The sequence below is a fragment of the Streptomyces sp. NPDC097619 genome (assembly GCF_040302735.1).
Lineage (GTDB): Bacteria > Actinomycetota > Actinomycetes > Streptomycetales > Streptomycetaceae > Streptomyces.
Genome location: NZ_JBEOSD010000035.1, coordinates 1 through 57,671, shown reverse-complemented (window position 1 = coordinate 57,671; position 57,671 = coordinate 1). Strand labels below are relative to the sequence as shown.

At 72.6% G+C, this 57,671-nt stretch carries 42 protein-coding genes (1 of these 42 running past the window's edge); 31 read left to right on the top strand and 11 right to left on the bottom strand.

Features of this window, described 5'->3' with window-relative positions:
* Together ABTZ17_RS12890 and argF are read left to right on the top strand one after the other, a co-directional pair.
* A protein-coding gene (locus ABTZ17_RS12890) for an arginine deiminase (RefSeq protein ID WP_352195609.1) crosses the window boundary here: on the top strand, positions 1–798 show its 3' portion. 432 nt of this gene lie to the left of the window's left edge; the window shows 798 of its 1,230 coding nt (coding positions 433–1,230); its start codon lies beyond the left edge, outside the window; its stop codon occupies positions 796–798.
* A gap of 157 nt (positions 799–955) precedes the next feature.
* Positions 956–1,987, top strand: a complete 1,032-nt coding sequence (gene argF, locus ABTZ17_RS12885) for an ornithine carbamoyltransferase (RefSeq protein WP_352195608.1) — start codon at positions 956–958, stop codon at positions 1,985–1,987.
* Positions 1,988–2,070: 83 nt separating this feature from the next.
* Here the strand turns inward: argF and ABTZ17_RS12880 are convergent, their stop codons facing one another.
* Entirely contained in the window at positions 2,071–2,514 is a 444-nt protein-coding gene (locus ABTZ17_RS12880; RefSeq protein ID WP_352195607.1) for an ATP-binding protein, read from the bottom strand.
* 553 nt (positions 2,515–3,067) lie between these two features.
* Between ABTZ17_RS12880 and ABTZ17_RS12875 the strand changes: the two genes are divergently transcribed.
* Positions 3,068–3,895, top strand: coding sequence for an enoyl-CoA hydratase family protein (locus ABTZ17_RS12875; protein ID WP_352195606.1), 828 nt, complete (start codon positions 3,068–3,070; stop codon positions 3,893–3,895).
* Positions 3,880–6,282 (top strand): oxidoreductase, encoded by a 2,403-nt coding sequence (locus ABTZ17_RS12870; RefSeq protein ID WP_502994656.1) that lies wholly within the window; start codon positions 3,880–3,882, stop codon positions 6,280–6,282. The genes ABTZ17_RS12875 and ABTZ17_RS12870 overlap by 16 nt, the downstream gene beginning before the upstream one ends.
* A gap of 84 nt (positions 6,283–6,366) precedes the next feature.
* Here the strand turns inward: ABTZ17_RS12870 and ABTZ17_RS12865 are convergent, their stop codons facing one another.
* The 3 genes from ABTZ17_RS12865 to ABTZ17_RS12855 form a co-directional block, all read right to left on the bottom strand.
* Positions 6,367–7,206: a GNAT family N-acetyltransferase gene (locus tag ABTZ17_RS12865; RefSeq protein ID WP_352195605.1), complete on the bottom strand. Its 840-nt coding sequence runs from the start codon at positions 7,204–7,206 to the stop codon at positions 6,367–6,369.
* Positions 7,207–7,424: 218 nt separating this feature from the next.
* On the bottom strand, positions 7,425–8,234 hold the full coding sequence (locus tag ABTZ17_RS12860) for a PaaX family transcriptional regulator (protein ID WP_352195604.1): 810 nt from the start codon (positions 8,232–8,234) through the stop codon (positions 7,425–7,427).
* A 4-nt stretch (positions 8,235–8,238) separates the two neighbouring features.
* Positions 8,239–9,843: an AMP-binding protein gene (locus tag ABTZ17_RS12855; RefSeq protein WP_352195603.1), complete on the bottom strand. Its 1,605-nt coding sequence runs from the start codon at positions 9,841–9,843 to the stop codon at positions 8,239–8,241.
* Positions 9,844–10,054: 211 nt separating this feature from the next.
* On the opposite strand from ABTZ17_RS12855, the gene ABTZ17_RS12850 reads away from it, so the two are divergent.
* Positions 10,055–11,164 (top strand): acyl-CoA dehydrogenase family protein, encoded by a 1,110-nt coding sequence (locus tag ABTZ17_RS12850; protein ID WP_352195602.1) that lies wholly within the window; start codon positions 10,055–10,057, stop codon positions 11,162–11,164.
* A gap of 142 nt (positions 11,165–11,306) precedes the next feature.
* Positions 11,307–11,705: a RidA family protein gene (locus tag ABTZ17_RS12845; protein WP_352195601.1), complete on the top strand. Its 399-nt coding sequence runs from the start codon at positions 11,307–11,309 to the stop codon at positions 11,703–11,705.
* A gap of 93 nt (positions 11,706–11,798) precedes the next feature.
* On the opposite strand, the gene ABTZ17_RS12840 is transcribed toward ABTZ17_RS12845, so the two are convergent.
* Positions 11,799–13,193 carry an aminopeptidase P family protein gene (locus ABTZ17_RS12840; protein ID WP_352195600.1) on the bottom strand — a complete coding sequence of 465 codons (1,395 nt, stop codon included), beginning with the start codon at positions 13,191–13,193 and terminating at the stop codon, positions 11,799–11,801.
* Between the two features lie 290 nt (positions 13,194–13,483).
* Here ABTZ17_RS12840 and ABTZ17_RS12835 point away from each other — a divergent pair, with 290 nt between their 5' ends.
* From ABTZ17_RS12835 to ABTZ17_RS12775, 13 genes are all read left to right on the top strand, one after another.
* Complete coding sequence (locus ABTZ17_RS12835; protein WP_352195599.1) at positions 13,484–14,686, top strand: NAD(P)/FAD-dependent oxidoreductase; 1,203 nt, start codon at positions 13,484–13,486, stop codon at positions 14,684–14,686.
* Complete coding sequence (locus ABTZ17_RS12830; RefSeq protein ID WP_352195598.1) at positions 14,683–15,006, top strand: (2Fe-2S)-binding protein; 324 nt, start codon at positions 14,683–14,685, stop codon at positions 15,004–15,006. Before ABTZ17_RS12835 ends, ABTZ17_RS12830 begins: the two co-directional genes overlap by 4 nt.
* Before the next feature lie 259 nt (positions 15,007–15,265).
* On the top strand, positions 15,266–16,678 hold the full coding sequence (locus ABTZ17_RS12825) for an FAD/NAD(P)-dependent oxidoreductase (RefSeq protein WP_502994657.1): 1,413 nt from the start codon (positions 15,266–15,268) through the stop codon (positions 16,676–16,678).
* Positions 16,679–16,781: 103 nt separating this feature from the next.
* Complete coding sequence (locus tag ABTZ17_RS12820; RefSeq protein ID WP_352195597.1) at positions 16,782–17,693, top strand: dihydrodipicolinate synthase family protein; 912 nt, start codon at positions 16,782–16,784, stop codon at positions 17,691–17,693.
* Positions 17,694–17,872: 179 nt separating this feature from the next.
* Positions 17,873–18,877 (top strand): proline racemase family protein, encoded by a 1,005-nt coding sequence (locus ABTZ17_RS12815; RefSeq protein ID WP_352195596.1) that lies wholly within the window; start codon positions 17,873–17,875, stop codon positions 18,875–18,877.
* Positions 18,874–19,893, top strand: coding sequence for a proline racemase family protein (locus ABTZ17_RS12810; protein WP_352195595.1), 1,020 nt, complete (start codon positions 18,874–18,876; stop codon positions 19,891–19,893). Before ABTZ17_RS12815 ends, ABTZ17_RS12810 begins: the two co-directional genes overlap by 4 nt.
* Positions 19,894–19,903: 10 nt before the next feature.
* Complete coding sequence (locus ABTZ17_RS12805; protein ID WP_352195594.1) at positions 19,904–20,935, top strand: ornithine cyclodeaminase family protein; 1,032 nt, start codon at positions 19,904–19,906, stop codon at positions 20,933–20,935.
* Positions 20,936–20,976: 41 nt separating this feature from the next.
* Positions 20,977–21,705 (top strand): GntR family transcriptional regulator, encoded by a 729-nt coding sequence (locus ABTZ17_RS12800; protein WP_352195593.1) that lies wholly within the window; start codon positions 20,977–20,979, stop codon positions 21,703–21,705.
* A 224-nt stretch (positions 21,706–21,929) separates the two neighbouring features.
* Positions 21,930–23,681: an ABC transporter substrate-binding protein gene (locus ABTZ17_RS12795; RefSeq protein ID WP_352195592.1), complete on the top strand. Its 1,752-nt coding sequence runs from the start codon at positions 21,930–21,932 to the stop codon at positions 23,679–23,681.
* A gap of 29 nt (positions 23,682–23,710) precedes the next feature.
* Positions 23,711–24,658, top strand: coding sequence for an ABC transporter permease (locus ABTZ17_RS12790; RefSeq protein ID WP_352195591.1), 948 nt, complete (start codon positions 23,711–23,713; stop codon positions 24,656–24,658).
* Positions 24,655–25,641, top strand: a complete 987-nt coding sequence (locus ABTZ17_RS12785) for an ABC transporter permease (RefSeq protein ID WP_352195590.1) — start codon at positions 24,655–24,657, stop codon at positions 25,639–25,641. The genes ABTZ17_RS12790 and ABTZ17_RS12785 overlap by 4 nt, the downstream gene beginning before the upstream one ends.
* Positions 25,641–26,657, top strand: a complete 1,017-nt coding sequence (locus tag ABTZ17_RS12780) for an ABC transporter ATP-binding protein (RefSeq protein WP_352195589.1) — start codon at positions 25,641–25,643, stop codon at positions 26,655–26,657. Before ABTZ17_RS12785 ends, ABTZ17_RS12780 begins: the two co-directional genes overlap by 1 nt.
* Before the next feature lie 119 nt (positions 26,658–26,776).
* Entirely contained in the window at positions 26,777–27,721 is a 945-nt protein-coding gene (locus ABTZ17_RS12775; protein ID WP_352195613.1) for an ABC transporter ATP-binding protein, read from the top strand.
* Positions 27,722–27,828: 107 nt separating this feature from the next.
* On the opposite strand, the gene ABTZ17_RS12770 is transcribed toward ABTZ17_RS12775, so the two are convergent.
* Entirely contained in the window at positions 27,829–29,901 is a 2,073-nt protein-coding gene (locus ABTZ17_RS12770) for a S9 family peptidase (protein ID WP_352195588.1), read from the bottom strand.
* Between the two features lie 95 nt (positions 29,902–29,996).
* Between ABTZ17_RS12770 and ABTZ17_RS12765 the strand changes: the two genes are divergently transcribed.
* A complete protein-coding gene (locus tag ABTZ17_RS12765; protein ID WP_502994655.1) occupies positions 29,997–31,547 on the top strand; it encodes an MFS transporter in 1,551 nt (516 codons plus the stop codon).
* A 70-nt stretch (positions 31,548–31,617) separates the two neighbouring features.
* On the opposite strand, the gene ABTZ17_RS12760 is transcribed toward ABTZ17_RS12765, so the two are convergent.
* From ABTZ17_RS12760 to ABTZ17_RS12745, 4 genes are all read right to left on the bottom strand, one after another.
* Positions 31,618–33,060 (bottom strand): cytochrome P450, encoded by a 1,443-nt coding sequence (locus ABTZ17_RS12760; RefSeq protein ID WP_352195587.1) that lies wholly within the window; start codon positions 33,058–33,060, stop codon positions 31,618–31,620.
* A gap of 269 nt (positions 33,061–33,329) precedes the next feature.
* Complete coding sequence (locus ABTZ17_RS12755; RefSeq protein ID WP_352195586.1) at positions 33,330–33,788, bottom strand: lamin tail domain-containing protein; 459 nt, start codon at positions 33,786–33,788, stop codon at positions 33,330–33,332.
* 155 nt (positions 33,789–33,943) lie between these two features.
* Positions 33,944–35,473, bottom strand: a complete 1,530-nt coding sequence (locus ABTZ17_RS12750; RefSeq protein ID WP_352195585.1) for a helix-turn-helix domain-containing protein — start codon at positions 35,471–35,473, stop codon at positions 33,944–33,946.
* A 263-nt stretch (positions 35,474–35,736) separates the two neighbouring features.
* Positions 35,737–37,638, bottom strand: a complete 1,902-nt coding sequence (locus ABTZ17_RS12745; protein WP_352195584.1) for an amidohydrolase — start codon at positions 37,636–37,638, stop codon at positions 35,737–35,739.
* Between the two features lie 96 nt (positions 37,639–37,734).
* On the opposite strand from ABTZ17_RS12745, the gene ABTZ17_RS12740 reads away from it, so the two are divergent.
* The 5 genes from ABTZ17_RS12740 to ABTZ17_RS12720 all read left to right on the top strand — a co-directional run bounded on the left by ABTZ17_RS12740 (position 37,735) and on the right by ABTZ17_RS12720 (position 45,334).
* Entirely contained in the window at positions 37,735–38,745 is a 1,011-nt protein-coding gene (locus tag ABTZ17_RS12740) for a LacI family DNA-binding transcriptional regulator (RefSeq protein ID WP_352195583.1), read from the top strand.
* Positions 38,746–38,897: 152 nt separating this feature from the next.
* Positions 38,898–41,612 (top strand): aconitate hydratase AcnA, encoded by a 2,715-nt coding sequence (gene acnA / locus ABTZ17_RS12735; protein ID WP_352195582.1) that lies wholly within the window; start codon positions 38,898–38,900, stop codon positions 41,610–41,612.
* Between the two features lie 343 nt (positions 41,613–41,955).
* Positions 41,956–43,425, top strand: coding sequence for an N-acetylglucosamine/diacetylchitobiose ABC transporter substrate-binding protein (gene ngcE, locus ABTZ17_RS12730; protein ID WP_352195581.1), 1,470 nt, complete (start codon positions 41,956–41,958; stop codon positions 43,423–43,425).
* A gap of 24 nt (positions 43,426–43,449) precedes the next feature.
* Positions 43,450–44,394, top strand: a complete 945-nt coding sequence (locus ABTZ17_RS12725) for a carbohydrate ABC transporter permease (protein ID WP_352195580.1) — start codon at positions 43,450–43,452, stop codon at positions 44,392–44,394.
* 13 nt (positions 44,395–44,407) lie between these two features.
* Complete coding sequence (locus ABTZ17_RS12720) at positions 44,408–45,334, top strand: carbohydrate ABC transporter permease (protein WP_352195579.1); 927 nt, start codon at positions 44,408–44,410, stop codon at positions 45,332–45,334.
* A gap of 129 nt (positions 45,335–45,463) precedes the next feature.
* On the opposite strand, the gene mgtA is transcribed toward ABTZ17_RS12720, so the two are convergent.
* Entirely contained in the window at positions 45,464–48,190 is a 2,727-nt protein-coding gene (mgtA, locus tag ABTZ17_RS12715; RefSeq protein ID WP_352195578.1) for a magnesium-translocating P-type ATPase, read from the bottom strand.
* A 692-nt stretch (positions 48,191–48,882) separates the two neighbouring features.
* Between mgtA and ABTZ17_RS12710 the strand changes: the two genes are divergently transcribed.
* The 6 genes from ABTZ17_RS12710 to ABTZ17_RS12685 all read left to right on the top strand — a co-directional run bounded on the left by ABTZ17_RS12710 (position 48,883) and on the right by ABTZ17_RS12685 (position 57,503).
* Complete coding sequence (locus ABTZ17_RS12710; RefSeq protein WP_352195577.1) at positions 48,883–50,085, top strand: ROK family transcriptional regulator; 1,203 nt, start codon at positions 48,883–48,885, stop codon at positions 50,083–50,085.
* Positions 50,086–50,201: 116 nt separating this feature from the next.
* The gene (locus ABTZ17_RS12705; protein ID WP_352195576.1) at positions 50,202–51,323 is read left to right on the top strand and encodes a substrate-binding domain-containing protein; all 1,122 of its coding nucleotides are present in this window, start codon (positions 50,202–50,204) and stop codon (positions 51,321–51,323) included.
* A gap of 220 nt (positions 51,324–51,543) precedes the next feature.
* Positions 51,544–52,332, top strand: coding sequence for an ATP-binding cassette domain-containing protein (locus ABTZ17_RS12700; RefSeq protein WP_352195575.1), 789 nt, complete (start codon positions 51,544–51,546; stop codon positions 52,330–52,332).
* Positions 52,329–53,597 (top strand): sugar ABC transporter permease, encoded by a 1,269-nt coding sequence (locus ABTZ17_RS12695; protein ID WP_352195574.1) that lies wholly within the window; start codon positions 52,329–52,331, stop codon positions 53,595–53,597. The genes ABTZ17_RS12700 and ABTZ17_RS12695 overlap by 4 nt, the downstream gene beginning before the upstream one ends.
* Before the next feature lie 271 nt (positions 53,598–53,868).
* Positions 53,869–55,788, top strand: coding sequence for a 1-deoxy-D-xylulose-5-phosphate synthase (dxs, locus tag ABTZ17_RS12690; protein WP_352195573.1), 1,920 nt, complete (start codon positions 53,869–53,871; stop codon positions 55,786–55,788).
* Between the two features lie 164 nt (positions 55,789–55,952).
* Positions 55,953–57,503 carry an amino acid permease gene (locus tag ABTZ17_RS12685; protein WP_352195572.1) on the top strand — a complete coding sequence of 517 codons (1,551 nt, stop codon included), beginning with the start codon at positions 55,953–55,955 and terminating at the stop codon, positions 57,501–57,503.
* Positions 57,504–57,671 lie beyond the last annotated feature (168 nt).

The following is a 57,671-nucleotide window of genomic DNA, read 5'->3' as shown; positions in this document are numbered from 1 at the left end:
GACGGGTTCCTTCTCGGCCCGCTGCCCAACCACCTGTTCACCCGCGACACCTCCGCCTGGATCTACGACGGGGTGTCGATCAACGCGATGCGCTGGCCGGCACGGCAGCGCGAGACCGTGCACTTCGAGGCGATCTACCGGCACCATCCGCTGTTCACGGCGTCCGGGGCGTTCCACTACTGGTCGCAGGGCCAGGCCGACTACCCGTCGACGATCGAGGGCGGGGACGTCCTCGTCATCGGCAACGGCGCCGTCCTGATCGGGATGAGCGAGCGCACCACCCCCCAGGCGGTGGAGATGCTGGCCCGCGGCCTGTTCGCGGCCGGGTCGGCGCGCTGCATCGTGGCCCTGGACATGCCGAAGAGCCGGGCCTTCATGCATCTGGACACCGTGATGACCATGGTGGACGGAGATACGTTCACTCAGTACGCGGGGCTGGGGATGCTGCGCTCGTACACCATCGAGCCCGGGGCGGGCGAGGCCGATCTGAAGGTCACGGACCATCCGCCGGATCACATGCACCGGGCGATCGCCGCGGCGCTCGGCCTGGATTCCGTGCGGGTGCTCACCGCCACCCAGGACGTCCACTCGGCGGAGCGTGAGCAGTGGGACGACGGCTGCAACGTGCTCGCGGTGGAGCCCGGGGTGGTCGTGGCCTACGAGCGGAACGTCACCACCAACACGCACCTGCGGAAACAGGGCATCGAGGTGATCGAGATCCCGGGCAGTGAGCTGGGCCGGGGGCGGGGTGGCCCGCGGTGCATGAGTTGCCCCGTGGAGCGGGACGCGGTGGGCTGAGGGCGGCGGCCCGCGGGAGGTCGTCCGAAGGAGACCGCGCGAGGGGGGCTGTATAGCAATGCAGGGCTTCGTATAGAGTTCCATTGTCCCGCAGTAGTCCCCTGCGGTTCCGCAGTCCCCTGCGGTCCCCTTCCACCCGTGACCGAGGAGCGCCCCCATGGCGACCGACCTGGCTGGCCGCAGCTTTCTCAAGGAGCTCGACTTCACCGCGGACGAGTTCCGTGCCCTGATCGGGCTGGCCGCCGAGCTGAAGGCCGCCAAGCGGGCGGGTGTCGAGGTCCGGCGGCTCCAGGGGAAGAACATCGCCCTCATCTTCGAGAAGACCTCCACCCGCACCCGCTGCGCCTTCGAGGTGGCCGCCGCCGACCAGGGCGCCCACACCACCTACCTCGACCCCTCCGGCTCCCAGATCGGCCACAAGGAGTCCGTGAAGGACACCGCGCGCGTGCTGGGCCGCATGTTCGACGCCATCCAGTACCGCGGGGACAGCCAGGACGCCGTCGAGCAGCTCTCCGCGCACGCGGGCGTGCCCGTCTACAACGGGCTCACCGACGACTGGCACCCCACCCAGATGCTCGCCGACGTGCTCACCATGACCGAGCACTGCACCAAACCCCTGGACCGGACCACCTTCGCCTACCTGGGCGACGCCCGCTTCAACATGGGCAACTCCTACCTCGTCACCGGCGCCCTGCTCGGCATGGACGTACGGATCGTGGCGCCCCGCGCCTACTGGCCCGCCGAACGGGTCGTCGCCCACGCCCGGGAACTCGCCCGCACCAGCGGGGCCCGCGTCACCCTCACCGAGGACGTCACCGAAGGGGTCGCCGGAGCCGATTTCGTCGCCACCGACGTGTGGGTGTCGATGGGGGAGGCCAAGGAGGTGTGGGACGACCGGATCAAGGCCCTCGTCCCGTACGCCGTGACCATGGACGTGCTGCGCGCCACCGGCAACCCCGACGTGCGGTTCCTGCACTGCCTGCCGGCCTTCCACGACCTCGGCACCAAGGTCGCCCGGGAGATCCACGACCGCCACGGCCTGGACTCGCTGGAGGTGACGGACGAGGTCTTCGAGTCCGCGCACTCCGTGGTCTTCGACGAGGCCGAGAACCGGCTCCACACCATCAAGGCGGTCCTCGTCGCGACCCTCGCGGGCGGGGCCGGGGCCTCGGGCGGGACGGCGGCCTGAGCTCGCGGCCCGGCGGGTCGGCCCGAAGAAGCGGTGCGGCCCACGGCGGTCGGCCTGCCGGAGCCGGCCCAGTCCCGTCGGGGTCAGGCCGGGCGGGGCCGGGCGGGCAGGGTGAACCAGACGGCCTTGCCGTGATCGGTGCGCCGGTGCCCGCACGCCGAACTCAGCGTGCGGATCAACAGCAGCCCCCGGCCGTGCTCCTGCCACGGATCCGGGCAGGTCGGGCCCGGGCCGGGCCCGAGGCCGCCCGGCGGCAGCGGCTCCTCGTCGTGGACCTCCACCTGGCAGCCGTCCGCGAGGAGTTCCACCACCAGCTCGATCGGGGACCCGCCGGGAGTGTGCTCCACGGCGTTCGCCACGAGCTCCGCGGTCAGCAGCTCGGCGGTGTCGCTGTCGGCGGGAGCCTCCAGCTCGGCGAGCGCCGTCCGCACCATGGCCCGCGCGAGGGGCACGGCGGCCGTGCTGTGGGGGAGGGCGATCCGCCAAGAGGGCAGGGGCAGGGGCAGGGGGGCTGTGGGACCGGGCAAGGCGGGATCTTCCTTTCCGTGCGCTGCGGGGGTCCTCCCGGGGAGTGCGGTCCGGGGCGGGAGGGACCCGTGGTCGGGGAGCCCCCGTCCGGAGAACTCCCGCTTTCAACGATACGAAGTGGAACGACCCGCTCAGTAGGGCACCCCGGTGTGGACCGCATGACCGAGGGCGCCCGCGCCCGGGACCTCCGGCCCCGACCGGACCGCTCCGCTCTCCGCCGGGCCGGGGGAACGCCGCGCACCGGATCCGGCGTCCGGACGGTCCACCCGGACGCCCGCGCCCGGCCCACCGCGCCCGCACCGGCCCTTCCCCGCGTGTGCCCGGCCGCGCGGATCCCTACCGTCCCGGCCCCGCACGCGCCTTCACCCGCCCGTACCGTCCCGGCCCCGCATGCGCCGCTACCCGTCCGTACCCACCGCTTTCCCGCCCGGCCGGCCGCGCCCCCCGGTGGGTCGAGGTCCCGGCCCCGCGCCCGGCCGGCGACGGCCCCGAGCGCCACCGGTGTGTCGCGTTCTCGTGACGACAGTCACGCAGGAGTGATACGTTCGTGAGGTGAGCCCCTTCACCGGTTCCGCAGCGTCCACCCAGCGGTGGGAACACCTCCGCCTCACCCGGCAGGACGGGGTGGCCACCGTCACCCTGGACCGCCCCGAGAAGCTCAACGCGCTCACCTTCGGCGCCTACGCCGACCTGCGCGACCTCCTCGCCGAACTGTCCCGGGAACGGTCCGTCCGCGCCCTCGTCCTCGGCGGCGAGGGCCGCGGCTTCTGCTCCGGCGGAGACGTGGACGAGATCATCGGCGCCACCCTCGCCATGGACACCGCCAGGCTCCTCGATTTCAACCGGATGACCGGGCAGGTGGTCCGCGCCCTCCGCGAGTGCCCCTTCCCCGTCATCGCAGCCGTCCACGGGGTCGCCGCCGGAGCGGGCGCCGTCCTCGCCCTCGCCGCCGACTTCAGGATCGCCGACCCCACCGCCCGCTTCGCGTTCCTCTTCACCCGGGTCGGCCTCTCCGGCGGCGACATGGGCGCCGCCTACCTGCTGCCCCGCGTCGTCGGGCTCGGCCACGCCACCCGCCTCCTGATGCTCGGCGACACCGTCCGCGCCGCCGAAGCCGAACGCATCGGCCTCATCAGCGAACTCGTCGACGAGGGCAAGGCCGACGCCCGCGCCGCCGAACTCGCCGCCCGCCTCGCCTCCGGACCCGCCCTCGCCCAGGCCCAGACCAAGGCCCTGCTCACCGCCGAACTCGACATGCCGCTCGCCGCCTCCGTCGAACTCGACGCCAACACCCAGGCCCTGCTCATGAACGGCGAGGACTACGCCGAGTTCCACGCCGCCTTCACCGCCAAACGCCCGCCCGAATGGAAGGGACGCTGACCATGCGGATCGCGGTCATCGGCGGCGGCCCCGGCGGACTGTACGCGGCCGCCCTGCTCAAACGGCTCGACCCCGCGCGCGAGGTCACCGTCTGGGAGCGCAACGCCCCCGAGGACACCTTCGGGTTCGGAGTGGTCCTCTCCGACGAGACCCTCGGCGGCATCGAATCCGCCGACCCGGAAGTCCACCGTGCCCTCCGCGCCGAGTTCGTCCGCTGGGACGACATCGACGTGGTCCACCGCGGCCGGGTCCTCACCTCCGGCGGCCACGGCTTCGCCGCCCTCGGCCGCCGGCGCCTCCTGGAGATCCTCCACGACCGCTGCACCGACCTCGGCGTCCGCCTCCGTTTCCGCACCCCCGCACCCCCCGCCGCGCAACTCGCCGCCACCCACGACCTGGTCATCGCCGCCGACGGCGTCCACAGCGCCACCCGCGGCGCCCACACCGCGGCCTTCCGCCCCCGGCTCACCACCCACCGCTGCCGCTACATCTGGCTCTCCGCCGACTTCGCCCTCGACGCCTTCCGCTTCGAGATCGCCGAAACCGAGCACGGCATCATGCAGCTGCACGGCTACCCCTACGAGGCCCCGCGCGACGGCCGAGACGGCGCAGAACCTCGAGACGGCGGGCCCGGCCCGACCGGAGCGACGGACCCGACCGGAGCGACAGGACCGAACGGCCCGAGCGGCGCGAGCGGCCCGAACACGGGGGCCTCCACCGTCATCGTCGAAATGCGGGAAGAGGTCTGGCGGGCCGCCGGACTCGACCTCTGCGACGAGGAGGAATCCGCCCAGCGCTGCGCCAAGATCTTCAGCGAAGCCCTCCGCGGCCGTCCCCTGCGCGGCAACAACTCCTCCTGGACCGCCTTCCGGACCGTCGTCAACGCGCACTGGTCCCACGGCAACATCGTCCTCCTCGGCGACGCCGCCCACACCGCGCACTTCTCCATCGGCTCCGGCACCAAACTCGCCGTCGAGGACGCCCTCGCCCTCGCCGCCTGCGTCCAGGAACACGACACCCTGCCCGCGGCCCTCACCGCCTACGAGACCGAACGCCGCCCCGTCGTCGAATCCACCCAGCGCGCCGCCGCCGCCAGCCTCCGCTGGTTCGAGGACATCGCCGGCTACGTCGACCAGCCGCCGCGCCAGTTCGCCTTCAACCTCCTCACCCGCAGCCGCCGCGTCACCCACGGCAACCTACGCCTGCGCGACCCGCGCTTCACCGGTCTCGTCGAACGCGACTTCGGCTGCCCCGAGGGCACCCCGCCGATGTTCACCCCCTACCGGCTCGGCGGACTCACCCTCCGCAACCGCGTCGTCGTCTCCCCGATGGACATGTACTCCGCCACCGACGGGGTCCCCGGCGACTTCCACCTCGTCCACCTCGGCGCCCGCGCCCTCGGCGGCGCCGGACTCGTCATGACCGAAATGGTCTGCGTCAGCCCCGAAGGCCGCATCACCCCCGGCTGCACCGGCCTCTACACCGAGGAACAGGCCGCCGCCTGGACCCGCGTCGTCGACTTCGTCCACACCGGAGCCCCCGGCACCGCCATCGGCGTGCAACTCGGCCACTCCGGCCGCAAGGGCTCCACCCGCCGCATGTGGGAGGGCATCGACCAACCCCTCCCCGAGGACAACTGGCCCCTCACCGCCCCCTCCGCCCTGCCTTACCGGCACGGCCTCAACCAGGTCCCCCACCCCCTCACCACCGCCGAACTCCCGGCCCTGCGCGCACAGTTCACGGAAGCCGCCCGCCGTGCCGCCGCCTGCGGGTTCGACCTCCTCGAACTCCACTGCGCCCACGGCTACCTGCTGTCCTCCTTCCTGTCCCCCCTCACCAACCGCCGCACCGACGCCTACGGCGGCAGCCTGGAGAACCGCCTTCGCTTCCCCCTCGAAGTCTTCGACGCCGTCCGCGAGGTCTGGCCCGCCGACCGGCCCGTCACCGTACGGATCTCCGCCACCGACTGGGCCGACGGCGGCAACGACACCGACGAGGCCGTCGCCATCGCCCGCGCCTTCGCCCATCACGGAGCCGCCGCCCTCGACGTCTCCACCGGACAGGTCGTCGCCGACGAACGCCCCGAGTACGGCCGCTCCTACCAGACCCCGTACGCCGACCGCATCCGCAACTCCGTGGGGATCCCGGTCATCGCCGTCGGCGCCATCTCCTCCTGGGACGACGTCAACTCCCTGCTCCTCGCGGGCCGCGCCGACCTGTGCGCCCTCGGCCGCCCCCACCTCTACGACCCGCACTGGACCCTGCACGCCGCCGCCGAACAGGACTACGCCGGACTGCCCGCCCCCTGGCCCCCGCAGTACCGCGCCGGCTCCCGCACGCCCCCCACCGGCCGCACCGACGCCCCCCGGCCCCGCCTCGCCCTCTGACCCGGCCCCGCCCCTGCCCCGCCCCCGCACGGTGGGTGCGGTGCGGGGGCGGACCCGTGCGGGACGGGGCCGGTCGCCGCGGGGTCAGCCCGGCGCCACCACCACCCGGTCCTCCACCGGCTCGTAGCCGATCCGCCGGTACACCCCGCCCCCCACCGGATCCCCCGGACCGGTGAACAGCACCACCTCCCGCGCCCCCACCGACCAGGCCGCCTCGCTCGCCGAGGCCGCCACCGCCGCCGCGAACCCGCGCCCCCGCCGCTCCGGCGGCGTGTACACCGGTCCCACCCGCGCCACCCCGCCCACCGGGCGCGTGAACCCGGCCATCGACACCGGCAGCCCGGCGTCCTCCCACAGCACCAGCCCCCCGTACCCCAACCGGTCCCGGACCGCCGCCTCCCGCGCCGGCGCCGGCTGCTCCGTCTCCGCGTCGAACGCCGCGAACCACTCCCGCACCAGCGGCAGATCCGCCGAACCCGCCGGCCGGGCCCGCCCCGCCGGGAACGGCACCGGGGGCACCAACTCCCCCAACCGGTGCAGCCGCAACTCCCGCACCACCCGCGAGGGCCCGCCCCGTGCCGCGGCCAACGCCAGCACCTCCTCCCGGCGGCCGCTCACCTCCACCACCGACGCCAGTGACGGCTCTGCCGCGAACACCTCGGCCAGCTCCGCCACCGCCGCCTCCGGCAACACCCCCAGCACCAGCGGATACGGCGGGGTCCGCAACAGCGCCCCCGCCACCGCCCCGTCCGGGCCCCGCCACCAGCCGAACACCGGCCGCGCGTCGCCGAAGGCCAGCGGTCCGCGCCTCAGCACGGCGTCCGCGACCGTCAACAGCAGGGTGTGCGACACCGGCCGCCCGGCCACGAAGGCCCCGGCGGCGTCCTGGTACTGCTCCACGTCCTCAGAGAAAGTCCAAGCCATGGGTCATCATGACCGGCCGACGGGCCCCACGGACAGCGATCACCCCGGCGCGCCCCCTGCCACCGCCCCTGCTCACCGTCCCCGCCCGCCGACTCTGCCCCGCCGTCCGGAGCCGCCCCGGTGCCCCGTACCGCGCGACCCCGACCCCGACCCCGAGCGCGCACGCCCGCGCACGCACGCCCGCGCGGTCGCGGGCACCGACGCGGGCGCGAGTGGGGTCACCCGCGGACGAACTCCGCGCCCGCGTCCCGCAGCCGCTCGTGCAGCCCGGCGAACACCGCCGCCGCCCGCTCCCCGGGCCAGTCGGCGGGCAGCAGGGCCGCGGGCAGCCCCGGATCCGCGTACGGCAACCGCCGCCACGAGTCCAGGGCCGACAGGTAGTCCCGGTAGGCCCGCTCCGGCCCGAGGTCCGGCCCGTTCGACCACTCCCGCAGCACCGGACCGTGCCGGTCCAGGAACTCCTCGTGCTGCTTCGCGATCGCCGCCAGGTCCCACCACCTGGACACCGCCTCCGCGGTCGGGGCGAAACCGAGGTGCTCCCCGCGGAAGAGGTCCGTGTACCCGCCGAGCTGCAAGCGGTCCAGGGTGTGCCGGGTCTCCTCGTACAGCCGTCCCGGGGCGATCCACACCCCCGGCGCCGCGGTCCCGAAGCCCAGCCGGGCCAGCCGCGACCGCAGCAGGTGCCGCTTGTTGCGCTCCTGCTCCGGCACCGAGAACACCGCCAGCAGCCAGGAACCGTCCTCCTCCGTCGCCCCCGCGGACCGGTAGATCCGCCGGTCGCCGTCCGCGAGGAGCTCCCGGGCCTCCTCCGACAGGGCGTAGCCGGCGGCTCCCGAGGCCGTCCGCGCGGGCACCAGGAACCCCCGCCGTTTCAGCCGGGACACCGAGGAACGCACCGACGGCGGGTCCACCCCGGCCGCGCCGAGCAGCCGGACCAGGGCCGCCACGGGGACGGGGCCCTGCTCCGGCCGCCCGTAGGCGCCGTAGAAGGTGACGATCAGGGATCGCGGAGTGTGCTGCTCGGCCACTTGATCACTCTAGATCCCGCAGCCGGAACCGCTGCAGCTTCCCCGTGGCCGTCCGCGGCAGCGCGGGCAGGAACACGAAGGACCGCGGGCACTTGTGCGGGGCCAGCTCCGCCTTCATGAACATCCGCAGCTCCTCCTCGCTGACGGCGGCCCCCGCCCGCAGCACCGTGTACGCGACCACCACCTGGCCGCGCCGCTCGTCGGCCCGGCCCACCACGGCGACCTCCGACACCCCCGGATGGCGCAACAGGGCCTCCTCCACCTCCGGCCCGGCGATGTTGTACCCCGAGGAGATGATCATGTCGTCGGCGCGGGCCACGTACCGGAAGTAGCCGTCCGGGTCCCGGACGTAGGTGTCACCGGTGACGTTCCACCCGCCGCGCACGTACTCCCGCTGGCGGGGATCGGCCAGGTACCGGCACCCGACGGGGCCGCGGACCGCCAGCAGGCCGGGTTCACCGTCCGCCACCGGCTCGCCCGCCCCGTCCACCACCCGGGCCTGCCAGCCCGGCACCGGGCGGCCCGTGGTGCCGGGACGGATCTCCTCGTCGGCCGCGGAGATGAAGATGTGCAGCAGCTCGGTGGCGCCGATGCCGTTGATGATCCGCAGCCCGGTCCGCCGGTACCACTCCTCCCAGGTGGACGCGGGCAGGTTCTCGCCGGCCGACACGCAGCGGCGCAACCCGCTCAGATCGTGACCGTCGAGCTCGTCCAGCATCGCCCGGTACGCGGTCGGGGCGGTGAACAGCACGGACACCCGGTGCTCGGCCAGCGCGGGCAGCAGCTGCCGCGGCCCGGCCTGCTCCAGGAGCAGCGCCGAAGCGCCCGCCCGCATCGGGAACACCACCAGGCCGCCCAGTCCGAAGGTGAATCCGAGCGGGGGACTCCCCGCGAACACGTCGTCCGGCTCCGGCCGCAGCACCTGAGAGGAGAAGGTGTCCGCCACGGCCAGCAGGTCGCGGTGGAAGTGCATGCACCCCTTGGGGCGGCCCGTGGTGCCCGAGGTGAAGGCGATCAGCGCCACGTCGTCGGCCGCGGTGTCCACCGCCCGGTACCGGTCCGGTTTCCTGGCCGCCAGGGTCAGCAGGTCCTCCGGGGAGTCCCCGCCGTACGGGGTCACCCGCAGGCCGGGCACCTCCGCCTCCGCGAGATCACCCGTCACCGTGTAATGGCACAGCGCATGCGTCACACGTGCCATGTCACACACGGTCGCCAGTTCCCGGGCCCGCTGCTGCGCCAACACCGTGACCGCGACCCCGCCCGCCTTCATCACCGCCAGCCAGCAGGCCGCCAGCCACGGACCGGTCGGCCCCCGCAGCAGCACCCGGTTGCCGGGCGCCACCCCGAGGTCGAAGGTGAGCACGTGGGCGATCCGGTCCACCCGGCCCCACAGCTCCCCGTAGGTCCACACCTCCCCGTCACCGGTCCGGAACGCCGGACGGTCCGCCCCGAACCGCTCCACCGTCGCGTCCAACAGCTCGGCGCCGCAGTTCAACCGCTGCGGGTAGACCAGCCCGGGGAGTTCGAAGATCAGCTCGGGCCATTCCTCGGGCGGCGGCAGATGGTCCCGGGCGAAGGTGTCGGCGTGAGCGGAAGGCTGCAGGTCCAAGGCGGGTACGCCCCCTTGCGACGGTCCGGATGAAGGGTGGAGCCGGCCGTGCGGTCGTGGAAGGAGCGTATCGTCATGGTGACGGGAGTCAACCGGACGCGATAGAACTCCTCCTGGGGACACGGAAACCCGCCGGGTCCCCGGGAGCGGCGCGCCCGGCGCGCCCGACCGGCCGGGGGGCAGCCGCCCGCCGAGACGAGGAGGGGCCGCGATGACGCAGTTCGCCCTGGAGTCCGCGCAGGAGGGCTGGTGCGCCGAGCTGCGCGCGCTGGCCGCCGAACGGTTCGCGCCGCTCGCCGTGAAGGGGGAGCCCGGCCGGGTGAACCGGCCGCTGCTGACCGCCCTCGGTGAGACCGGTCTCCTCGACCGCCTGTTCACCGCGGGCGCCCTGGAGCTGTGCCTCCTGCGGGAGTCCCTGGCCTACGCCTGTACGGAGGCCGAGACCGCGCTGGCCCTGCAGGGACTGGGCGCACACCCGGTGGCCCGTTCGGGCACGGCCGAGCAGCGGGACCGCTGGCTGCCGGAGGTCCGCGCGGGCCGGGCCGTGGCGGCCTTCGCGCTGAGCGAGCCCGGGGCCGGGTCCGACGCGGCGGCCCTGGAACTGGCGGCCGAGCCGACGGCCGGGGGTTGGCGGCTGACCGGGGAGAAGCGGTGGATCTCCAACGCCCCCGAGGCCGACTTCTACACGGTGTTCGCCCGGACGGAGCAGGCGCCCGGCGCGCGCGGGGTGAGCGCCTTCCTGGTCCCGGCGGACCGGCCGGGACTGACCGGGGAGGGCCTGGAAATGCTCTCCCCCCACCCGATCGGCTCCCTGGCATTCGACGGGGTGCCCGTGGGCCCCGAGGACCTGCTCGGCGAGCCGGGACGGGGCTTCCGCGTGGCCATGGACACCCTCAATCTGTTCCGGCCCAGCGTGGGCGCCTTCGCGGTGGGCATGGCCCGCGCCGCCCTGGACGCCACCCTGCGGCACACCGCCGACCGGCGGGCCTTCGGCGGAGTGCTGGCCGACCTCCAGGCCGTCGCGCACCGGGTCGCGGAGATGGCCACCCGTACCGAGGCGGCCCGACTGCTGGTGTACGCGGCGGCCGGCGCCCACGACCGGGGCGCCGCCGACGTGCCGCGCCGGGCGGCGATGGCGAAGCTCCTGGCCACCGAGACCGCCCAGTACGTCGTGGACCACGCCGTGCAGTTGCACGGGGCCCGCGCCCTCCAGCGCGGACACCTGCTGGAGCACCTGTACCGGGAGGTCCGCGCCCCGCGGATCTACGAGGGGGCCAGCGAGGTGCAGCGCACGATCATCGCGAAGGAGCTCTACCGCTGACGCGGGGGAGCGGAGCGCGGCGAGCCGAGCGCCGAACGCCGAGTGCCGAAGGCCACAGGCCAGAGGTCGGAGGTCGGAGGTCGGAGGTCGCCGGTCGGAGGCCGGCGGGCGAACGTCGAGGAGCCGAGGAAGGGAGGTCCTGATGGGCCTGGAGCGGATCAATCCGCCGGAGCTGTCCCCGCCGTCCGGATTCAGTCACGCCGTGGCGGTGACCGGGGGGCGGCTGGTGCTGCTGGCGGGGCAGACCGCGCTGGACGGGGCGGGGAAGGTGGTGGGGGAGACCCTGCCGGAGCAGTTCGAGCGGGCCCTGGGGAACCTGCTCGCCGCGCTGGCGGCCGCGGGCGGCGGACCGGAGGCGTTGGCGCGGGTGACGGTGTACGCCACGGATGTGGCGGACTACCGCGAGCACGCCGCGGAGTTGGGGAGGATCTGGCGGCGGCTGGCGGGGCGGGACTATCCCGCGATGGCCGTGATCGGCACGACCCGGCTGTGGGACGAGCAGGCGCTGGTGGAGTTGGACGGGATCGCCGTCGTGGACTGAGCGCCGCCTCCGCCCCTCGCTTCCCGGCCCGGTCCTTTGCTCCTCCGCCCTCCGCCCTCGGCCCTCGGTGTCGGATCCGGTGGTCGGCCCGGCTCAGCTTGCGAGGAGGGTGCCCATCCACTCCTCGATCGCGTCGGGTGTGCGCGGGAGGGCGCCGGACATCAGCCGGGCCCCGTCGGCGGTGATGACGAGGTCGTCCTCGACGCGGACGCCGATGCCGCGCAGGGCGGCGGGCAGGGTCTCGTCGTCGGGCTGGAGGTAGAGCCCCGGTTCGACCGTCAGGACCTGGCCCTCTTCCAGGACCCCGTCCAGGTAGGTCCCGGCGCGGGCCTGGGCGCAGTCGTGCACGTCGAGTCCGAGCATGTGGCCGCTGCCGCAGAGGGTGTAGCGGCGGTACAGGTCGCCGTCCGGGTGCCGGAGGACGCCCCATGCGGTGAGACCCTCGGCGAGGACGCGCATGCCGGCGCGGTGGAAGTCGCGGAAGCGGGCCCCGGGGCGGAGGGCGGCGATGCCCGCTTCCTGGGCGGCCAGGACGAGTTCGTATACCTCGCGCTGGACGGGGGAGAAGCGGCCGGAGAGGGGGAGGGTGCGGGTGATGTCGGCGGTGTAGAGGCTGTCGGTCTCCACACCGGCGTCGAGGAGGAGCAGGTCACGGGGGTCCAGGCGGCCTTCGTTGCGGATCCAGTGCAGGACGCAGGCGTGGGCGCCGGAGGCGGCGATGGTGTCGTACCCGGTGCCGTTGCCCTCGGCGCGGGCGCGGAGTCCGAAGACGCCTTCGATCCAGCGTTCGCCGCGGGGGTGGGCGAGGGCCTGGGGCAGGGCGCGCACCACGTCCTCGAAGCCGATGGTGGTGTGGTCGACGGCGCGTTGCAGCTGTCCGATCTCCCAGGCGTCCTTGACGAGGCGGAGTTCGGACAGGACGGCGGTGAGTTCGGGGTCGGTGCCGGCCCGGCGGCCGGTGGGGGTGCCGAGGTGGTCGAGGTGGGCGCAGCGGATGCCGGTGAGGCGTTCGGCCTCGGCGAGGTCGGGGCGGCGGCCGACCCAGAACTCGCCGTGGCGGCGGTCGCGGTGGAATTCCTGGTCGCCTTCGGCGCGGGGGGAGCGGGGGCGGAGGTGGAGGACGGCCTCGTGCCCGTGGGGGCCGGTGGGTTCCAGGACGAGGACGTGGCCGACCTGGTCCTCGCCGGTGAGTCCGGTGAGCCAGGCGTAGGCGCTGTGGGGGCGGAAGCGGTGGTCGCAGTCGTTGGAGCGGACCTTGAGTTCTCCGGCGGGGACGATCAGGCGTTCGCCGGGGAAGCGGGCGGAGAGGCGGGCCCGGCGGGCGGGGGTGACCGCGTGGGCGTCGACGCGGGTGTCCGCCGGCAGCGGGGAGGGGGCCCAGCCTCCGGCCATGAAGGCGGACAGCTCGGGTGACACGGGCAGGTCGTGGCTGCCGGTGGGGAGGCCGGCGGGGCGATCGGTACGGCGGCCGGTGGGGTGCTCGGTCACGGGGGCTCCCAACGGGGTTGCTATGGGCGGAAGTCGGCCGTGAGGGAAACGGCGGGTGCACAGGACTTGTCAGTGCAATTTCACATTACTATGTTACATCGCACATCGAGGAGAGCTTCCTTCCGGCTCCCGCCATGCTCTGTTCCGGCGGCCGACGCGCACGGGTCGCGGACGGTCTTCCCGAGGTCCGACTGGGGCTCGACGGGGGCTCGCTGGGGGCCTGTCAGGAGGTCGCCCCCCGAGTGCCCGGAACCCTTGGCCCGCACTAAAGAATGTGACATATTACTGCCGTGCCCAACAGACACTCCCCGGACGTCGTGATCATCGGCGCAGGCGTCGTCGGAGCGGCCTGCGCCTACTACGCCGCCCGCTCCGGACTCTCCGTCACGGTCGTCGACCGCGGCCCCGTCGCCGGCGGCACCACCGGTGCCGGGGAAGGCAACCTGCTCGTCTCCGACAAGGAAGCGGGCCCCGAACTCGACCTCGCGCTGCTGTCCACCCGGCTCTGGCGCGAGCTGGCCGCGGAGCCGGACGTCCTCCCACCGGAGAGCGAGTACGAGCCGAAGGGCGGTCTCGTCGTGGCGCCCGACGAGACCACCCTGAAGGCCCTACGGGTCTTCGCCGAGGGCCAACGGGCCTCCGGCGTCCTCTCCTCCGAGATCCCCGCCGACGGCCTCCACGCCCTCGAACCCCACCTCGCCCCCGGCCTCGCGGGCGGGTTCCACTACCCCCAGGACGCCCAGGTCCAGCCCGCCCAGGCGGCCGCCCGCCTGCTGCGCGCCTCGGGGGCCGCCCTCCTCCTCGGCGAGGAGGTCACCGCCCTGCTCACCGGCCGCGACGGCCGGATCCGCGGGGTCCGCACCACCCGGCGCGAACTCCCCGCCGGCGCCGTCGTCAACGCGGCGGGCACCTGGGGCGGCCGCGTCGCCGAACTGGCGGGCGCCACCCTGCCCGTCCTGCCCCGCCGAGGGTTCGTCCTCGTCACCGAACCCCTGCCCCGCCTGGTGCGACACAAGGTCTACGCCGCCGACTACATCGCCGACGTGGCCAGCGGCTCCGCCGCCCTCCAGTCCTCCGCCGTGGTCGAGGGCACCCCCTCCGGCCCGGTGCTGATCGGCGCCACCCGCGAACGGGTCGGCTTCGACCGCACCCTGTCCACGGACGCGCTCCGCAGACTGGCCGCCCAGGCGGCCGCCCTGTTCCCCGTGCTCGCCGACGTCCGGGTGCTCCGCACCTACCACGGCTTCCGCCCCTACCTGCCCGACCACCTGCCCGCCATCGGCCCGGACCCCCGGGCCCCCGGGCTCCACCACGCCTGTGGACACGAGGGCGCCGGCATCGGCCTCGCCCCCGGCACCGGACTCCTCATCGCCCAGGCCCTCACCGGGGCCGAACCGGAACTGCCCATCGGGCCGTTCCGACCCGAGCGCTTCACCACGGGCCCCGCCGCCCCCGCCGGCCGGACCGCACCCCCGACGGGAGACCCGCGATGAACCGACCGGCACGCACTCCGCGCGACCTCGTGGGAGGGGTCGCGCGGGCCACCTTCACCCTGCGCTTCGACGACCGCGCCCTGCCCGCCGAAAGCGGCCAGACCGTGGCCGCCGTGCTGTGGGCCGCCGGCATCCTCGCCTGGCGCACCACCCGCGGGGGCGGCGCGCCCCGCGGCGCCTTCTGCGGGATCGGCAGCTGCTACGACTGCCTGGTCACCGTCAACGGCAGGCCCAACCAACGCGCCTGCCTCGTCCCGGCCCGCCCCGGGGACACCGTCACCACCCAGGAAGGCACCGGCCATGGCGAACTCGGCGTCTGAGCCCCGCCCCGGGGACGACGGACCCGCCCCCGACACCGCGGCGGCCCCGGACACCCCGAATGTCACACGTGACAGTGCGGTGTCACCTGTGACCGAACCCGCCGCGAGCGGCGCCCCGGGGGAAGGCCACGCCCTGACCACGCGTGCGACCGGGCCCGCCGCGGCCGGTTCCGCCACCGCCACCGCCACCGCTACCACCGCCCCTGCCCCCGCCCCGACCGCCGGCACGGACCGGCCGGACCGCGTCGCGCACCTGGCCGTGGTGGGCGCCGGGCCCGCCGGACTCGCCGCCGCCGTCACGGCCGCCGACCACGGCCTGCGCGTCACCCTCCTCGACGCCGGCGAACGCCCCGGCGGCCAGTACTACCGCCACCCCGCCGACGACCTGGGCGCCGACCGCCCCCAGGCCCTCCACCACCAATGGCGGGCCTTCACCGACCGCCGCGACCGCCTCGCCGCCCACGAGGCCGCCGGCCGCGTCACCCGCCTCCGCTCCCACCACGTCTGGACCGTCCTCCGCGACGGCGGCCAGTGGGCCCTGCACGCCCTCGAAGGGCCGGAGGAGAACCCCGCCCTGGTCCACGCCGACGCCGTCCTGCTCGCCACCGGCGCCTACGAACGCCAACTCCCCTTCCCCGGCTGGACCCTGCCCGGCGTGGTCGGCGCCGCCGGCGCCCAGGCCATGCTCAAATCCGGGCTCGTCCTCCCCGGCCGCCGCGTGGTCGTCGCCGGCAGCGGCCCCCTCCTGCTCGCCGTGGCCGACTCCCTCTCCGCCGCCGGGGCCCGGGTGCCCGCCGTCGCCGAGGCCGCCCTCTACACCGGCTACGCCCGACACCTGCCCACCCTCGTCCGCAACCCCGCCAAACTCGCCGAAGCCGCCCTGTTCGGCAGCGCCCTCCTGCGACACGGCACCCGACTGCTGATGCGGCACGCCGTCACCGAGGCCCACGGCACCGACCGGGTCGAGGCCGTCACCGTCAGCCGCCTCGACCGAAACTGGCGACCGATCCCCGGCACCGGACGCCGCATCCCCTGCGACGCGGTCGCCGTCGGCCAGGGCCTGGTGCCCCAACTGGAGCTGGCCACCGGCCTGGGCTGCGCCACCCGCGCCACCGCCGACGGCACCCCCGCCCTCGTCCTCGACCACGCCCAGCGCACCAGCGTCCCCGGCATCTGGTCCGCGGGCGAGACCGCCGGCGTCGGAGGCGCCCAACTGGCCCTGGTCGAAGGAGAACTGGCCGCCCTCGCGGTCGCCGGACGGCCCCTCCCCGGCGCCCTGGTCCGCGGCCGGGCCCGACTGCGCGCCTTCGCCGACGCCATGGGCGCCGCCCACCGCCCCGGTCCCGGCTGGACCGACTGGCTCACCGACACCACCGACGTCTGCCGCTGCGAGGAGGTCCCCGCAGGCCGCGTCCGCGAGGCCGTCACGGACCTCGGCGCCACCGACGCCCGCACCGTCAAACTGCTCACCCGCGCCGGCATGGGATGGTGCCAGGGCCGCATGTGCGGCCAAGCCGTCGCCGCCCTCACCGGGGCCGACCCGGCCGCCGACCGGCGCCCGTTCTCCTGCCCCGTACCCCTGCGCCACCTGGCGGCCCTGCCCGCCGACGCGGAACCCGCCCGCCCCGAACCGCCGGGGCCGGAGCGCGCACCCGCGGAAGCCGCCGACTGAACCGCCCACCGGTCCCGCGCCGTCGCGGGACCGCGTCGGGCTCTTGTGGTCGACGTACACCGGCTAGTAAAATGTCACACATCACACTAGGGAGACTCCTGCCATGACCCACGCGTCCACCCCCGACCGCGCCCGTCCCTGGCACGGAATCATGGTCGCCACCACGCTGCCGCTGCGTGACGACCTGTCCGTCGACCACGACGCCTACGCCGAGCACGTGGCCTGGCTGATCGCCAACGGCTGCGACGGGGTCGTCCCCAACGGCTCGCTCGGCGAGTACCAGACCCTCACCGACGAGGAACGGGCCCGCGTGGTCCGCACCGCCGTCGAGGCCGCCGGCGACGGCGCCCGCGTCATGCCGGGCGTCGCGGCCTACGGCAGCGCCGCATCACTGCGCTGGGCCGAACAGGCCGCCGAGGCCGGCGCCGGCTCCGTGCTCCTGCTGCCCCCCAACGCCTACCGCGCCGATGAGCCGACCGTACGCGCCCACTACGCCGAAGTGGCCCGAGCCGGCCTGCCCGTCGTCGCGTACAACAACCCCATCGACACCAAGGTCGACCTGACCCCCGCCCTCCTGGCCCGCCTGCACGCGGACGGCAGCATCGTGGCGGTCAAGGAGTTCAGCGGCGACGTCCGCCGCGCCTACGAGATCGCCGAACTCGCCCCCGAGCTCGACCTCCTCATCGGCGCCGACGACGTCCTCCTCGAACTGGCTCTGGCCGGCGCCGTCGGCTGGATCGCCGGCTACCCCAACGCCCTGCCCCGCTCCAGCGCCACCCTGTACCGCGCGGCGGTCGCGGGCGACCTCGCCACCGCCCTCCCGCTGTACAAGTCCCTCCACGCGCTGCTGCGCTGGGACTCCAAGACCGAGTTCGTCCAGGCCATCAAGCTGTCCATGGACCTGGCGGGCCGTCCCGGCGGCCCCACCCGGCCGCCGCGCTTCCCCCTGACCGGCGAGGTCGAGGCGGCCGTGCGCGCCGCCACCGAGAAGGCCCTGGCCGACGGCCACCACTGAGCCGACCGGCGGGCCCGCGCCCGCCGGCCAGGATCCGTGCCGTGTCACGGGGCAGTGTCACCTGTCACCCCACACGGTGATCCGTCACACGGCACGGGTACCCCGGCCACACCCCGCACACATCCCCATCCGCATCGCAGCCGCACCCCGCAGAAGAGAGCAAGGAGGAGGGGGCACCCATGCGCACCCGCACCGTCTACCACGCCGTGGACTCGCACACCGAGGGCATGCCGACCCGGGTCGTCACCGGGGGAGTCGGCGTGATCCCCGGCGCCACCATGGCCGAGCGCCGCCTGCACTTCATCGAGCACATGGACCACCTCCGCACCCTCCTCATGTACGAGCCCCGCGGCCACGCGGCGATGAGCGGCGCCATCCTCCAGCCGCCCACCCGCCCCGACGCCGACTGGGGCGTCCTCTACATCGAGGTCTCCGGCCTGCTCCCCATGTGCGGCCACGGCACCATCGGCGTGGCCACCGTCCTCGTCGAGACGGGCATGGTCGAGGTCACCGAACCCGTCACCACCGTCCGTCTGGACACCCCGGCCGGGCTGGTCGGCGTGGACGTCCGGGTCGAGGACGGCGCCGCCACCGCGGTCACCCTCACCAACGTCCCCGCCTTCAGCGTCGGCCTCGGCCTCAAGACCGAGGTCCCCGGCCACGGCACCGTCTCCTACGACCTGGCCTTCGGGGGCAACTTCTACGCCTTCGTGGAGCTCGACGACCTCGGACTGCCCTTCGACCGGGCCCGCAAGGACGACCTCCTCAAGGCCGGGCTGGCCGTCATGGACGCCGTCAACGCCTCCCCGCAGCGGCCCGTCCACCCCGAACTCGGCGACATCGGCGGCCTCAAGCACGTCTACCTCGCCGCTCCCGGCTCCGACGCGGTCCACTCCCGGCACGCCATGGCCATCCACCCGGGCTGGTTCGACCGTTCCCCGTGCGGCACGGGCACCTCCGCCCGGATGGCGCAGCTGCACGCCCGCGGCGAACTGCCCCTGGACCGCGACTTCACCAACGAGTCCTTCATCGGCACCGAGTTCACCGGCCGGCTGATCGGCGAGACCACCGTCGGCGGGCTGCCCGCCGTGGTGCCCACCGTCACCGGCCGGGCCTGGATCACCGGCACCGCCCAGTACTTCCTCGACCCCACCGACCCCTTCCCCGGAGGGTTCCTGCTGTGACCCGGCCCATCCTGGTCCGCACCACCGACTACCACACCGCCGGCGAGCCCTTCCGGATCGTCACCGGCGGCCTGCCCCCGGTGCCGGGCGACAGCGTCGCCGCCCGCTGCGCCACCGCCATCGGCCCGGGCGGGTCGGGCACCGCGCCCCGGCGCGGCCCGCTGGACGACGTACGCCGCCTGCTGGTCCGCGAACCCCGCGGCCACGCCGGCATGTACGGCGGCTTCCTGGTGCCCCCGGACGACGACGGCGCCCATCTCGGCGTGCTCTTCTGGCACAAGGACGGCTACTCCACCGCCTGCGGCCACGGCACCATGGCGCTCGGCGCCTGGGCCGTGGACACCGGGCTGGTCGCCGCCCCCGACGACGGCGACGCGCAGGTCCGCATCGACGTGCCCTCGGGCCGGGTCACGGCCACCGTGCACCGCGCGGAGGGCCGCACCACCGGCGTCACCTTCCGCAACGTGCCCGCCCGGGTCACCGCCCGCAAGGTCCCCGTGGCCACCGGGTTCGGGGTGGTCGAGGTGGACCTGGCGCACGCCGGCGCCTGCTACGCCTCCGTCCCGGCCCGCTCCCTGGGCCTGAAGGTAACCCCGGCCGCGCTGCCCGAACTGGTCCGCGCCGGACGGGAGATCCGCACCGCCCTCGCCACGCACCCCGGGACCTGGCACCCCGACAGCCCCCTGTTGTCCGGGGTCTACGGGGTGATCCTCCACGAGGAGCTGCCCGAGACCCCGTTCGGCCCGCACCAGCGCAACGTCACGGTGTTCGCCGACGGACAGATCGACCGTTCGCCCTGCGGATCCGGCACCTCCGCCCGGCTGGCGCTGCTCGCCGAGGACGGGCTGCTCGGCGCGGGGGAGGACCTCCTCCACGAGTCGGTGGCCGGGACCGTGTTCACCGGGCGCCATCTCGGCGGCGGGGTCACCGAGGTCACCGGCGCCGCCTACCTGACCGGCGAGCACACCTTCTCCCTCGACCCGCGGGACTCGCTCGGCAGCGGGTTCCTGCTGTGAGGGGCCCCCGATGATCCGACCCTCGGGACCCCCGACGGCCCGCCCCGGTACGCCGCCCGGACCGCCCGCCCCGCCCGCACCCCCCGCGCCGCTCGGGGTGAAGGACCTGTTCCGACTGGACGCGGCGGACATCCAGGCCCTGCTGACCCCGGCGGAGGCGGTCGAGGCGCTGGCCGCCGCGCTCCGCGAGGGCCTGGACCCGGAGTCCTGCCCGCACCGCACCGCGACGGCGGTGCCCGGGGGCGAACTCCTGCTGATGCCCGCCGCGTCCGGCGGCCACGCCGGGGTGAAGATCGCCGGGGTGGCGCCCGGGAACGCCGCCCTCGGCCTGCCCCGCATCACGGGCGCCTACCTGCTCCTGGACGGGCCCACGCTCCGGCCCCTGGCCCTCCTCGACGGGGCGGCGCTCACCGCCCTGCGGACGCCGGCGGTCTCCGCGCTCGCGGTCCGGGAGCTGACCGGACCGGGTCCGCTGCGGACGGTCCTGTTCGGCTCCGGCCCGCAGGCGTACGGCCACCTGCGGGCCCTGCTCGCCGTCCGCGGGGTCTCCGAACTGACGGTGGTGGCACGGAACGCCGCGGCGGGGGACGCCCTGGTCGGGTACGCCCGCGCGGCGGGGGTCCGGGCCCGCGCCGGCGGTCCGGAGGCGGTGGCAGGCGCGGACCTGGTGCTGTGCTGCACCACCGCCCGCGAGCCCCTGTTCGAGGGGCGGCTGGTGCCGGCGGGGGCCACCGTGGTCGCGGTCGGTTCGCACGAGCCCGACGCCCGGGAGCTGGACACGGCGCTGGTGCGCCGGTCCGCGGTGTGGGTGGAGTCGCGGGCCGCGGCCCTGCGGGAGGCCGGTGACCTGCTCATCCCGGAGGCGGAGGGGGCCATCGGGCCGGGGCACGTCACCGGCACCCTCGCGGACCTGGTGCGGGGCCGGGCGGTGCGGGCGACGACGAGTTGTCCACAGGTCTTCAAGAGTGTGGGCATGGCCTGGGAGGATCTTGCCGTGGCGGTCGCCCTGTACGCGGCCGCCGGGGCGAACAGCGAAACGTGACATTGTACGCTGTTCCTCTGCGAATCCTCGGAGGAAATGCAATGGCTGACCTGAAGCAGCACACTCTCATCAAGGCCCAGGAACGGCTCCGTGACCAGGTCGGCCACGCCCTCCGAGCCGCCTTGATAGCGGGTGAACTGCGCCCGGGCAACGTCTACTCGGCCCCCGGTCTGGCCGCGGAGCTGGGCGTCTCGGCCACCCCCGTCCGGGAGGCGATGCTCGACCTGGCGCGCGAGGGCCTGGTCGAGCCGGTCCGCAACAAGGGCTTCCGCATCACCGAGGTCAGCGAGCGGGACCTCGACCAGTACACCGAGCTCCGCCAGCTCATCGAGGTGCCGACCATCGGGGCGGTCACGCAGATCGCCACGGAGGCGCAGCTGGAGGCGCTCCGGCCGGTGGCGGAGGAGATCGTCACCAGCGCCCGCGAACACGACCTGATCGGCTACCTGGAGGCCGACCGCCGCTTCCACCTCTCGCTGCTGGCGCTGGCCGGGAACGAGCGGCTGGTGGAGACGGTCGGCGACCTGCGCAAGCGCTCCCGGCTCTACGGGCTGACCGGCCTGGACGAGGCGGGCCTGTTGGTGGCCTCCGCCGAGGAGCACCACGAGCTGCTGGACGCCATGCTCGCCGGGGACCCGGCGGTCGCGGAGGAGATCATGCGGCGCCACCTCGGGCACGTCCGCTCCTTGTGGGCGAAGGGCCGCAAGGAGCCCGTCGCGGGCGCCAAGGTGCGCGGCGGTCGCACGCCGAGCCGGGGCAGGACCGCCTGATCGGGGCCGGTCCGGGGCCCCGTCCGTCGGCGTCCCACCGCCGCTTTCCCACCTGAACAGTGCCCCCCTCGGGGCCCGAGCCGATCGGCGCGGGCCCCAACAGGCTTGCCCTGGAAGGGATTTGGACACGGCTGGATAACGAGCCCGCAGAACCCTTGTCAGTACAATTTCACATTACTATGTTACCGGTCACATCGCAGAGCAGCCCCTCCCTGGAGTGACCCATGACCAAGCGCACCCGACTCGCCCTCGCCACCTCCCTGGTGGCCGCACTCGCCCTCGGCGTCGCGGGCTGCTCCGAACCCACCAAGGGCGGCGGCTCCACCGAGGGCAAGGGCGCCGCCAACCCGGCCGCCGCCAACGACGGCAAGATCCTCGGCGGCACCCCCGTCAAGGGCGGCACCCTCACCGTCCTGTCCAACCAGGACTTCTCCCACCTGGACCCGGCCCGCAACTGGGTCATGCCGGCCATGGACTTCGGCACCCGGCTGCTCTACCGCACCCTCGTCACCTTCAAGGCCGAACCCGGCAAGGCCGGCAGCGAACTGGTCCCCGACCTCGCCACCGACCTCGGCACCCCCTCCAACGGCGGCCGCACCTGGACCTTCACCCTCAAGGACGGCCTGAAGTACGAGGACGGCTCCCCGATCAAGGCCCAGGACGTCAAGTACAACGTCGAGCGGTCCTTCTCCCCGGACCTCACCGGCGGCCCCGACTACGCCGCCCGCTACCTCGCCGGCACCAAGGGCTACACCGGCCCCCTCCAGGGCAAGCACCTCGACTCGGTCAAGACCCCCGACGACAGGACCATCGTCTTCGAACTCAACCGTCCCGTCGCCGAGTTCTCCGCCACCGCCACCCTCCCCACCTTCTCCCCGGTCCCGCGGTCCCAGGAGAAGGGCACCCGGTACGACTCCCGCCCCTTCTCCTCCGGCCCCTACAAGGTCGAGTCCTACGACCGCGACAAGAAGCTGGTCCTCGTCCGCAACGAGCACTGGGACGCCGCCACCGACACCGTCCGCAAGGCCTACCCCGACCGGTTCGTGGTGGTCATGGGCCTCAAGGGCGGCCAGATCGACGACCGCCTGATCGCCTCCATCGGAGCCGACGCCTCCGCCCTCGCCTACTCCAACATGCGCCCCGAAAGCGCCCCCAAGGTCCTGCCCCGGCCCGAGGTCAAGTCCCGGCTCCTGGCCGAGTCCCAGGGCTGCACCACCATGCTCCAGCTCAACACCTCCCGCGCCCCCTTCGACGACGTCAAGGTGCGCGAGGCCCTCCAGTACGCCGTGGACAAGGAGTCCCTGGTCACCGCCGGCGGCGGCCCCGCCTTCAACGAGATCGCCACCGCCTACCTGCCCTCCTCCCTCACCGGAGGGGTTCAGGCCGACACCCTCGAGATCGCGCCCGCCGGCGACCCGAAGAAGGCCAAGGAACTCCTCAAGGCCGCGGGCAAGCAGAAGCTGAAGGTCTCCCTCACCGTCTCCAGCGGCGACAAGTCCCGCGCCGAGGCCATCCAGCAGGGCCTGGGCCGCGCCGGCGTCGAGGTCGTCATCGACACCGTCGACCCCGGCGCCTTCTACGACATCATCGGCGACACCACCACCGCCCCCGACATGACGCTCAGCGGCTGGTGCCCCGACTACCCCTCCGGCTCCACCTTCCTGCCCTTCGTCTTCGACGGCCGCACCATCAAGGTCAAGGGCAACAGCGGCAACTACTCCCAGTTCAAGGACGAGCAGACCATCAAGCGCATCGACGAGATCAACGGCCTCGCCGACGCCCAACTCGCCCGCCAGGGCTGGATCGACCTCGACGCCGAGATCATGAAGAAGTCCCCGGCCGTCCCCGTGGTCCTGGAGCGCAAGCCGCTCCTCATCGGCACCAACATCGCCGGCGCCTTCGGCCACCCCGTCTGGTCCGGCGCCATCGACTACGCCACCATCGGCCTCAAGGACCCCGCGAAGGGCCAGGGCTGAGCGCGGACCGGAACCGGACCCCCGACCCCATGACCGCCACCGCAGCCGGTACCGCGCCGGCCGCGGTGGAGGTCCCTCCGGGCAGCAGCCCCTGGCAGCTCGCCCGGCGGGAACTCCGCCGCCGCCCCGCCGTCCGCGTCAGCCTCGCCGTCGTCACCCTCTTCGTCCTCATGGCCGCCACCGCGCCCTGGCTCGGCGCCCTCGGAGGCTGGTCCCCCGAGGAGTTCGACAAGACCGCCGTCGACCCCTACCTCGGCGGCCTGCCCCTGGGCTCCTTCGGCGGGATCAGCTCCGAGCACTGGCTCGGCGTCGAACCCGTCACCGGACGCGACCTGTTCGCCCGCGTCGTGCACGGCGCCCAGGTCTCCCTGCTCATCGCCTTCGCCGCCACCGCCATCGTGGTCCTCGTCGGCACCGCCGCCGGCATCGCGGCGGGCTACTTCGGCGGCCGCACCGACGCCGTGCTGTCCCGCCTGATGGACCTCACCATGTCCTTCCCCTCGCTGATCTTCATGATCGCGATGCTCTCCGTGGCGAAGGACGTCAACCGCATCCTGCTGATCACCGCCGTCATCGGCCTCTTCGGCTGGCCCGGCGTGGCCCGCGTGGTCCGCGGCCAGACCCTCTCCCTCAAACACCGCGAGTACGTGGACGCCGCCCGCGTCGGCGGCTCCGGCCCCTGGCGGATCCTGACCCGCGACATCCTCCCCGGCGTCTCCGGACCCGTCATCGCCTACACCACCCTGCTGATCCCCGGCATGATCAGCACCGAGGCCGCCCTCAGCTACCTCGGCGTCGGCGTCCGCCCGCCCACCCCCTCCTGGGGGCAGATGATCGCCGAGAGCGTCGCCTTCTACGAGACCGACCCCATGTACTTCGTCATCCCCAGCACCTTCCTCTTCCTCTCGGTGCTCGCCTTCACCCTGCTCGGCGACGCCCTCCGCGACATCCTCGACCCGAGGGGCGGACGCACGTGATCCTCTACCTGCTCCGCCGGCTCGCCGCCCTCGCCGGGGTCCTCCTGGCCATCGCCGCCGTCACCTTCCTCATCTTCTACGTGCTGCCCACCGACCCGGCGGCCGCCGCCTGCGGCAAGTCCTGCAGCCCCGAACGCCTCGCCGTGGTCCGCGAGTACCTCGGCCTGGACAAGTCCCTGTGGCACCAGTTCGCCGAGTTCCTCACCGGCATCTTCACCGGCCGGACCCTCGGCACCGGGCAGTACGCCGTCCCATGTGACTTCCCCTGCCTGGGCTACTCGTACGAGAACTCCCTGCCGGTCTGGGACCTTCTCATGGACCGGCTGCCCGTCTCGGCCTCCCTGGCCCTCGGCGCGGCCGTGCTCTGGCTCGTCCTCGGCCTCGGCGCCGGGGTCACCGCCGCCCTCCGCAAGGACACCGTCACCGACCGGGTCCTCATGGTCGGCGCCGTCGCCGCGGCCTCCCTGCCGGTGTACTTCACCGCCGTCATGCTCATCTACGGAGTGATCCGCACCGCCGGACTGCTGCCCTACCCCGCCTACCGGCCCTTCACCGAGGACCCCCTCGGCTGGGCCTCCAACCTGCTCCTGCCGTGGATCGCCCTGGCCCTGCTCTACGCCGCCATGTACGCGCGCCAGAGCCGCGGTTCGATGATCGAGGCGATGGCCGAACCGTACATCCGCACCGCCCGCGCCAAGGGCATGCCCGAACGCACCGTCGTCGTCAAGCACGGCCTGCGCTCCGGGATGACCCCCATCCTCACCATCTTCGGCATGGACCTCGGCGGCCTGCTCGCCGGCGCCGTCATCACCGAGTCCATCTTCGGACTCCCGGGCATCGGGAGGCTGTTCTACGGGGCGCTCGTCAACGCCGACCAGCCCGTGGTCCTCGGGGTCACCCTGCTCGCCGCCTTCTTCATCGTGGTCGCCAACCTCGCGGTCGACCTCCTGTACGCCGTCGTCGACCCGAGGGTGAGGTACTGATGGCCCCGACCGGACACCCCCTGCTGGCCGTCCGCGACCTGTCGGTCACCTTCTCCACCCCGCGCGGCACCGTACGGGCCGTGGACTCCCTCGGCTTCACCGTCGAGGCGGGCCGGACCCTCGGCATCGTCGGCGAGTCCGGCTCCGGGAAGTCCGTGACCTCCCTGGCCGTCCTCGGACTGCACCGGGGCGCCGAGGTCACCGGCTCCGTGGCGCTGGAGGGCCGGGAACTCCTCGGCCTGCCCGAACGGGAGCTGTCCCGGCTCCGCGGCCGCCGGATGGCGATGATCTTCCAGGACCCGCTGTCCAGCCTGCACCCCTACTACACCGTGGGCGAGCAGATCGCCGAGCACTACCGGGTGCACTTCCGGGCCGGCCGGTCCGCGGCCCGCAAGCGCGCGGTGGAGATGCTCGCGGAGGTGGGCATCCCCGAACCGGCGCGCCGGGCGGGCGAGTACCCGCACCAGTTCTCCGGGGGCATGCGCCAACGCGCCATGATCGCGATGGCCCTGGCCTGCGAACCGGACCTGCTGATCGCCGACGAGCCCACCACGGCCCTCGACGTCACCGTGCAGGCCCAGATCCTGGAGCTGATCGCGCGCATCCAGCAGGACCGCGGGCTCGGGGTCATCATGATCACCCACGACCTGGGGGTGGTGGCCCGGGTGGCCCACGAGGTGCTGGTGATGTACGGCGGCCGGGCCGCCGAACAGGCCGGTGTCGACGAGCTGTTCACCGGCCCGACGCACCCGTACACGCAGGGGCTGCTGGACTCCCTGCCCCGGCTCGACGACGCCGACGACGCTCCGCTGCGGGCGATCCCCGGCTCCCCGCCCTCGCTGCTGGCCCCGGCTCCGGGCTGCGCCTTCGCCCCGCGGTGCGCGCGGGCGGCGGCCGGTACGGAGGCGGAGCGGGAGCGGTGCCGCGATGAGCGGCCACATTTCGCACCGTACGGTGACACCGCACGTATGACGGCCTGCCACTTCGCGGGCGCCGTCCAGGAGGCTGCCCGATGACCACGGCACCCGTCAGCGGCACCCGGCCCGAACCGGAGCGGGGGGCGGCGGCCGTGCCCGACGCCCGGCGCCCCGGGGAGCCGGGGACCGCCCCGCTGCTGGAGGTCCGCGACCTCACCATGGCCTTCCCCGGCCGCCGTTCCTCCCTCGGCCGGCGCGGTGCCCCGGTGCGGGCGGTGGACGGGGTGTCCTTCGACCTGGCGGCGGGGGAGACCCTCGGCCTGGTGGGGGAGTCCGGCTGCGGCAAGTCCACCACCGGGCGGATGCTGGTCCGCCTGCTGGAGCCCACCGCCGGCAGCATCCGCTTCGACGGCCGGGAGATCTCCCGGCTGTCCCCGGCGGCCATGCGCCCGCACCGGCGGCACCTGCAGATGGTCTTCCAGGACCCGCACTCCTCCCTCAACCCCCGCCAGACCGTGGCCCGGATCATCTCCGATCCGCTGCTGGTACAGGGCTGGAGCGCGGCCGACGCCCGCCGACGGGCGGCGGAGCTGATGGAGCTGGTGGGTCTGATCCCCGAGCACATCGACCGCTACCCGCACGAGTTCTCCGGCGGACAGGCCCAGCGCATCGGCATCGCCCGCTCGCTGGCCACCAGCCCCCGCCTGGTGGTGGCCGACGAACCCGTCTCCGCTCTGGACGTCTCCGTGCAGGCGCAGATCGTGAACCTGATGGAGCGGCTGCGCGCGGAGCTGGGACTGGCCTACGTGTTCATCGCCCACGACCTGTCGGTGGTGAAGCGGGTCAGCGACCGGGTGGCGGTGATGTACCTGGGGCGGATCGTCGAGATCGGCGACAAGGCGGCCCTGTACGCGGACCCGCAGCACCCCTACACCCGGGCCCTGCTGTCGGCGGTGCCGCTGCCGGACCCGGCCGCGGAACGGCGTCGGGAGCGGATCACCCTGCTCGGGGACCCGCCGAGCCCGGCCGCCCCGCCGCCGGGGTGCAGCTTCCACCCGCGGTGCGCGAAGGCTCAGGACGTGTGCCGGACGGAGCGGCCGCTGCTGCGGATCACCGCGCCGGGCGTGAACCGTGAGGTGGCCTGCCACTTCCCCGGGGACTGACGGGACCCGACCCGAGGGGACCCGACCCGGACGGGACCTCGCGGGAGGCACGGCCGAGGGGCCCCGGAGACGACGTCGTCTCCGGGGCCCCTCGTGCGTGTCCGGTGTCAGCGGAGGGCGTCGAGCAGGAACTCGCGTTCCACCGCCATCAGGCGCTCGTTCGTGCCGTCCGGGGTCATGTGGGTGACGCCGGGCAGCAGGAGGGTGCGGTGGGGGCGGCCCGCGTCGGTGAGGGCGCGGGAGAGCCGGAGGGTGTGGGAGGGGTGGACGTTGTCGTCGGCCAGCCCGTGCACGAGGAGCAGGGGCCGGGTGAGGGCGGGGGCGTCGGGGATCAGGCAGTCCCGTTCGTAGACCTCGGGGTGGTCCTGGGGGAGGCCGAGGTAGCGCTCGGTGTAGGCGGTGTCGTAGAGCCGGAAGTCGGTGGGGGCGGCGCCGGCGACGGCGGCGTGGAAGACGTCGGGGCGGCGGAGGACCGCGAGGGCCGCCAGGTAGCCGCCGTAGGACCAGCCGCGGACGCCGACCCGGTCGAGGTCGAGGTCGGGGTGGCGGTCGCCGAGCGCGCGGAGGGCGTCGACCTGGTCGGTCAGGGTGACCTCGGAGAAGCCCCGGTACACGGCGTGGGTGAAGTCGGGCGAGACGAAGGGTGTGCCGCGGTTGTCGGTGGTGACCACGGCGAAGCCCTGGTCGGCCCACCACTGTCGGGCCTGCCAGCGGCGGGGTTCGGCGGCCACGGCCTGGTAGCCGGGGCCGCCGTACACGTCGAGGAGGACGGGCAGTTTCCGGCCCGGTACGTGGTGGCGGGGGAGGACCAGGGCGGTGGGGAGGCCGTGTTCGGTGACCCGTGACAGGTGAGGTGTCACCTTGTACGGCAGTGGTGCGGAGAGGTCCGTGAGGGTGTGCTCGGCCCCGTCGGCGGTGCGCAGGGTGCGTCGTACGCCGGTGTCGTCGGCGGAGGTGAGGAGCAGGGCGCCCGCGGAGGCGAGGGCGGTGTGCACCCCGGGTCCGCCGGCGAGGGTCCGGAGTTCCCGGGTGTCGGGGTCGAGGAGCAGGACCTGCTGGTGGGCGGGGTCGCCCTGGCCGGCGTGGAGGAGGAGGGCGCCCTCGTGGGTGCCGGCGACGGCGCGGACCTGGAGGTCGTCGCCGGTGAGGGGGGTGCCGTCCAGGGCGAGGCCGCGGGCGGCGCCGCCGGGGGTGTCGGCGGCGGTGAGGAGGCGGCCGTCGGGGAGGCGGGCGGGGGTGCCGGGGAGGGGGTCCACCCACTGGGGGTGGGTGGTGCGGGAGAGCACGCGGGTGGTGCCGGTGGCGGGGTCGGCGGAGAGCAGGAGGACCTCTTGCTGGAGGCGGTCCTGGACGGTGAGGAGGATCTCGTCGTCGGATTCCCAGCCGGCGTCGGAGAGGTAGGGATGGGTGTCGGTGTCCCAGTGCAGGCGGACCCGGTGGTCCTCGGGTCCGAGGATCCAGAGTTCGACCCGGGCGTTGGGGCCGCCCGCCTGGGGGTAGGCGAAGTCGTCGGCGGGGAGTTCGGGGTGCTCGGGGTCGGCGAAGTGGCGGCGGGGCAGGGCGTCTTCGGCGACCCGGGTGGCGAGGAGGGTCCGACCGTCGGGGGACCACCAGTGGCCCCGTGAGCGTCCGAGTTCCTCGGCGGCGGCAAACTCGGCCACGCCCCAGCGGGCTCCGTCGTCGGGGCTGACGCGGCCGCCGGGGGTGGTGTGGAGGGCGTCGTCGGTGACGTAGGCGACGCGGGTGCCGTCGGGGGTGGGGCGGGGGTCGAAGGCGGGCCCTGCGGTGGGCAGTTCCTCGGGTGCGGCGCCCTCGGCGGTGACGCGGAAGAGGCGGCCGTGGAGGGCGAGGACGGCGGTGGTGCCGGTCGCGTCGAGGGCGAAGGAGCCGATGCCGGGTGCGGTGAGGCGGACGCGTTCGCGGAGTCGCCGCTCCGGGAGGGGGAGGGTGCCGCCCTCGGGTGCGAGGAGAGCGGGGTCGGCGAGGAGGCGTTCGACGGGGGCGCCGGTGGCGGGGTCGGTGGTGCGGGTGTCGAGGAGGCGGAGGGAGTCGACGGGGTCGGTGGGGCCGGTGGAGCGCAGGAACCAGAGGAGGCGGCCTTCGTCGCCGAAGGCGGCGGCGCGGGGGGCGCCGTGGGTGAAGCGGGCGGTGCGGGCGGAGAGGGTGAGGAAGGGATCCATAAAAGCAGTGTGACATGTGAAATTACACTGTCCCATACCCTGGTCTTAGCCCGTTCGAGTGGTGGCCCCGTCGGTGCCGCCTTAGCGTCGAAAGGGTGGACCGGAAAACTCTGCCGACCACCAACGGGACCGACGGCAAGGTCCGAGGAAGCGGGAACGGGCTCGCCCTGTTCGTCATCGCTTCCTGCCAGCTCATGATCGTGCTCGACATCACCATCGTGAACATCGCACTCCCGCACGTGCAGGAGTCCCTCCACTTCTCGACCACCAGCCTGTCCTGGGTGGTCAACGCCTACACCCTGACCTTCGGCGGCCTCCTGCTCCTCGGCGGCCGCGTCGGCGACATCCTCGGCCGCCGCCGGGTCTTCGTGTTCGGCGTCCTCCTCTTCGGCCTGGCCTCCCTCCTCGGCGGCCTCGCCCAGAACTCCGGCCAGCTCCTCGCGGCCCGCGCCCTCCAGGGCGTCGGCGGGGCCATCGCCTCCCCGACCTCCCTCGCCCTGATCACCACCACCTTCTCCGAAGGCCCCGCCCGCAACCGCGCCTTCGGCGTCTTCGCGGCCGTCTCCGCGGGCGGCGGCGCCATCGGCCTGCTCCTCGGCGGCATCCTCGTCGAATGGCTCGACTGGCGCTGGGTGTTCTTCGTGAACGTCCCGATCGCCCTGCTGATCGCCTTCGCCGCCACCCGCGTGATCCGCGAATCCGAGCGGCACCCCGGCCACTTCGACGTGCTGGGCGCCCTCACCTCCACCCTGGGCGTGGCCGCGCTCGTGTACGGGTTCATCCGCGCCGCCCAACACGGCTGGCGCGACGGCCTGACCATCACGTCCTTCGTGCTCGCGGTCGTCCTGCTCGTGCTGTTCATCCTGGTGGAACGGCGCTCCAAGCAGCCCATCACCCCGCTGCACATGTTCGCCGACCGCAACCGCGCCGGAACCTACGGCATCATGCTCGCCCTCGCCGCCGCCATGTTCGGCATGTTCTTCTTCCTCACCCTCTTCGTGCAGAACGTGCTCGGCTTCAGCCCGCTCCGCGCCGGCCTGGCCTTCCTGCCGGTCAGCGCCGTCATCGCGGTGGGCGCCGGCATCACCTCCCAACTGCTCCCGAAGTACGGCCCGAAGCCCTTCATGGTGATCGGCGCACTGCTCGCCGCGGGCGGCCTCTCCTGGCTGACCCTGACCGACATCGACTCCACCTACCTGGGCAGCGTGCTCGGCCCCATGCTCGTCTTCAGCCTCGGCATGGGCATGCAGTTCGTGTCGCTCACCCTGATGGCGCTCTCCAACGTCCCCGACCGCGAGTCCGGGGCGGCCAGCGGCCTCCTCAACGTCACCCAGCAGGTGGGCGGTTCCCTGGGCCTGTCCATCCTGGTCACCATCTTCGGCACGGCCAGCCGCAACGAGGCCGACCGCCAGGTGCCCGTCTTCCTCGCCGAGGCACGCCCCGCCGAGCGGCTGTTCTTCGAGCGCACCGGACAGCTCCCCGACCCCTGGGGCGACCAGGTGCTGACCTCCGGGGTGTCCGCGGCCTTCATCGCCGCCGCCGTGTTCGCCCTGATCGCCGCCGTGATCGCGCTGTTCGCCATCCAGGTGCGCGCCTCCGACCGGGAACGGCTCCAGGGCAACCACACCCCGGCCGCTCCCGGCTGACCCGCCCCGGCTGACCCGCCCGCCCCGGAATCCCGGGCCCCGACGCGGGGGCCCGGGGGCCGTCCTCGGCTCAGGAGGCCCGGGGACCCACCGGACCGATCCGGGTCGGCACCGGCACCGAGGGCCGCAGCGTGATCTCCGCGGCCAGCGGGATCTCCCCGGGCACGCCCTCGAAGGTGTGCGCCCGCAACAGCATGGCCAGGGCCAGCACCGACTCCAGCATCGAGAAGTGCTGACCGATGCAGGCCCGCGGCCCTCCACCGAAGGGGAACCACGCGTACCGCGGTCGGGCCGCCTCCGCCTCGGGCAGGAACCGGTCCGGGTCGAACCGCTCCGGCTCCGGCCAGTACCGCGGGTCCCGGTGAGACACCCACGGCGCGACGATCACGTCGGCGCCCGCCGGGATCTCGTGACCGTCCACCACCGTCGCGGCCACCGCCCGCCGGCCGATCACCGGCGCCGCCGGATACAGTCGCATGGCCTCCTTCAGCACCCGCGTCAGCAGCGGCAGGGCGTCCAGGTCCGCCGCCACCGGGTCCCGGTCGCCCAGCACCGACAGCACCTCCGCGCGCGCCCGCTCCTGCACCTCGGGGTTCAGCCCGAGCAGGTGCAGGGAGAAGGCGAGGGAGGTGGCCGTGGTCTCGTGCCCGGCCAGCAGGAAGATCAGGACCTGGTCCCGCAGTTCGTCGGCGTCGAAGGCCGCCTCCCCGGCGCTGCGCGCGCCCGCCAACAGGGTCAGCAGGTCCTGCGCCGCCTCCTCGGAGCCCTCCGCGCCGTCGCTGCCGCCGGCGACCGGCCCGCGCCCGGCGATGATCCGGTCGCAGACCGCGTACAGCTCCCGGATGGCCGCGGCGGCCCTGCGGTTGCCGGGGGTGGGCCAGTTCCGGGGCGGGTTCAGCGGGGAGTACCCGCGGCGCAGCGTGTAATGGGTGATCACCGGGAAGGAGCGGTCCACGATGTCCGCGGCGGCGTCCACGTCGGTGCCGAACAGGATGCGGGTGACGGTGCGCAGGGCCAGCCCCGTCATCTCCCCGGCCAGGTCCAGGGTGGTCGCGTCCCGGCGCCGCCAGGAGTCCAGCAGGGTGGCGGTCTCGGTGGCCACGGCTTGCGCGTACCCGTCCACCCGGCGCCGGGTGAACAGCGGCTGCACCAGCCGCCGCTGCCGCTGGTACGTGCCGTCCTGGCTGGTCAGCAGCCCGTTGCCGAGGGAGAGCCGGATCTCCTGGTAGATGGCGTTGTCCTTGCGGAAGTTCCCCGACTCCGAGGCCAGCACCTGCTGCACCCCCTCGGGGGAGTACACGCAGTACACGGTGCGGCGCAGGCCGGGCGGCCCGGCGTGCAGCTGCACCACGTCCCCGTAGGTGCGGTGCGCACGGAGGAACGCGCCGAGGGAGTCGGCGCGCAGCTCGGGCAACGAGCCGAGCAGCGGATGGGCGGCGGCCGAGGGGGCGATCCGCCCGCCCGGGCCGCCGCTGCCGGCCTGCGTGCCGTCCTTGATGCCGGTGCCGTTCATGCCGCCCCCTGGAAGTCCCCGCGGGCGCCGGTGGTTTCCGGCGTTCCCCGCTCCGACTACCGATTCTGGGGGGCCACCGGCGCGCGGGCGATCCCCCGGCGGGGTCCCGTCCGGAATTAGCCCGTTCGGTGCGGTCCGCGCGACGACTGTGGCAGGTGACCGGTGACGCCACAGCATCACCGGTCACATGGTGGTGTCACCGGTCACATGGCAGTGTCACCGGTGACACCGCAGTGTCACCGATCACCCACCACCGAACGCCGTCCGGCTCAGTGGCAGGTGGTGTACCCGCGGCCGTTGGCCTTCCACGCGCAGCTGTCCTTCTTGCTGCCGTTCGGGGCGATCAGGGTCACCGACCCCTTGTCGTTGTTGAACCAGAAGTTGTCCTTCTTCCGGTACACGTTGTTGACGGTGTTGTTGCCCTGTCCGTTGCGGAGGCGGACGGTCTTCCCGGCGCCGAGCGTGAAGCTGCCGAAGGTGTAGACGTACCCGGAGGCCGTCTTGACCTTGTAGCCGTTCAGCTTGAAGGCGCTGCGGGTGTTGTTGTGCAGGTCCACGTACTCGGCGTTCAGCTTGGCGTTGGTCCGCGGCAGGTCCGGGCCCGGACCGTCGAACTGGAGCGTGCCGAAGTGCACCCCGCCCTGGTGCGGCGCGGCGGTGGCCTGCGGGGCCGCGAACGCGGCCACGGCCAGTGCGCCGGCCGCGACGAACGTGGCGGTCCTCTTCATGGGGTCCCCTCCCGATGGTTGAAATCCGCCCCACATGTGGAGCGCGCTCAAGATACCCAAGGGGAAGGTGTGATTTACGGGCGATCGCAGTATTCGAGACGCACCGGTGCCCCGTGGCGCATTCGGCGCACCACGGGGCACCGGGTGGAGAAGGGTCAGATGTCCCGGAAGATCTCGATTTGGGCACCCACCGAGTTGAGGCGCTCGGCGAGTTCCTCGTAGCCGCGGTTGATGACGTAGACGTTGCGGAGGACGGAGGTGCCCTCGGCGGCCATCATCGCGAGGAGCACCACCACCGCCGGTCGGAGCGCCGGCGGGCACATCATCTCGGCCGCGCGCCAGCGGGTGGGGCCCTCGACCAGCACGCGGTGAGGGTCGAGCAGTTGCAGGCGCCCGCCGAGGCGGTTGAGGTCCGTGAGGTAGATGGCGCGGTTGTCGTACACCCAGTCGTGGATGAGGGTCTGGCCCTGGGCCACGGCGGCGATGGCCGCGAAGAAGGGGACGTTGTCGATGTTCAGCCCCGGGAACGGCATCGGGTGGATCTTGTCGATCGGGGCTTCGAGCTTGGAGGGGCGGACGGTGAGGTCCACCAGTCGGGTCCGGCCGTTGTCGGCGCTGTACTCGGCCGAGCGGTCGTGGTCCAGGCCCATCTCCTCCAGGACCGCGAGCTCGATCTCCATGAACTCGATCGGCACCCGGCGGATGGTCAGCTCGGACTCCGTGACCACCGCGGCGGCCAGCAGGCTCATGGCCTCGACCGGGTCCTCGGAGGGGGAGTAGTCCACGTCCACGTCGATGGTCGGGACGCCGTGCACGGTGAGGGTGGTGGTGCCGATGCCCTCCACCTTCACGCCGAGGGCCTCCAGGAAGAAGCAGAGGTCCTGGACCATGTAGTTGGAGGAGGCGTTGCGGATGACGGTGACCCCGTCGTGCCGGGCCGCCGCCAGCAGGGCGTTCTCGGTGACGGTGTCCCCGCGCTCGGTCAGCACGATCGGGCGCTCGGGGGAGATCCCCGGCTCGACCTCGGCGTGGTACAGCCCCTCGGTGGCCGTGATGTCCAGACCGAACCGGCGCAGCGCGATCATGTGCGGCTCGATGGTGCGGGTGCCGAGGTCGCAGCCGCCCGCGTAGGGCAGCCGGAAGCGGTCCAGGCGGTGCAGCAGCGGGCCGAGGAACATGATGATGCTGCGGGTGCGGCGGGCGGCCTCGGCGTCGATGGCGTCCATGTCGAGGCGGGCCGGCGGGACGATCTCCAGGTCCACGCCGTCGTTGATCCAGCGGGTGCGGACGCCGATGGAGTTGAGGACCTCCAGCAGGCGGTACACCTCCTCGATGCGGGCGACCCGGCGCAGCACCGTGCGGCCCTTGTTGAGGAGGGTGGCGCAGAGCAGGGCGACACAGGCGTTCTTGCTCGTCTTGACGTCGATGGCGCCGGACAGTCGGCGGCGGCCCACCACGCGCAGGTGCATCGGGCCGGCGTAGCCCAGGGAGACGATCTCGCTGTCGAGGGCCTCGCCGATCCGGGCGATCATCTCAAGGCTGATGTTCTGGTTGCCGCGCTCGATGCGGTTGACGGCGCTCTGGCTGGTGCCGAGCGCGTCCGCGAGCTGACTCTGCGTCCAGCCCCGGTGCTGCCGGGCGTCACGGATGAGCTTGCCGATGCGTACGAGGTAGTCGTCTGCCATGAGGGGGACGATATCTCAGATATGAGATGACGCCAGAATCGAGGGTCGGTCCGGCGTGTCCTATGACCTGTATGGACTATCAGAACCTTTTCAGACCGGTTTGTGAACCGCCGTTCGAGGGGCCCGCGCCCGCATCCGGACCCCGCGCCCTTTCCCGCACCCGACTCCCGCTCCCGGTCACGTCCCCGACCCCCCGCCCCGCCCGCCCCCGCCCACTGAGGTCGCGTCAGAGACCGCGGGACGGGGCGGGGGAGTGCGGAGCCTCAGTGCGAGGTGCAGCCGCAGGCCTGGTGCCGTCCGCCGTGGACCGCCGCGTACGAGGCCGGTCGCGGTGCCGCGGCCGCCTGCTCCAGTCGGGCCGCCGCGGCCCGCCCGGTCGCGGTGTGGACGTCGTGCACGGTGCGCCCGCCGACCAGCGTCAGCTCCACCCGCGTGCCGCTGATGTCCCCGACCGGGCAGCGCGTCACGTCCCGGTCCAGCAGCACCAGGTCGGCCGCCTTGCCCCGCTGCACGGTCCCCGTCAGCTCCTCCTGGCGCAGCTGCCAGGCGGTGCCCGAGGTGTGCATCCGCAGGGAGCTCACCCGGCTCAGCCCCTCCAGCTCCCGGTAGAGCGGGCCCTTCCCCTCCGCGCCCTTGCGGTCCACGGCTGTCTGCAGCTGGTTCCACACCTGGAGCGGGTCCACCGGCCAGTCCGAACCGCCCGACAGTCGTGCCCCGGCCTTCTCCAGGCTGCGCGCCGGGTACAGCCACCGGTGCCGCCGCGGCCCGATGTACGGCAGCAGGGCCTCCTCGGTCCAGATGTCGCGCTGCGCCCACTGGAGCTGCATGCAGGCCGTCACCCCGAGCCGGGCGAAGCGCCGCAGGTCCGCCGGGTCGACCAGCTCCAGGTGTGCGATGGCGTTGCGGGGGTCCCGCTGCCCGGTGGCCTCGCGGGCGTACGCGTACCCGTCCAGGGCGGTGCGCACGGCCCGGTCCCCGAGCCCGTGGGCGTGCATCTGCCAGCCGGCCCGGTTGAAGGCGGCCGACAGTCGGCCGTACTCCCGGGCCGATGTGTACAGTTCGCCCCGGTTCCGGGTGGGCTTGCCGTTTCCGTCCAGGTAGGGCTCCAGGAGGGCGGCGGTCTGGGCCGGGTACTCGATGACCCCGTCCAGGAAGACCTTCACCATGCCGAACCGCAGTCCGCGCACGCCGGTGAACTCCTTGCGGAGTCCCTTGGCGTAGGCGAGGGCGGCGGCCGGGTCCTTGGTCTGTTCCACGGAGAGCCGGATCGCCGGGACGATGCGCTGCGGCAGCCCGCCCGCGGCCGACAGGGCCCGGTAGAGCCCCAACTCGTGCCGTCCCACCAGGGCGTCCATCATGGTGGTCACGCCGGAGGCGGCGGCCTCGGCGAGCACCTTCGCGCAGGCCGCGACGAGTTCGGCCTCGGTGGGGACGGGCAGGTGGCGGGTCACCAGGCCCTGGGCGTCGTCCTTGAGCACGCCGGAGGGCTTGCCGTCCGGGCCCTTCACGATCTGTCCGCCGGGCGGGTCGGGGGTGGCGGCGGTGACGCCCGCGATGTCGAGGGCGCGCCGGTTGGCCCACAGGTTGTGGCCGTCCCCGCCGACGAGGACCACCGGCCGGCGGGTGGGCAGCGCGTCGAGCATCGTGTGGTGCGGGACCGTGCCTGAGGGCAGCAGGCCCACCGGGTTCCAGTCCTCCACCACGAGCCAGGTGTCCGGCTCGGCCCCGGAGCCGCCGCTGTCGGCGAGGAAGCCGGACAGGAGGGTCCGGAGTTCCTCCACCGTGGTCTCCGCGCCCGCCAGGGAGGGCTTCAGGGACCGCTCGCCCGCGCCCAGCGGGTGCACGTGCCCGTCGTGGATTCCGCTCATCACGGTGTTCCCGCGGGCGTTGACCACCTCGGTGTCCCGCCCGATCAGCCGGCGCACCGCGGAGCCGGTGCCGACCGCGAGGATCCGGCCGTCCCGGCCCACCGCGACCGCCTCGGCCACGGCGGCCCCCGGCACCCCGGTGAACACCCGGGCGTTGTGCAGGATCAGCGAGGCCGATCCGGTCCCGCGTCCCGCGGCGGTCGGGGCGGCGACCGCCGGGACCGTCCCCGCCGCGGCACCGGCCAGGCCCGCCGCACCGGCGGCGAGCAGTCCCCTGCGGGACAGAGCTGCGTTCATGACCCCTCCAATGACGTCGCTGTGGGGCAGGACACTGGGTGATTAACTTCTTAACCAGAACCCGCCCGCGGCCACGGAATCCGTACGATGGCGCGCATGCCGGGACCGACCATCGCCGACGTCGCGCGGGCCGCGGAGGTGTCCACCGCGACGGTCAGCCATGCCCTCAACGGCACCGGGCGGATCGGCGAGGGCACCCGCCGCCGGGTCCGGGAGGTGGCCGCCGGGCTGGGGTACGGCACCCGGCGCGGGCCCCGTACCCGCACCCTGGGGCTGGCCGTGACCACTTTCGCGGGGACGGCGTGGGACTTCGTGACCATCGCCTACTTCTCGCGGTTCATCACCGCGGCCACCTCCGCCGCGCACGCCCGCGGCTACGCCCTGACCACGCTGCCCGCCGAGCGGTGCGCGGAGGGGTTGTGGCACACGCTGGCCGTGGACGGGATGCTCCTGGTGGACAGTCCGGCCGGGGATCCGGTGCCGGGGGCGCTGCGGGCCCGCGGGCTGCCGCTGGTCTTCGACGGACGGCCGCCCGAGCCCCGGCCGGGGGACGTGTGGGTGGACAACGACCACGCGGGCACCACCCGGGAGGTGCTGGACCACCTGGCGGCCGCCGGGGCCCGCCGGCCGGCCCTGCACTCCGGGCACGGGCGCGAGCACTACACGGGGGCCGTGGTCGCGGCCTACCGGCAGTGGTGCGCCGAGCGGGGCGTGGCGGAGGTGGTGGTCCCCTTCGGCCCGGAGGACGGTCCGGGGCACGCCTTCGACGCGGCCTTCGGCGCGGCGCCGAGGGACCGTCCGGACGCGGTGTACTGCGCGTACGACCCCGGGGGCCGGCAGGTGCTGGCGGCGGCGGCCCGGCACGGTCTCGGGGTGCCGGGGGACCTGCTGGTGGTGTGTACGAGCGAGGACCCGGCGTACGGGGCCACGGAACCGCCCGTGACCACGGTCACGCTGCGGCCGGAGGCGGCCGGGGCGGAGGCGGTGGCGGCCCTGGTGGCGCTGATCGAGTCGGGGCGGGCCGGCGGGCCCGCGGGGGCCGGTGCGCGGATGGTGCCGGCGGCGTTGCGGGTGCGTGCCTCGTCGCTCCGTCCGGTCATGTACTAGAGTTATCTCGACATCGAGATATCTGCCGAAGGCGTACCGCAGCCGCCCCCAGGTAAGGGTTACCTAACTTAGCCTTACCTTAATGGATTGGCCAGAGGGCGTGGCGGCAGGATGCGGTAGAACGCGCGAATTCATGCATGAAGGAGACTGTCGTGTCGGCGAACAGCTTCGACGCCCGTAGCACGCTGCAGGTGGGCGACGAGTCGTACGAGATCTTCCGGCTGGACAAGGTGGAGGGCTCGGCCCGCCTCCCGTACAGCCTGAAGGTGCTGCTGGAGAACCTGCTCCGTACCGAGGACGGCGCCAACATCACGGCCGACCACATCCGGGCGCTCGGCGGCTGGGACTCCCAGGCCCAGCCCAGCCAGGAGATCCAGTTCACGCCGGCGCGCGTGATCATGCAGGACTTCACCGGCGTGCCCTGCGTCGTGGACCTCGCCACCATGCGCGAGGCCGTGAAGGCCCTCGGCGGCGACCCGGCGAAGATCAACCCGCTCTCGCCCGCCGAGATGGTCATCGACCACTCCGTCATCGCGGACAAGTTCGGCACGAAGGACGCCTTCGCGCAGAACGTCGAGCTGGAGTACGGCCGCAACAAGGAGCGCTACCAGTTCCTGCGCTGGGGCCAGACCGCCTTCGACGACTTCAAGGTCGTCCCCCCGGGCACCGGCATCGTCCACCAGGTCAACATCGAGCACCTGGCCCGCACCGTCATGGTCCGCAACGGCCAGGCGTACCCCGACACCCTCGTCGGCACCGACTCCCACACCACCATGGTCAACGGCCTCGGTGTGCTGGGCTGGGGCGTCGGCGGCATCGAGGCCGAGGCCGCGATGCTGGGCCAGCCGGTCTCCATGCTGATCCCGCGCGTGGTCGGCTTCAAGCTGACCGGCGAGCTGCCCACCGGCACCACCGCCACCGACCTGGTGCTGACCATCACCGAGATGCTGCGCAAGCACGGTGTCGTCGGCAAGTTCGTCGAGTTCTACGGCGAGGGCGTCGCCGCCACCTCGCTCGCCAACCGCGCCACCATCGGCAACATGTCGCCGGAGTTCGGCTCCACCGCCGCGACCTTCCCGATCGACGGCGAGACCCTGAAGTACCTGCGCCTGACCGGCCGCTCCGAGCAGCAGGTCGCGCTCGTCGAGGCGTACGCCAAGGAGCAGGGCCTGTGGCTGGACCCGGCCGCCGAGCCGGACTTCTCCGAGAAGCTGGAGCTCGACCTCTCCACGGTCGTCCCCTCCATCGCCGGCCCGAAGCGCCCGCAGGACCGCATCGTCCTCGCCAACGCCGCCCAGCAGTTCGCCGTGGACGTGCGCAACTACGTCAGCGACGACGAGGAGGCCGGCAAGGAGTCCTTCCCGGCGTCCGACTCGCCGGCCGCCGCCAACGGCGTGCCCACCAAGCCGACCCGGGTGACCCTGGCCGACGGCACCTCCTTCGAGATCGACCACGGCGCCGTCACCGTCGCCGCGATCACCTCCTGCACCAACACCTCCAACCCCTACGTCATGGTCGCCGCGGCGCTCGTGGCGAAGAAGGCGGCCGAGAAGGGCCTGACCCGCAAGCCGTGGGTGAAGACCACCCTCGCCCCGGGCTCGAAGGTCGTCACCGACTACTTCGACAAGGCCGGCCTGACCCCGTACCTGGACAAGCTGGGCTTCAACCTGGTCGGCTACGGCTGCACCACCTGCATCGGCAACTCCGGTCCGCTGGACGAGGAGATCTCGAAGGCGATCAACGAGGCCGACCTCGCGGTCACCTCGGTGCTCTCCGGCAACCGCAACTTCGAGGGCCGGATCAACCCCGACGTCAAGATGAACTACCTGGCCTCCCCGCCGCTGGTCGTCGCGTACGCCATCGCGGGCTCCATGAAGGTGGACATCACCAAGGACGTCCTCGGCACCGACACCGACGGCAAGCCGGTGTACCTGGCCGACATCTGGCCCTCCGAGGCCGAGGTCAACGACGTCGTGGCGAACGCCATCGGCGAGGACATGTTCAGCAAGTCCTACAGCGACGTCTTCGCGGGCGACGCCCAGTGGCAGGCGCTGTCGATCCCCACCGGCAACACCTTCGAGTGGGACCCGCAGTCCACCTACGTCCGCAAGCCCCCGTACTTCGAGGGCATGACCATGGAGACCACCCCGGTCTCCGACATCGCCGGCGCCCGCGTGCTGGCGAAGCTGGGCGACTCGGTCACCACCGACCACATCTCCCCGGCCGGTGCGATCAAGGCCGACACCCCGGCCGGCAAGTACCTCACCGAGCACGGCGTCGAGCGCCGCGACTTCAACTCGTACGGTTCCCGTCGCGGCAACCACGAGGTCATGATCCGCGGCACCTTCGCCAACATCCGCCTGCGCAACCAGATCGCGCCGGGCACCGAGGGCGGCTTCACCCGCGACTTCACCCAGGCCGACGGCCCGGTCTCCTTCATCTACGACGCCTCCCAGAACTACCAGGCCGCCGGCATCCCGCTGGTCATCCTGGCGGGCAAGGAGTACGGCTCCGGCTCCTCCCGCGACTGGGCGGCCAAGGGCACCGCGCTCCTCGGCGTCAAGGCGGTCATCGCCGAGTCCTACGAGCGCATCCACCGCTCCAACCTGATCGGCATGGGCGTCCTGCCCCTGCAGTTCCCCGAGGGCGCCTCCGCGGCCTCCCTGGGCCTCTCCGGCGAGGAGACCTTCTCCTTCACCGGCGTGGAGGAGCTCAACGACGGCACCACCCCGCGCACCGTCAAGGTGACCACCGACACCGGTGTGGAGTTCGACGCGGTCGTCCGCATCGACACCCCCGGCGAGGCGGACTACTACCGCAACGGCGGCATCATGCAGTACGTGCTGCGCAACCTGATCCGCGGCTGACCGAGCCGTCCCGCGGTGACCGGTGACGACCGCATCGGCTGAATAGCCGGACTTCGGCACCAAAGGGCCGTATCCCCGTTAAGGGGGTACGGCCCTTCCGCTTTTCTGGGAAGGCATTCCCGGTGACGGACAGGTCTCAACTCGGAAAAGCTGGCGGTCATCCTTGTGCACGATCTTGCTCAGGCGAGCGGAAGTGGACTATACCTGTGCCCGTCCGGACCACCGCGGTATCGAGCGGCCCCGGACCGGGGGACGGCGGGGACCTGCGGTGATGTCCGCATGGACGGCAACTGCCGTTGTTTCCGGCCTCCTTCACACTCCTGACGAAGGCGAGGACTTGAGCATGGGATCCACCTCCGCCCACGGCGAGCAGCCGGTCGCGAACGCCGGCCAGGACGCCTCCGGCGTCGGCCGCCGCGACCTGATCAAGCGCTCCGCGGCACTCGGCCTGATCGCGGTGCCGACGATGAGCTTCCTGTCCGCGTGCGCCTCGGGCGGCGGCGAGGAGAAGCCGAAGACCACCCCGACCGCCAAGGCGGACAAGAACAACCCCTTCGGCGTCGCCAAGGGCAGCAAGCTCGACGTGGTCGTCTTCAAGGGCGGCTACGGCGACGACTACGCCAAGGCGTGGGAGGCCGCCTTCGACAAGAAGTGGGGCACCACCTCCTCGCACCTGGGCACCCAGGAGATCACCGCCAAGCTCCAGCCCCGCTTCAACGGCGGCAACCCGCCGGACGTCGTCGACGACTCCGGCGCCCAGCAGATCAAGCTCGACGTGCTCTTCAAGGGCGGGCAGCTCGCCGACCTCACCCCGGTCCTCGACTCCCCCTCCCTGGACGACCCCACCAAGAAGGTCCGGGACATGCTCATCCCCGGCACCATCGAACAGGGCACCCAGGGAGGCAAGTTCGTCTCCGTGAACTACGTGTACACCGTCTGGGGCCTGTGGTACTCCGGCAAGCTCTTCAAGGAGAAGGGCTGGAACCCGCCCAAGACCTGGGACGAGTTCCTCGACGTCTGCGGCAAGGCCAAGGCGGCGGGCCTCGGCGGCCTCGCCCACCAGGGCAAGTACCCGTACTACATCAACGTCGCCATCATGGACCTGATCGCCAAGAAGGGCGGCCTGGACTCCATGAAGGCGATCGACAACCTGGAGGCCAACGCCTTCGAGAACAACCCCGTGGCCCTCGAAGCCGTCGAGGCCGTCTACGAGGTGGTCGAGAAGGGCCTGCTGATGCCGGGCACCAACGGCCTCACCCACACCGACTCGCAGACCCGCTGGAACCAGTACAAGGCCGCCTTCATCACCTGCGGCTCCTGGCTGGAGAACGAGCAGATCAAGCAGACCCCGGCCGACTTCGACATGCGCTTCCTGCCCATGCCCGTCCTGCCCGGCAGCAAGCTCCCCTTCGAGGCCATCCGCGCCGGCGCCGGCGAGCCCTTCATCGTCCCCGAGAAGGCCGCGAACAAGGCCGGCGGCCTGGAGTTCATCCGCTCCATGCTCTCCCGCGAGTGGTCCACCATCTTCGCCCAGCAGGCCAACTCCCTGACCATCGTCAAGGACGGCGTGGACCCCAACGTCCAGCTGCGCCCCGGCACCAAGTCCGCGGTGGACGCCCTCAAGGCGGCCGGTGACAACACCTTCAACTACCGCTACCCGGACTGGTACAGCCAGATGGACCTGGACATCCAGAACGCCTCCAACGAGCTGATGGCCAAGCGCATCCAGCCCAAGGAGTGGATCAAGCGGGCCCAGGCCGCCGTCAACAAGGCCGCCAAGGACCCCAACGCCAAGAACAACCGACGCGACTAAGGGCACCGGGACGGGACGGACACCATGAGCAACGTAGCCCGGAGCAAAGGACGGGGCGGCTTCATCGCCGGCTTCCTCGTCGTACCGCTCGCGCTGTACCTGACCTTCGTGATCTGGCCGTACATCCAGACGTTCGGCTATTCCTTCACCAACTGGAGCGGCCAGTCGCCGACGTTCGACTTCGTCGGCCTGCAGAACTACCAGAACCTGCTGAAGGACGAGGTCTTCCTCAGCGCCATCTGGCACAACGTGCTGCTCCTGGTGTTCGTCCCCGTCATCACCATCCTGCTCGCCCTCTTCTTCGCCTTCATGGTGAACGCCGGAGGGCGCAGCGGGGCGGGCGGGGTGCAGGGCGTGCGGGGATCGCGCTTCTACAAGATCGTCTACTTCTTCCCGCAGGTCCTCTCCCTCACCATCCTCGCCGTGCTCTTCGGCGCGGTGTACCGCAGCGACGAGGGCGGCCTCCTCAACGGCGTGCTCATCAAGCTCGGCCTGGTGGACGCCACCGCGCCCATCGAGTGGCTGAACGAGCCGAACCTCGTGCTCTGGTGCCTGCTGCTGGTGGTGGTCTGGCACGGGGTGGGCTTCTACCTGGTGCTCTTCTCCGCCGCCATGCAGTCGGTGCCCAAGGACATCTACGAGGCGGCCCTGCTGGACGGCGCGGGCCGCGCCCAGACCTTCTTCAAGGTCACGCTCCCGCTGCTGTGGGACTCCGTCCAGACCTCCGCGGTCTACCTCGGCATCGTCGCGATGGACATGTTCGTGCTGGTGTCCACCATGACCTCGGGGCAGTTCGGCGGCGGCCCCGACCACCACAGCGAGGTCATGGCCACGGTGCTGATGCGCAACTTCCTCTACCTGGGCCAGAGCGGGTACGCCTGCGCGATGGGCGTGGTCATGCTCGTCCTGACCATGGTCCTGTCGATCGTCACGCTGCGTGCCACCCGCCGCGACCACGTCGAGTTCTGAGCGGGAGAAGAAAATGACCACTGTCATCAAGGCCCCCGGAGAGGCGGCCGCGGAGCGCGCCGGGGGCTCGGGGCGGACCGGCGAGCGGGAGAACCGCCGCTCCGAGGGGACGGTCCTGAACGTCTTCTCCCACGGCTTCCTGGCCGTCTGGGCGATACTGATCGTCCTGCCGCTGGTCTGGCTGGCCCTGGGCTCCTTCAAGACGGACGCGCAGATCGGCGGCTCGGCCCTGAGCTGGCCCTCGAACTGGCACTTCGACGCGTTCTCCCGGGCCTGGGACAAGGGCATCGGCGACTACTTCGCCAACACCCTCATCGTCATGGTGTTCTCGGTGCCGCTGACCATGCTCTTCGGGTCGATGGCGGCCTACGTGCTGGCCCGCTACCCGTTCCGCGGGAACCGGCTCACGTACTACTTCTTCGTCAGCGGGGCGATGTTCCCGGTCTTCCTGGCGCTGGTGCCGCTGTTCTTCATGGTGAAGCGGCTGGACATGCTGAACAGCTACCAGGGCCTGATCCTGGTGTACGTCGCCTACTCGATGCCGTTCACGGTGTTCTTCATGCACTCCTTCTTCCGCACGCTGCCCACGGCCGTGCACGAGGCGGCGGTGATCGACGGGGCCTCGCACACCCGGATCTTCTTCCAGGTGATGCTGCCGATGGCCAAGCCCGGACTGATCAGCGTGGGGATATTCAACGTCCTGGGCCAGTGGAACCAGTACATCCTTCCCGCGGTCCTGATGCAGCCCCAGGACAGCAGCGACCCCGAGCGCTACATGCTCACCCAGGGCCTGGTGCAGCTCCAGTACCAGATGGGGTACGAGACCGACCTGCCGGTGCTGTTCGCGGGCGTCACCATCGCGATGATCCCGATGCTGGTGGTCTACCTGTCCTTCCAGCGGCAGATCCAGGCCGGTCTGACCTCGGCCACCATCAAGTAGCCCCGCCGGCGGCGAACCGCCGGCGCGCAGGACACCGCGGCCCGGCCCCTGTGCGAGGGGGCCGGGCCGCGGTGCGGTCTCCGTCTCCGTCTCCGGTCCCGTGTGACGGGCCGGGGCCGCGCCCCGTGCTCAGAGCCAGGTGCCGAAGCGGCGGATGTAGGCCGTCTTCACCAGCTGGGTCAGGGTGCAGTAGGCCAGGAGCACGCCGACCAGCCAGGGGAAGTAGGCGGCGGGCAGCGGGACCATCCCCAGGGAGCCTGCGAGCGGGGAGAAGGGCAGCCACAGGCCGGTCAGCACCGCGAGGACGGTCATCGCCATCACCGGCCAGGAGGCCCGGGACTGCAGGAAGGGGATCTTCCTGGTCCGGATCATGTGGACCACCAGGGTCTGCGAGAGCAGCCCCTCCACGAACCAGCCGGACTGGAAGAGGGCCGCGTGGGCCCCGCTGTTCGCGGCGAACACGTGCCACATGATCAGGAACATCGCGATGTCGAAGATCGAGCTGACGGGTCCGACGGTGACCATGAACCGGCCGATGCCCTTGGCGTCCCAGTTCCGCGGCTTGCGCAGGTACTCCTCGTCCATCCGGTCCCAGGGGGTGGCCAGCTGGGCGATGTCGTAGACCAGGTTCTGCACCAGCAGCATGATCGCGAGCATCGGCTGGAAGGGCAGGAAGGCCGAGGCCACCAGCACCGAGAAGACGTTGCCGAAGTTCGAGGAGGCCGTCATCTTGATGTACTTGATGGTGTTGCCGAAGGTGGTGCGGCCCTGGAGGACGCCCTGCTCCAGGACGGTCAGGTCCTTCTCCAGCAGGATGATGTCCGCGGACTCCTTGGCGATGTCCACCGCGGTGTCCACGGAGATGCCCACGTCGGCCTCGCGCAGCGCGGCGGCGTCGTTGATGCCGTCGCCGAGGAAGCCCACGGTGTGTCCGCCGGCCCGCAGGGCCCGGACGATGCGGGCCTTCTGCACGGGGTTGACCTTGGCGAAGACGGTGGTGCGGGCGGCCAGCTCGCGCAGGGCGGGCTCGTCGAGGCCGTCGGTGTCGGCTCCGAGGACCACGTCGCCGACCTCGATGCCCACGTCGGCGCAGACCCGGGCGGCGACCAGTTCGTTGTCGCCGGTGACCACCTTCACGGCCACGCCCTTGTCGGCGAGGCCCCGCAGGGCGGCGGCCGCGCTGGCCTTCGGCGGGTCCAGGAAGGCCAGGAAGCCCACCAGGGTCAGGCCGCTCTCGTCGGCCACCGTGTAGGTGTCGCGGGGGGCGTCCACGCGGCGGGTGGCGACGGCCAGGACGCGCAGGCCCTGCCGGTTGTTCTCCACGGCGGTGAGCCCGGCCCGGATCCGCGCGGACTCGGTGAGCTCCACGGTGCGGCCGTCCTCCACCACGTGGGTGCAGAGCTCCAGGACCTCCTCGACGGCCCCCTTGGTGATGAGCACGTGCTCGGCCGGGCCGTCCGCCACCAGGCCGTTGCGGGCCAGGACCACGGACATCCGGCGGCGGGCGAAGTCGAAGGGGATCTCGTCGACCAGCGTGAAGCGCGCGTCGACGACAACCTCCTCGGCCTCGTCCACCCGGTCGATGACCGCCCGGTCCATCAGGTTCCGCAGCCCGGTCTGGAAGTGCGCGTTGAGGTAGCCGTACTGGAGGACCTCCTCGTCCTCGGCGCCGCGCACGTCGAGGTAGCGGTCCAGGACGATCCGGTCCTCGGTGAGGGTGCCGGTCTTGTCGGTGCACAGGACGTCCATGGCGCCCAGGTTCTGGATGGCGTTGAGGCGCTTGACGACCACCTTGCGACGGGACATGGCCACCGCTCCGCGGGCGAGGTTGGCGGACACGACCATCGGGAGCATCTCCGGGGTCAGGCCGACGGCCACCGCGACGCCGAACAGGAACGCTTCGTTCCAGTCGCCCTTGGTGAGTCCGTTGATCACGAAGACCACGGGGACCATCACCAGCATGAAGCGGATCAGCAGGAAGCTGACCCGGCGCACGCCGTGGTCGAAGTTGGTCGCGGGCCGCTCGCCCGCCAGGGAGCCGGCCATGGAGCCGAACCAGGTGCGGGAGCCCGTGGCCACGACCACGCCGGTGGCGGTGCCGGAGGTGACGGAGGTGCCCATGAGGCAGAGGTTCCCGGCCTCCACCGGGTCGGAGACGGACTCGTGGCCGGAGTCCCCGGCCCGCAGGTCGGACTTGGCCACCGGCAGGGACTCGCCGGACAGGGCCGCCTGGGAGACCATCAGGTCCTTGGCGGTGAGCAGCCGCAGGTCGGCGGGGATCAGGTCGCCCGCGGCCAGCATCACCACGTCGCCGGGGACCACCTGGTCCATGGGCAGTTCGGTGACGGTGGGGGAGGCGCCGCCGCCGTACCGGCGCTGGACCGCGCAGGTGGTGGTGACCAGGCGCTTCAGGGCGTCGGCGGCCTTGCCGGAGCGGTGCTCCTGCCAGAAGCGGAGCAGGCCGCTGACGCCGACCATCACGGAGAGGATCACCACGCCGGGGTCGGCGGGGTCCTGCCAGTACATGACGGCGGCGAGGAGGACCAGGACGAGGATGAAGGGGTTGGCGTAGGCGCGGGCCAGCTGGAGGAGCCAGTGGGGGGTGCGCTCGCGGGCCACGGTGTTGGGTCCGTACCGCTCCCGGCGGAGGGCGGCCTCGCTGTGGAGGAGTCCGTCGCGGGTGGTGGAGAGGTCCTGGAGGACGCGGGAGGCGGGCAGCGAGGCCAACACGGTCAGTCGGGCACCGGCGGTGCGGGTGCGGGCCTGGAGTTCGGCGGCCTTGCGGTCGCGGCGGCCGCCGGGGCCGCGGCCCGGGGGCGCCAGGGGGCGGGGGGTGCGAGGGGTGAGCATGGTCATGACGAATCCTCCCTCCGGGTCCGCCGTCACGGCGCGGGGCCGGGCGGTGGCGCGGAGTGGTCGGGGGCCCGCGGGCGGCGGCACGGGGCGGCCGTCCGGGGCGGGGCACGGAAGGGTCGCGTCCCTTCGGGGCGCCGGAGGGCGCCTCGGGGCACGCGGAAGGGGAGCGGTGACGCGGGGGTGGGACCGGGCCGGGGCGTGCCGCGGTGGTGTCGGGACCGCGGGGGAGCCGGGGCCGCTCGTCCTCGGCCGTCGGGACGTGACGCGTGCGGGAAGTGAAGGGGGGCCTTCGGGGCGGACGGGGTCCGCGGGTTCCGTACGGTCAGCCGGTGAGGGCGCGGCGGGAACTTCGGTCGGGACTCATCCCGAACACCTCCTCGCCTCGCGCTCGCCGAGCACCTGGTGGTGGCTCGGATCTGCGGCGCCCGTCCGGCCTCGAAGGCCGCAGAGGACCGGCGCCGCAACGAACGTAACACGGATCCCGCGGCCGGATCTCTCGTACTTATGGCCGGATGCGCTCGCAAGTGACCGTTTCGTGCTGCCTCACCCTCTTGACGGCTGGATGCCCGCAGGTTCGACTTAGTCTTCATAAGTTGGAGAGATGCCGGGGTCTCTGCCGCGGGCCCCCGCGGTGTGCTCCCGGCCGGGGGGCGACGGCCGGGCCGTCGCTTATGGGCAGGAGTGGATGAGTCGTGGAGACTCCGGGTTCGCAGTCCTCGCTGCACCGGGCCAATCTGGAGCGGGTCGTACGGGCCGTCCGGTTGGCCGGTTCGATGACGCAGGCCGAGATCGCCCGAGCCACCGGTCTGTCGGCGGCCACGGTGTCCAACATCGTCCGGGAGCTGAGGGAGGGCGGCACGGTCGAGGTCACCGACACCTCGGCGGGCGGCCGCCGGGCGCGCAGCGTCTCCCTCAGCGGTGACGCGGGCATCGTGATCGGGGTCGACTTCGGCCACGAGCACCTGCGGGTGGCCGTGGGCAACCTCGCCCACCGGGTGCTGGCCGAGGAGGCCGAGCCGCTGGACGTGGACGCCTCCTGGACCGAGGGGTTCGACCGGGCGGAGAAGCTGGTCGGACAGCTCATCGACACCGTCGGGGTGGGTCGCGACAAGGTGATCGGGGTGGGCCTCGGCGTGCCCGGTCCCATCGACGTGGAGTCCGGGACGCTCGGTTCCACGGCCATCCTGCCGGGCTGGGCGGGCATCAACCCGCGCGAGGAGCTCTCGCGTCGGCTGGGGGTCCCGGTGTACGTGGACAACGACGCCAACCTCGGCGCCCTGGGCGAGCTGGTCTGGGGGAGCGGGCGCGGGGTCAAGGACCTCGCCTACATCAAGGTGGCCTCCGGCGTCGGCGCCGGGCTGGTCATCAACGGGCAGATCTACCGCGGGCCGGGCGGCACCGCGGGGGAGATCGGGCACATCACCCTGGACGAGTCCGGCCCGGTCTGCCGCTGCGGCAACCGCGGCTGCCTGGAGACCTTCGCCGCGGCCCGGTACGTGCTGCCGCTGCTCCAGGGCACCCACGGGCCCGATCTGACCATGGAGCGGGTGGTCCGGCTGGCCCGCGACGGGGACCCCGGCTGCCGGCGGGTCGTCGCGGACGTGGGACGGCACATCGGCAGCGGTGTCGCCAACCTCTGCAACCTCCTGAACCCGAGCCGGGTGGTCCTCGGCGGCAGTCTCGCCGAGGCCGGGGAGCTGGTCACGGCGCCCATACGGGACTCGGTGTCCCGGTACGCCATCCCCAGTGCCGCGCGGCAGCTCACGGTGACCAGCGGGGCCCTGGGCGGACGGGCCGAAGTCCTGGGCGCGCTGGCCCTGGTGCTCAGCGAGATGGGGGATTCGACCGTTCTGGGCGGACTCATCGGTGCCCCCGCCTTGTCTTCAGCTAGATAACGAATGGCACCGTTGTCATCTCGTTAAGGATTCACTCCTTGACGCCAAAGTTGTGGCCGAGTTGACTTCCATCACCTCGGCCGCAACGACGCGGCCTCGTCAGGGAGGTTCACAAGATGAACACGCGCATGCGTCGTGCCGCCGTCGCCGTTGCCGCCACCGCGATGGCCGTTTCCCTCGCCGCCTGTGGCAGCGCCAAGCAGGCCGAAGGCACGAACGAGGAGACCAAGAGCTCCGGTTCCGCCACCGGAGACGCGGTGAAGATAGGTCTGCTCCTGCCGGAGAACCAGACCGCCCGCTACGAGAAGTTCGACCAGCCGCTCATCGAGAAGAAGGTCAAGGAGCTGACCGGCGGCAAGGGCGAGGTGGTCTACGCCAACGCCAAGCAGGACGCGACCGTGCAGAACTCGCAGGTCGACGCGATGATCACCAACAAGGTGGACGTCCTCATCATCGACGCGGTGGACTCCAAGGCCATCGCCGGTTCGGTCAAGAAGGCCAAGGACGCGGGCATCCCGGTCGTCGCCTACGACCGCCTCGCCGAGGGCCCCATCGACGCCTACACCTCCTTCGACAACGAAGAGGTCGGCCGGGTCCAGGGCAAGGCCCTGCTGGAGGCGCTGGGCGACAAGGCCAAGTCCGGGCAGATCGTGATGATGAACGGCTCCGTCACGGACCCGAACGCCGCCCTCTTCAAGAAGGGCGCGCACTCCCAGCTCGACGGCAAGGTGACCGTCGGCAAGGAGTACGACACCAAGGAGTGGAAGCCGGAGAACGCCAACGGCAACATGGAGGCCGCGATCTCCGCCCTCGGCAAGGACAAGATCGTCGGCGTCTACTCCGCCAACGACGGCATGGCCGGTGGCATCATCACCGCCCTGAAGTCCGCCGGCGTCTCCCCGCTGCCCCCGGTCACCGGCCAGGACGCCGAACTCGCCGGTGTGCAGCGGATCGTGGCGGGCGAGCAGTTCATGAGCGTCTACAAGCCGTACGCCCCCGAGGCCGAGGCCGCCGCGGCCATGGCGGTCGCGCTGGCCAAGGGCGAGAAGCTCGACTCCATCGCCAAGTCCAAGGTGGACAGCCCCACCACCCAGGGCGTGCCCTCCGTGCTGGTCCCGGTCGTCTCGCTGACCAAGGCCAACATCAAGGACACCGTGGTCAAGGACGGCGTGTACACCGTCGAGGAGATCTGCGCCGGCAAGTACGCCGCCGACTGCGCCAAGGTCGGCCTGAAGTAGCACCCGCGTCCCGCCGGGAGCGCCCCGGGCCCCCGGGCCCGGACGCCCCGCTCCGGTAGGACCCCCGCGCCTGCCCGGCGCCCCGCCCCACCACCCCGCCACCGAGCGGGGCGCCGGGCAGAAACGTTCAGGCAGTTCTCCCGCCCCACCCCCGCCCTTCCCCACGCGTCTTCCCACGCGTCTCTCGTACGACATCCCCGCCGGTCAGGCGGCGAAGGAGATGGTTCATGTGTCCGCTGCGCCCGTGCTGGCGTTGCGAGGGGTCTCGAAGCGGTTCGGCGCCGTCCAGGCGCTCACGGACGTAGAGCTCGAGATCCACTCCGGCGAGGTGGTCGCCCTCGTCGGCGACAACGGCGCCGGAAAGTCCACGCTCGTCAAGACCATCGCCGGAGTGCACCCCATCGATGACGGAGTCATCGAGTGGCAGGGCCGCCCGGTCTCGGTCGACAAGCCCCAGGACGCCCAGAACCTGGGCATCGCCACCGTCTACCAGGACCTCGCCCTCTGCGACAACATCGACGTGGTCGGCAACCTCTTCCTGGGCCGCGAGCTCAAGCGCCGCGGCGTCCTCGACGAGGTGGAGATGGAGCGCCGCGCCCGCGAGCTCCTGACCACCCTGTCCATCCGGATCCCCAGCGTGCGGATCCCGATCGCCTCGCTCTCCGGCGGTCAGCGCCAGACCGTGGCGATCGCCCGCTCCATGCTCGGCGACCCGCAGCTGGTCATCCTCGACGAGCCCACCGCCGCCCTCGGCGTGGAGCAGACCGCCCAGGTCCTCGACCTGGTGGAACGGCTCCGCGACCGCGGCCACGCCGTCATCCTCATCAGCCACAACATGGCCGACGTCAAGGCCGTGGCGGACCGCGTCGCGGTGCTGCGCCTCGGCCGCAACAACGGTGTCTTCGACGTCGCGGGCACCTCGCAGGAAGAGATCATCTCCGCCATCACGGGCGCCACGGACAACGCCGTGACCCGCCGTGCGGCGCGCACCGGGGAGGCCCGCAAGTGAGCACCGACAAGACCGCGGTGAACCCGGCCGCACCGGCCGACGCGATACCCGCCGTCGACCCCCGCCTCCTCGTCCGCGAGCAGGGCCTCGCCGGCTACGTGGGCGAGTTCAAGCGCAAGATGCGCGCCGGCGACCTCGGCTCCCTGCCGGTGGTCGTGGGCCTGGTCATCATCTGGACCATCTTCCAGAGCCTGAACTCGAACTTCCTCTCCGCCCAGAACCTCAGCAACATCGCCGTCACCATGGTCGCCACCGGCATGATGGCCGTCGGCATCATCTTCGTGCTGCTGCTGGGCGAGATCGACCTCTCGGTGGGCTCCGTCTCCGGCGTCTCCGGCGCCATCGTGGCCGTCCTCGCCGTCACCCACGGCGTCCAGGAATGGCTGGCCGTCCTGGTCGCGCTGGCCTCCGGCGCCGCCATCGGCGCCGTCCACGGCTTCTTCTTCGCCAAGATAGGCGCCCCCGCCTTCGCCGTCACCCTGTCCGGCCTGCTCTTCTGGTCCGGCCTGATGCTCCAGATCCTGGGCAGCAACGGCACGATCAACCTCGACTCCGAGGGCCTGGTCGGGAAGCTCACCACGTACTACTTCGCGGACGTCGCCGCCGGCTACGGCCTGGCCGTCCTGGCGGTCGGCGTCTACTTCGCCGGATCCTTCCTGGACACCCGCCGCCGCGAGGCCGCCGGGGTCCCGGCCCGCCCGCTCGGCGAGATCCTGCTGCGCACCGGACTGCTGGCGGCCGTGGCCTTCGGCGCCGCGGCCATGTTCAACCAGTACAAGGGGCTGCCGCTGGCCGTCCTGCTCTTCCTGGTGGTCCTGGTCGGCACGGACTTCCTGCTGCGCCGCACGGCCTTCGGCCGCAAGGTGTTCGCCCTCGGCGGCAGCGTCGAGGCCAGCCGCCGCGCGGGCATCAACGTCAACGCCGTCCGCATCGCGGTCTTCGCGATCGCGGGCACCTTCGCCGCCGTGGGCGGGCTCTTCTGGGCCTCCAAGATCGCGGCGGCGAACCAGAGCGCCGGCGCCGGCGACCTGCTGATGAACGTCATCGCGGCGGCCGTCATCGGCGGCACCAGCCTCTTCGGCGGCCGCGGGCGGACCTGGAACGCCCTGCTGGGCGTCATGGTCATCACGTCCATCCAGTACGGTCTGGCCCTGGAGGGCATCGCCACCCCCATCCAGTACATGATCACCGGCGCGGTCCTGCTGGCCACCGTGGTGATCGACTCGGTGACCCGCAAGACCCAGAAGACGGCGGGCCGGGCCTGAGGGTCCGGCTCCGGCCGCGTACAGTCACACGATCACCCGGCCCGCCGTACACCCGTACGGCCGACCGCACCCCCGTTCGGGCCAGTGCCCGGTGCCGCCCCCGGCGGTACCGGGCACCTGTGCGTACGTACACCCCTACGGGGTGTGTGGCAGGAGGACCGTGTGTACAGGTATGACAAGAGCGTGACCCTGTCGGGGGCCGCCCGATGACGCCCGTCGGCCGCGGAACATTAGACTCGACAGACCAGCAAGCAACTGCAAGGAGGCACGGGTGCTGCTGACCCGCATCAAGGGACCGCGAGACCTGGACCGGCTCGGCCCGGAACAGCTCGACCAGCTGGCCGAGGAGATCAGGTCCTTCCTCGTCGACGCGGTCTCCAAGACCGGCGGGCACCTCGGCCCCAATCTCGGCGTGGTCGAGCTGACGATCGCCCTGCACCGGGTGTTCGAGTCCCCCAAGGACCGGATCCTCTTCGACACCGGCCACCAGGCCTACGTCCACAAGCTGCTCACCGGCCGCCAGGACTTCGCGAACCTGCGCGCCAAGGGGGGCCTGTCCGGCTACCCCTCGCGGGCCGAGTCCGAGCACGACGTGATCGAGAACTCCCACGCCTCCACCGTGCTGGGCTGGGCCGACGGCATCGCCAAGGCCAACGAGGTGCTGAGCCGCGAGGACCACCACGTCGCCGCCGTGATCGGCGACGGCGCCCTCACCGGCGGCATGGCCTGGGAGGCCCTCAACAACATCGCCGCGGCCAAGGACCGGCCGCTCGTGATCGTCGTCAACGACAACGAGCGCTCCTACGGCCCCACCATCGGCGGCCTCGCCAACCACCTGGCCACCCTGCGCACCACCGACGGCTACGAGCGCTTCCTGGCCCGCGGCAAGGACCTCCTGGAGCGCACCCCCGTCGTGGGCAAGCCGCTCTACGAGACCCTGCACGGGGCCAAGAAGGGCCTCAAGGACTTCATCGCCCCGCAGGGCATGTTCGAGGACCTGGGCCTGAAGTACATCGGCCCCATCGACGGCCACGACATCGAGGCCCTGGAGTCCGCCCTCCAGCGCGCCAAGCGCTTCAGCGGCCCGGTCATCGTGCACTGCCTCACCCAGAAGGGCCGCGGCTACGAGCCCGCCGTCCAGGACGAGGCGGACCGCTTCCACGCGGTCGGCGTGATCCACCCCGACACCGGTCTGCCGGTCGCCACCGACGCCGCCAGCTGGACCTCCGTCTTCGCCGACGAGATGGTCAAGCTCGGCCACGAGCGCTCCGACATCGTCGCCATCACGGCGGCCATGCTCCAGCCGGTGGGCCTGAAGAAGTTCGCGGACGCCTTCCCGGACCGCATCTTCGACGTGGGCATCGCCGAACAGCACGGCGCCACCTCCGCGGCCGGCCTGGCCACGGCCGGGGCCCACCCCGTCTTCGCGGTGTACGCCACCTTCCTCAACCGCGCCTTCGACCAGGTCCTCATGGACGTGGCCCTGCACAAGTGCGGGGTCACCTTCGTGCTCGACCGGGCCGGGGTCACCGGCACCGACGGCGCCTCCCACAACGGCATGTGGGACATGTCCATCCTCCAGGTGGTGCCCGGCCTGCGGCTGGCCGCCCCGCGCGACGCCGAGCAGCTGCGCGCGCAGCTGAACGAGGCCGTGCGGGTCGAGGACGCCCCCACGGTGGTCCGCTTCTCCAAGGGCGTGGTCGGCCCCGCGGTGCCCGCCGTGGGCAAGGTCGGCGGCATGGACCTGCTGCGGGCCCCGGCCCCCGAGGTCACCCGCCCCGACGTCCTGCTGGTCTCGGTGGGCGCGCTGGCCCCGATGTGCCTGGAGGTCGCCGACCTCCTCGACCGTCAGGGCATCTCCACCACCGTGGTCGACCCCCGTTGGGTCAAGCCCGTGGACGAGGCCCTGGCCCCGCTCGCGGAGCGCCACCGGGTGGTCGTCACCGTCGAGGACAACGGCCGGGTCGGCGGCGTGGGCTCCGCGATCGCCCAGGCCCTGCGCGACGCGGGCGTGGACGTCCCGCTGCGCGACTTCGGCATCCCGCCGCGCTTCCTCGACCACGCCCAGCGCAAGGAGATCCTGGCCGAGATCGGGCTGACCGCCCCGGACATCGCCCGCCAGGTGACCGGTCTGGTGGCCAAACTCGACGGCCGCTTCGACTCCGAGCCGGCCGAGGCCGCCCGCGACTGACCGCGGCACCGGGACCGTCCCCCGGACGGCCCCCTTCCCGTTGCGCCCCATGGGCCGGGAGGCACACCCTTGAGGGGTGGTCCTCCCGGCCCATGTGCGCGTACGGACGCCCGCACGGGCCCCGCGCGCGCACCGCGACGCCCACCCCGCGTGGAGGTGAACCGGTGAGCACGCAGCACGACACCGGGCCCCGCAGTCCCGGCAGTGGCAACGGTGCCTTCCGCACGAAGTCCGTCGAGCAGTCGATCCGCGACACGGAAGAGCCCCAGCACAGCCTGCGCAAGACCCTGTCCGCCTGGGACCTCACGGTCTTCGGCGTCGGCGTCATCATCGGTACCGGCATCTTCGTCCTGACCGGCAAGGTCGCCAAGGAGACCGCCGGACCGGCCACCGCCCTCGCCTTCGTCGCCGCCGGCGTGGTCTGCGCCCTCGCGGCCCTCTGCTACGCCGAGTTCGCCTCCACCGTCCCGGTGGCGGGCTCCGCGTACACCTTCTCCTACGCCTCCCTCGGCGAGCTGCCGGCCTGGATCATCGGCTGGGACCTCGTCCTGGAGTTCGCGCTGGGCACGGCGGTGGTCGCCGTCGGCTGGTCCGGGTACGTGCGCTCCCTCCTGGACAACGCCGGCTGGCACCTGCCCGCGGCCCTGGAGGGCCCCGACGCGCCCGGCGGCACCTTCGACCTCCTCGCCTTCCTGCTGGTGCTGCTGCTGACGGCGGTCCTGGTGATCGGCGTGAAGCTGTCGGCGCGGCTGACCGCGGTGGTCGTGGCCATCAAGGTGGCCGTGGTGCTCATCGTGATCGTCGCCGGCCTCTTCTTCGTGAAGGCCGCCAACTACAAGCCCTTCGTCCCGCCCGCCCAGAAACAGGAGGGCGGCTCCGGGCTCGACGCCCCGCTGGTGCAGTTGATCTTCGGGTACGAGCCCACCAACTTCGGCGTCATGGGCATCTTCACCGCCGCCTCGGTGGTCTTCTTCGCCTTCATCGGCTTCGACGTGGTCGCCACCGCGGCCGAGGAGACCAAGAACCCGCAGCGGGACATGCCGCGCGGCATCATGGGCTCGCTGCTGATCTGCACGGTGCTCTACGTGGCGGTGTCCCTGGTGGTCACCGGCATGCAGCACTACACCGACCTGTCCACCAGCGCCCCGCTCGCCGACGCCTTCAAGGCCGTCGGGGCCCCCTTCTTCGCGGGGACGATCAGCTTCGGGGCCGCGGTCGGCCTGACCACGGTCTGCATGATCCTGCTCCTGGGCCAGACCCGGGTGTTCTTCGCGATGAGTCGGGACGGGCTGCTGCCCCGGTTCTTCTCGGTGACCCACCCCAAGTTCGGCACCCCCTACCGCCCCACCATCCTCCTGGGCGTGGTCATCGCGGTGGTGGCCGGCTTCACCAGCCTCAACGAGCTCGCGACCCTGGTGAACATCGGCACGCTGTTCGCCTTCGTGGTGGTCGCCCTCGGCGTGATCATCCTGCGTCGGACCCGGCCCGACCTGCACCGGTCCTTCCGGACCCCGCTGGTCCCGCTGCTGCCGATCGTGTCCATCGCGGCCTCGGTCTGGCTGATGCTGAACCTGCCGGCGGAGACCTGGCTGCGGTTCGGGATCTGGATGGTCATCGGCGTGGTCGTCTACTACCTCTACGGCCGCCGGAACAGCCGCCTCGGGCAGCTCATGGCGGGGAAGGCCGTGCCCCCGGCCCCCAAGCTCCCGGACTGAGCGCGGGAGCCCGCGGGGCCCGTACCCGCGCCCCGCGCCCGTACGGCCCCGCACGCGACTGCCCACACGACCGGACCGGCCCGGCGGGCCGGCCCCCCCGGGGGGGGGGGGGGCCGGCGGGGGGGGGGGGTGGGGGGGGCGGGGGGGGCGGGGGGGGGGGCCCCCCCG

Bases quoted from the DNA above. Each gene is read 5' to 3' on its own strand.
- argF (WP_352195608.1), top strand. From the start codon at position 956: ATGGCGACCGACCTGGCTGGCCGCAGCTTTCTCAAGGAGCTCGACTTC.
- ABTZ17_RS12870 (WP_502994656.1), top strand. From the start codon at position 3,880: ATGGAAGGGACGCTGACCATGCGGATCGCGGTCATCGGCGGCGGCCCC.
- ABTZ17_RS12865 (WP_352195605.1), bottom strand. From the start codon at position 7,206: ATGGCTTGGACTTTCTCTGAGGACGTGGAGCAGTACCAGGACGCCGCC.
- ABTZ17_RS12850 (WP_352195602.1), top strand. From the start codon at position 10,055: ATGACGCAGTTCGCCCTGGAGTCCGCGCAGGAGGGCTGGTGCGCCGAG.
- ABTZ17_RS12845 (WP_352195601.1), top strand. From the start codon at position 11,307: ATGGGCCTGGAGCGGATCAATCCGCCGGAGCTGTCCCCGCCGTCCGGA.
- ABTZ17_RS12830 (WP_352195598.1), top strand. From the start codon at position 14,683: ATGAACCGACCGGCACGCACTCCGCGCGACCTCGTGGGAGGGGTCGCG.
- ABTZ17_RS12820 (WP_352195597.1), top strand. From the start codon at position 16,782: ATGACCCACGCGTCCACCCCCGACCGCGCCCGTCCCTGGCACGGAATC.
- ABTZ17_RS12815 (WP_352195596.1), top strand. From the start codon at position 17,873: ATGCGCACCCGCACCGTCTACCACGCCGTGGACTCGCACACCGAGGGC.
- ABTZ17_RS12805 (WP_352195594.1), top strand. From the start codon at position 19,904: ATGATCCGACCCTCGGGACCCCCGACGGCCCGCCCCGGTACGCCGCCC.
- ABTZ17_RS12800 (WP_352195593.1), top strand. From the start codon at position 20,977: ATGGCTGACCTGAAGCAGCACACTCTCATCAAGGCCCAGGAACGGCTC.
- ABTZ17_RS12795 (WP_352195592.1), top strand. From the start codon at position 21,930: ATGACCAAGCGCACCCGACTCGCCCTCGCCACCTCCCTGGTGGCCGCA.
- ABTZ17_RS12790 (WP_352195591.1), top strand. From the start codon at position 23,711: ATGACCGCCACCGCAGCCGGTACCGCGCCGGCCGCGGTGGAGGTCCCT.
- ABTZ17_RS12780 (WP_352195589.1), top strand. From the start codon at position 25,641: ATGGCCCCGACCGGACACCCCCTGCTGGCCGTCCGCGACCTGTCGGTC.
- ABTZ17_RS12775 (WP_352195613.1), top strand. From the start codon at position 26,777: ATGGCCTTCCCCGGCCGCCGTTCCTCCCTCGGCCGGCGCGGTGCCCCG.
- ABTZ17_RS12770 (WP_352195588.1), bottom strand. From the start codon at position 29,901: ATGGATCCCTTCCTCACCCTCTCCGCCCGCACCGCCCGCTTCACCCAC.
- ABTZ17_RS12760 (WP_352195587.1), bottom strand. From the start codon at position 33,060: ATGAACGGCACCGGCATCAAGGACGGCACGCAGGCCGGCAGCGGCGGC.
- ABTZ17_RS12755 (WP_352195586.1), bottom strand. From the start codon at position 33,788: ATGAAGAGGACCGCCACGTTCGTCGCGGCCGGCGCACTGGCCGTGGCC.
- ABTZ17_RS12750 (WP_352195585.1), bottom strand. From the start codon at position 35,473: ATGGCAGACGACTACCTCGTACGCATCGGCAAGCTCATCCGTGACGCC.
- ABTZ17_RS12745 (WP_352195584.1), bottom strand. From the start codon at position 37,638: ATGAACGCAGCTCTGTCCCGCAGGGGACTGCTCGCCGCCGGTGCGGCG.
- ABTZ17_RS12740 (WP_352195583.1), top strand. From the start codon at position 37,735: ATGCCGGGACCGACCATCGCCGACGTCGCGCGGGCCGCGGAGGTGTCC.
- ngcE (WP_352195581.1), top strand. From the start codon at position 41,956: ATGGGATCCACCTCCGCCCACGGCGAGCAGCCGGTCGCGAACGCCGGC.
- ABTZ17_RS12725 (WP_352195580.1), top strand. From the start codon at position 43,450: ATGAGCAACGTAGCCCGGAGCAAAGGACGGGGCGGCTTCATCGCCGGC.
- ABTZ17_RS12720 (WP_352195579.1), top strand. From the start codon at position 44,408: ATGACCACTGTCATCAAGGCCCCCGGAGAGGCGGCCGCGGAGCGCGCC.
- mgtA (WP_352195578.1), bottom strand. From the start codon at position 48,190: ATGACCATGCTCACCCCTCGCACCCCCCGCCCCCTGGCGCCCCCGGGC.
- ABTZ17_RS12705 (WP_352195576.1), top strand. From the start codon at position 50,202: ATGAACACGCGCATGCGTCGTGCCGCCGTCGCCGTTGCCGCCACCGCG.
- ABTZ17_RS12700 (WP_352195575.1), top strand. From the start codon at position 51,544: ATGGTTCATGTGTCCGCTGCGCCCGTGCTGGCGTTGCGAGGGGTCTCG.